The organism is Streptomyces acidicola, from assembly GCF_009377235.1.
GTDB classification, from domain to species: Bacteria; Actinomycetota; Actinomycetes; order Streptomycetales; family Streptomycetaceae; genus Streptomyces; species Streptomyces acidicola.
In genome coordinates this window covers 1-57,399 of the sequence record NZ_VMNX01000028.1, presented here as the reverse complement: position 1 = coordinate 57,399, position 57,399 = coordinate 1, and the positions used below count along the sequence as shown (strand labels likewise).

Annotated in this window: 46 protein-coding genes and 4 pseudogenes; 28 read left to right on the top strand and 22 right to left on the bottom strand. The window is 70.3% G+C overall.

The genetic code is table 11. The features are described 5' to 3' along the window. The first annotated feature begins 175 nt into the window (after positions 1–175). Positions 176–595, top strand: a complete 420-nt coding sequence (locus FPZ41_RS11120; protein ID WP_152861542.1) for an SseB family protein — start codon at positions 176–178, stop codon at positions 593–595. A gap of 135 nt (positions 596–730) precedes the next feature. On the opposite strand, the gene FPZ41_RS11115 is transcribed toward FPZ41_RS11120, so the two are convergent. The 6 genes from FPZ41_RS11115 to FPZ41_RS48155 all read right to left on the bottom strand — a co-directional run bounded on the left by FPZ41_RS11115 (position 731) and on the right by FPZ41_RS48155 (position 5,899). Next, the gene (locus tag FPZ41_RS11115) at positions 731–1,123 is read right to left on the bottom strand and encodes a MarR family winged helix-turn-helix transcriptional regulator (RefSeq protein WP_152861540.1); all 393 of its coding nucleotides are present in this window, start codon (positions 1,121–1,123) and stop codon (positions 731–733) included. Between the two features lie 75 nt (positions 1,124–1,198). Then, entirely contained in the window at positions 1,199–1,549 is a 351-nt protein-coding gene (locus FPZ41_RS11110; protein ID WP_152861538.1) for a VOC family protein, read from the bottom strand. Positions 1,550–1,678: 129 nt separating this feature from the next. Beyond that, the gene (locus tag FPZ41_RS11105) at positions 1,679–2,710 is read right to left on the bottom strand and encodes a LacI family DNA-binding transcriptional regulator (RefSeq protein WP_152861536.1); all 1,032 of its coding nucleotides are present in this window, start codon (positions 2,708–2,710) and stop codon (positions 1,679–1,681) included. Then, positions 2,707–3,612 carry a carbohydrate ABC transporter permease gene (locus FPZ41_RS11100; protein ID WP_152861534.1) on the bottom strand — a complete coding sequence of 302 codons (906 nt, stop codon included), beginning with the start codon at positions 3,610–3,612 and terminating at the stop codon, positions 2,707–2,709. The genes FPZ41_RS11105 and FPZ41_RS11100 overlap by 4 nt, the downstream gene beginning before the upstream one ends. Beyond that, entirely contained in the window at positions 3,609–4,583 is a 975-nt protein-coding gene (locus tag FPZ41_RS11095; protein WP_322620085.1) for a carbohydrate ABC transporter permease, read from the bottom strand. Before FPZ41_RS11095 ends, FPZ41_RS11100 begins: the two co-directional genes overlap by 4 nt. Then, positions 4,580–5,899: an ABC transporter substrate-binding protein gene (locus tag FPZ41_RS48155; protein ID WP_152861530.1), complete on the bottom strand. Its 1,320-nt coding sequence runs from the start codon at positions 5,897–5,899 to the stop codon at positions 4,580–4,582. The genes FPZ41_RS11095 and FPZ41_RS48155 overlap by 4 nt, the downstream gene beginning before the upstream one ends. Before the next feature lie 186 nt (positions 5,900–6,085). Here FPZ41_RS48155 and FPZ41_RS11085 point away from each other — a divergent pair, with 186 nt between their 5' ends. The 9 genes from FPZ41_RS11085 to aspA all read left to right on the top strand — a co-directional run bounded on the left by FPZ41_RS11085 (position 6,086) and on the right by aspA (position 16,558). Beyond that, positions 6,086–8,107: a beta-galactosidase gene (locus tag FPZ41_RS11085; RefSeq protein WP_152861528.1), complete on the top strand. Its 2,022-nt coding sequence runs from the start codon at positions 6,086–6,088 to the stop codon at positions 8,105–8,107. A 69-nt stretch (positions 8,108–8,176) separates the two neighbouring features. Next, on the top strand, positions 8,177–9,745 hold the full coding sequence (locus FPZ41_RS11080; RefSeq protein WP_152861526.1) for a glycoside hydrolase family 53 protein: 1,569 nt from the start codon (positions 8,177–8,179) through the stop codon (positions 9,743–9,745). A gap of 141 nt (positions 9,746–9,886) precedes the next feature. Further along, the gene (gene crcB, locus FPZ41_RS11075) at positions 9,887–10,366 is read left to right on the top strand and encodes a fluoride efflux transporter CrcB (RefSeq protein WP_322620084.1); all 480 of its coding nucleotides are present in this window, start codon (positions 9,887–9,889) and stop codon (positions 10,364–10,366) included. Further along, on the top strand, positions 10,363–10,776 hold the full coding sequence (locus FPZ41_RS11070) for a DUF190 domain-containing protein (RefSeq protein WP_152861524.1): 414 nt from the start codon (positions 10,363–10,365) through the stop codon (positions 10,774–10,776). Before crcB ends, FPZ41_RS11070 begins: the two co-directional genes overlap by 4 nt. Before the next feature lie 110 nt (positions 10,777–10,886). Further along, positions 10,887–11,720 (top strand): undecaprenyl-diphosphate phosphatase, encoded by an 834-nt coding sequence (locus tag FPZ41_RS11065; protein ID WP_152861521.1) that lies wholly within the window; start codon positions 10,887–10,889, stop codon positions 11,718–11,720. 133 nt (positions 11,721–11,853) lie between these two features. Further along, entirely contained in the window at positions 11,854–12,531 is a 678-nt protein-coding gene (locus FPZ41_RS11060; protein ID WP_152861562.1) for a FadR/GntR family transcriptional regulator, read from the top strand. Continuing rightward, complete coding sequence (locus FPZ41_RS11055) at positions 12,528–13,964, top strand: amino acid permease (RefSeq protein WP_322620083.1); 1,437 nt, start codon at positions 12,528–12,530, stop codon at positions 13,962–13,964. Before FPZ41_RS11060 ends, FPZ41_RS11055 begins: the two co-directional genes overlap by 4 nt. Next, the gene (locus FPZ41_RS11050) at positions 13,961–15,040 is read left to right on the top strand and encodes an asparaginase (protein WP_322620082.1); all 1,080 of its coding nucleotides are present in this window, start codon (positions 13,961–13,963) and stop codon (positions 15,038–15,040) included. The genes FPZ41_RS11055 and FPZ41_RS11050 overlap by 4 nt, the downstream gene beginning before the upstream one ends. 102 nt (positions 15,041–15,142) lie before the next feature. Then, positions 15,143–16,558: an aspartate ammonia-lyase gene (gene aspA / locus FPZ41_RS11045; protein ID WP_152861519.1), complete on the top strand. Its 1,416-nt coding sequence runs from the start codon at positions 15,143–15,145 to the stop codon at positions 16,556–16,558. 94 nt (positions 16,559–16,652) lie between these two features. Here the strand turns inward: aspA and FPZ41_RS11040 are convergent, their stop codons facing one another. Further along, the gene (locus tag FPZ41_RS11040) at positions 16,653–17,261 is read right to left on the bottom strand and encodes a TetR/AcrR family transcriptional regulator (RefSeq protein WP_322620081.1); all 609 of its coding nucleotides are present in this window, start codon (positions 17,259–17,261) and stop codon (positions 16,653–16,655) included. Positions 17,262–17,490: 229 nt separating this feature from the next. On the opposite strand from FPZ41_RS11040, the gene FPZ41_RS11035 reads away from it, so the two are divergent. Further along, positions 17,491–21,159 carry a family 78 glycoside hydrolase catalytic domain gene (locus FPZ41_RS11035; RefSeq protein ID WP_228022674.1) on the top strand — a complete coding sequence of 1,223 codons (3,669 nt, stop codon included), beginning with the start codon at positions 17,491–17,493 and terminating at the stop codon, positions 21,157–21,159. Between the two features lie 15 nt (positions 21,160–21,174). Here the strand turns inward: FPZ41_RS11035 and FPZ41_RS48150 are convergent, their stop codons facing one another. From FPZ41_RS48150 to FPZ41_RS50190, 3 genes and pseudogenes are all read right to left on the bottom strand, one after another. Further along, positions 21,175–21,672 (bottom strand): hypothetical protein, encoded by a 498-nt coding sequence (locus FPZ41_RS48150; RefSeq protein WP_228022677.1) that lies wholly within the window; start codon positions 21,670–21,672, stop codon positions 21,175–21,177. 149 nt (positions 21,673–21,821) lie between these two features. Then, positions 21,822–22,055: pseudogene (locus FPZ41_RS50195) on the bottom strand (alpha-1,2-mannosidase); the annotation flags it as partial. Positions 22,056–22,137: 82 nt separating this feature from the next. After that, positions 22,138–22,314, bottom strand: a pseudogene (locus FPZ41_RS50190) (alpha-1,2-mannosidase); the annotation flags it as partial. A gap of 709 nt (positions 22,315–23,023) precedes the next feature. Between FPZ41_RS50190 and mptB the strand changes: the two are divergent. Both mptB and FPZ41_RS11020 read left to right on the top strand, forming a co-directional pair. After that, positions 23,024–24,412, top strand: coding sequence for a polyprenol phosphomannose-dependent alpha 1,6 mannosyltransferase MptB (gene mptB, locus FPZ41_RS11025; RefSeq protein ID WP_152861515.1), 1,389 nt, complete (start codon positions 23,024–23,026; stop codon positions 24,410–24,412). Next, positions 24,409–25,878 carry a glycosyltransferase 87 family protein gene (locus tag FPZ41_RS11020; RefSeq protein ID WP_152861513.1) on the top strand — a complete coding sequence of 490 codons (1,470 nt, stop codon included), beginning with the start codon at positions 24,409–24,411 and terminating at the stop codon, positions 25,876–25,878. Before mptB ends, FPZ41_RS11020 begins: the two co-directional genes overlap by 4 nt. Positions 25,879–25,889: 11 nt before the next feature. Here the strand turns inward: FPZ41_RS11020 and FPZ41_RS11015 are convergent. Together FPZ41_RS11015 and rho are read right to left on the bottom strand one after the other, a co-directional pair. Further along, positions 25,890–26,708 (bottom strand): annotated as a pseudogene (locus tag FPZ41_RS11015) (D-alanyl-D-alanine carboxypeptidase family protein); the annotation flags it as partial. Between the two features lie 179 nt (positions 26,709–26,887). Next, on the bottom strand, positions 26,888–28,033 hold the full coding sequence (rho, locus tag FPZ41_RS11010; protein WP_152861511.1) for a transcription termination factor Rho: 1,146 nt from the start codon (positions 28,031–28,033) through the stop codon (positions 26,888–26,890). Positions 28,034–28,516: 483 nt separating this feature from the next. Between rho and FPZ41_RS11005 the strand changes: the two genes are divergently transcribed. Further along, positions 28,517–30,358 carry a sulfatase-like hydrolase/transferase gene (locus FPZ41_RS11005; protein WP_322620080.1) on the top strand — a complete coding sequence of 614 codons (1,842 nt, stop codon included), beginning with the start codon at positions 28,517–28,519 and terminating at the stop codon, positions 30,356–30,358. A gap of 141 nt (positions 30,359–30,499) precedes the next feature. Further along, the gene (locus FPZ41_RS11000; RefSeq protein WP_152861554.1) at positions 30,500–31,708 is read left to right on the top strand and encodes a cytochrome P450 family protein; all 1,209 of its coding nucleotides are present in this window, start codon (positions 30,500–30,502) and stop codon (positions 31,706–31,708) included. Between the two features lie 20 nt (positions 31,709–31,728). On the opposite strand, the gene FPZ41_RS10995 is transcribed toward FPZ41_RS11000, so the two are convergent. Continuing rightward, positions 31,729–33,315 carry an alpha-amylase family glycosyl hydrolase gene (locus FPZ41_RS10995; protein WP_152861509.1) on the bottom strand — a complete coding sequence of 529 codons (1,587 nt, stop codon included), beginning with the start codon at positions 33,313–33,315 and terminating at the stop codon, positions 31,729–31,731. A 52-nt stretch (positions 33,316–33,367) separates the two neighbouring features. Here FPZ41_RS10995 and FPZ41_RS10990 point away from each other — a divergent pair, with 52 nt between their 5' ends. Then, a complete protein-coding gene (locus FPZ41_RS10990; RefSeq protein WP_152861507.1) occupies positions 33,368–34,150 on the top strand; it encodes a class I SAM-dependent methyltransferase in 783 nt (260 codons plus the stop codon). Here FPZ41_RS10990 and FPZ41_RS10985 read toward each other — a convergent pair. The 3 genes from FPZ41_RS10985 to FPZ41_RS10975 all read right to left on the bottom strand — a co-directional run bounded on the left by FPZ41_RS10985 (position 34,108) and on the right by FPZ41_RS10975 (position 37,225). Beyond that, the gene (locus FPZ41_RS10985) at positions 34,108–35,076 is read right to left on the bottom strand and encodes an acetylxylan esterase (RefSeq protein ID WP_152861505.1); all 969 of its coding nucleotides are present in this window, start codon (positions 35,074–35,076) and stop codon (positions 34,108–34,110) included. The genes FPZ41_RS10990 and FPZ41_RS10985 overlap by 43 nt on opposite strands. Positions 35,077–35,198: 122 nt before the next feature. After that, positions 35,199–36,809 carry a solute symporter family protein gene (locus tag FPZ41_RS10980; RefSeq protein WP_322620079.1) on the bottom strand — a complete coding sequence of 537 codons (1,611 nt, stop codon included), beginning with the start codon at positions 36,807–36,809 and terminating at the stop codon, positions 35,199–35,201. Then, complete coding sequence (locus FPZ41_RS10975) at positions 36,803–37,225, bottom strand: DUF485 domain-containing protein (protein ID WP_322620078.1); 423 nt, start codon at positions 37,223–37,225, stop codon at positions 36,803–36,805. The genes FPZ41_RS10980 and FPZ41_RS10975 overlap by 7 nt, the downstream gene beginning before the upstream one ends. A 662-nt stretch (positions 37,226–37,887) precedes the next feature. Between FPZ41_RS10975 and FPZ41_RS10970 the strand changes: the two genes are divergently transcribed. The 3 genes from FPZ41_RS10970 to FPZ41_RS10960 all read left to right on the top strand — a co-directional run bounded on the left by FPZ41_RS10970 (position 37,888) and on the right by FPZ41_RS10960 (position 40,604). Next, positions 37,888–38,808: an NADP-dependent oxidoreductase gene (locus FPZ41_RS10970; protein ID WP_152861503.1), complete on the top strand. Its 921-nt coding sequence runs from the start codon at positions 37,888–37,890 to the stop codon at positions 38,806–38,808. Beyond that, the gene (locus FPZ41_RS10965) at positions 38,805–39,581 is read left to right on the top strand and encodes a GNAT family N-acetyltransferase (protein ID WP_152861501.1); all 777 of its coding nucleotides are present in this window, start codon (positions 38,805–38,807) and stop codon (positions 39,579–39,581) included. Before FPZ41_RS10970 ends, FPZ41_RS10965 begins: the two co-directional genes overlap by 4 nt. A gap of 204 nt (positions 39,582–39,785) precedes the next feature. Beyond that, positions 39,786–40,604 carry a putative protein N(5)-glutamine methyltransferase gene (locus tag FPZ41_RS10960; RefSeq protein WP_152861499.1) on the top strand — a complete coding sequence of 273 codons (819 nt, stop codon included), beginning with the start codon at positions 39,786–39,788 and terminating at the stop codon, positions 40,602–40,604. Between the two features lie 14 nt (positions 40,605–40,618). Here the strand turns inward: FPZ41_RS10960 and FPZ41_RS10955 are convergent, their stop codons facing one another. Both FPZ41_RS10955 and FPZ41_RS10950 read right to left on the bottom strand, forming a co-directional pair. Further along, positions 40,619–41,194: a hypothetical protein gene (locus FPZ41_RS10955; RefSeq protein ID WP_152861497.1), complete on the bottom strand. Its 576-nt coding sequence runs from the start codon at positions 41,192–41,194 to the stop codon at positions 40,619–40,621. A gap of 198 nt (positions 41,195–41,392) precedes the next feature. Next, on the bottom strand, positions 41,393–42,355 hold the full coding sequence (locus FPZ41_RS10950) for a fibronectin type III domain-containing protein (protein ID WP_407698771.1): 963 nt from the start codon (positions 42,353–42,355) through the stop codon (positions 41,393–41,395). Positions 42,356–42,782: 427 nt separating this feature from the next. Between FPZ41_RS10950 and FPZ41_RS10945 the strand changes: the two genes are divergently transcribed. Beyond that, a complete protein-coding gene (locus tag FPZ41_RS10945; protein ID WP_322620077.1) occupies positions 42,783–43,484 on the top strand; it encodes a glycoside hydrolase family 75 protein in 702 nt (233 codons plus the stop codon). Between the two features lie 89 nt (positions 43,485–43,573). Here the strand turns inward: FPZ41_RS10945 and FPZ41_RS10940 are convergent, their stop codons facing one another. From FPZ41_RS10940 to FPZ41_RS10920, 4 genes and pseudogenes are all read right to left on the bottom strand, one after another. Then, complete coding sequence (locus tag FPZ41_RS10940; RefSeq protein WP_152861493.1) at positions 43,574–43,996, bottom strand: PTS-dependent dihydroxyacetone kinase phosphotransferase subunit DhaM; 423 nt, start codon at positions 43,994–43,996, stop codon at positions 43,574–43,576. Positions 43,997–44,000: 4 nt separating this feature from the next. Continuing rightward, a complete protein-coding gene (gene dhaL, locus FPZ41_RS10935) occupies positions 44,001–44,618 on the bottom strand; it encodes a dihydroxyacetone kinase subunit DhaL (RefSeq protein WP_322620076.1) in 618 nt (205 codons plus the stop codon). 96 nt (positions 44,619–44,714) lie between these two features. Further along, positions 44,715–45,707 carry a dihydroxyacetone kinase subunit DhaK gene (gene dhaK / locus FPZ41_RS10930; protein WP_322620075.1) on the bottom strand — a complete coding sequence of 331 codons (993 nt, stop codon included), beginning with the start codon at positions 45,705–45,707 and terminating at the stop codon, positions 44,715–44,717. Positions 45,708–46,553: 846 nt separating this feature from the next. After that, positions 46,554–46,832, bottom strand: a pseudogene (locus tag FPZ41_RS10920) (iron ABC transporter permease); the annotation flags it as partial. Positions 46,833–47,341: 509 nt separating this feature from the next. Between FPZ41_RS10920 and FPZ41_RS10915 the strand changes: the two are divergent. The 8 genes from FPZ41_RS10915 to FPZ41_RS10880 form a co-directional block, all read left to right on the top strand. Then, complete coding sequence (locus FPZ41_RS10915) at positions 47,342–48,523, top strand: ROK family transcriptional regulator (RefSeq protein WP_152861491.1); 1,182 nt, start codon at positions 47,342–47,344, stop codon at positions 48,521–48,523. A 379-nt stretch (positions 48,524–48,902) separates the two neighbouring features. Further along, positions 48,903–50,426 (top strand): sugar ABC transporter ATP-binding protein, encoded by a 1,524-nt coding sequence (locus FPZ41_RS10910; protein ID WP_152861489.1) that lies wholly within the window; start codon positions 48,903–48,905, stop codon positions 50,424–50,426. Then, positions 50,423–51,454 (top strand): ABC transporter permease, encoded by a 1,032-nt coding sequence (locus FPZ41_RS10905; RefSeq protein WP_152861487.1) that lies wholly within the window; start codon positions 50,423–50,425, stop codon positions 51,452–51,454. Before FPZ41_RS10910 ends, FPZ41_RS10905 begins: the two co-directional genes overlap by 4 nt. A 100-nt stretch (positions 51,455–51,554) precedes the next feature. After that, positions 51,555–52,604, top strand: a complete 1,050-nt coding sequence (locus FPZ41_RS10900; RefSeq protein ID WP_152861485.1) for a substrate-binding domain-containing protein — start codon at positions 51,555–51,557, stop codon at positions 52,602–52,604. Positions 52,605–52,673: 69 nt separating this feature from the next. Then, the gene (locus tag FPZ41_RS10895; RefSeq protein WP_152861483.1) at positions 52,674–53,888 is read left to right on the top strand and encodes a Gfo/Idh/MocA family protein; all 1,215 of its coding nucleotides are present in this window, start codon (positions 52,674–52,676) and stop codon (positions 53,886–53,888) included. Between the two features lie 32 nt (positions 53,889–53,920). Beyond that, entirely contained in the window at positions 53,921–54,928 is a 1,008-nt protein-coding gene (locus tag FPZ41_RS10890) for a sugar phosphate isomerase/epimerase family protein (protein ID WP_152861481.1), read from the top strand. Between the two features lie 602 nt (positions 54,929–55,530). Then, complete coding sequence (locus tag FPZ41_RS10885) at positions 55,531–56,682, top strand: inositol-3-phosphate synthase (protein WP_322620074.1); 1,152 nt, start codon at positions 55,531–55,533, stop codon at positions 56,680–56,682. 80 nt (positions 56,683–56,762) lie between these two features. Beyond that, on the top strand, positions 56,763–57,399 hold a 637-nt coding region (locus FPZ41_RS10880), incomplete at its 3' end, for a UbiA family prenyltransferase (protein WP_322620086.1).

Sequence of the window (57,399 nt, the reverse complement as noted above, 5' to 3'; positions counted from 1 at the left end):
CCCGACCCCCAACCCTTGCCTCCTGGCCTCATGAGCTGCTGATCTCTGCTGATCCACAGCGAACCCTGGTCCATCGCACAGGATTGCCCGGGTCCTGGCCGGGTACGCGACGGGCGTTGCGCCCGGGACGGAAGGCGTCCTGGGTCGCCCGCCCGCCACTACCCGGGGATCTGCCATGGACACACCCTCGAACGACAACACCGCGCCCCAGGCCGTGACACCGGCGCAGGAGGCGCTCACCGTGCTCGCCCTGAACACCGGGGACAGGGGCGCGTTCGACACGCTGGCCGAGTCGGACGTGCTGGTTCCCGTACCGGACGACGCCAGCGAGGAGGACGCCTCCGACCCGACCGTGGTGGCACTTCCGGTGCTGGAGCAGTCGGGCGGAGAACAGGTCGTACCCGTGTTCACCTCGGAAATGGAGATGGCCGATCTGCTGCCGTTCGTCTCGCGCTACCGCCTGGTGCCCCTCGGGGCCCTCGCCTCGCAGTGGCCGGACGCGGACCTGTCGCTGACCATAGACGCCAGCTCGCCGCACGGGCTGACCCTCGACTCCGAGGGCGTACGCACGCTGCTGGCGAGGCCACAGAGCTGAGGAACCCAGCGCACCACCCGGCCTGGCCCTCTCAGAGGGCCTTGCCGGGATCGAGGAGTGCGTGCATGGCGCAGCGGGGCTGGGGGTACCTCCCACGCCCTTAAGGCAGTGGGGGAGGGAGTTTGACGAACGGGCCTAGCCCCGCAACATGCGGGACAGGGCGGCCCGTTGCAGGGGCAGGACCTCGGCGTGCAGGTCACGGCCCTTCTGGGTGAGGACGACCCACACTCCACGCCGGTCCTCCTGGCAGACGGAGCGCTCCACCAGGCCGTCCTTCTCCAGACGGCCGATGAGGCGGGACAGTGCGCTCTGGCTGAGGTGGACCCGGTCGGCGATGTTCTGGACACGGCACTGCTCACCCTTGTGTGCGACCGTGCCCGAGGCGAGGATGTCGAGGACTTCGAAGTCGCTGGCGCCGAGGCCGTGCGGATGCAGTGCGCGGTCGATCTCGCACATCGTGCGCGCGTGCACCGACAGGATGTCCCGCCACTCGTCCTCGAGCCGGGCGTCGGCCATGTTCGCTGCCATACCTGCACGGTAACAGACATGTGAACACTTGTTGATTGTGCAACTAGTGCGGGTGCAACGTTCTTCTCCCGGACGTCACTCCGCGGGAGCCTGCTGCATCAGCCCGATCAGGTTCCCGTCCGTGTCCTTCACCGAGGCGATCAGCCTGCCGCCGCCCACGTCGCGCACGTCGTGCAGGATCTCGGCCCCGGCAGCGAGGAGGGCCGCCAGGGTGGACCTGATGTCGGAGACGTGCCAGTACGGCACCGGTCCCGTCATGCCCCTGGAGTGCCCGTGCGGGTCCAGGCCGACCTCCTGTCCGGCGTCCCTGAAGCCGACGTAGTAGGCCGAGTCCGCGTAGGGCGTGCCGAGCAACTCGCTGAACAGCGCCTTTGCCCGGTCGAGGTCCTTGACGGGATAGATGATGGTGGTGAGACCGCGGGTCATGGCGTACTCCTCGCATGGTCCTGTCGCACCGACGGGATTCCGTCGGCAGTCCCACGCTAGGACGGGGGAGCGGGGCCCGCTCCTTCGATCCTGATCGGTCTTCGCCCACACGCGGGAGGCCGGGGGCCCTCAGGCCGAGTCCCGGCGCACCAGTACCGTCGGCAGGATCACCGCCGCGGGGTCGTCGCCGCCGATCTGTGCCAGCAGGACCCGCACCATCTCGCTGCTGATCCGGTCCCAGGGCTGGCGGATCGTCGTGAGGGCGGGAGCGGACTCCGTCGCCGCGGGGGAGTCGTCGAAGCCACCCACGGACACGTCCTCCGGAACCCTGCGGCCCGCCCGGCGCAGCGCGGACAGGACGCCCTGCGCCATCAGGTCCGAGGCGACGAACACGGCGTCCATGTCCGGCGCCCGCTCCAGCAGCCGCTCCGCGCCGGCCGCACCGCTGGCCCGGCTGTAGTCGCCGGTGACGACGAGCCGCTCGTCGATCTCGACGCCCCCGTCCGTGAGCACCTCCTTGTACCCGGCGAGGCGCTCCACACCGCCCGGCGTGTCCAGCGGACCGGTAACGACACCGATGCGGCGGCGGCCCAGCGACAGTAGATGGCGGACCATGTCCCGGGCGCCGTCCCGGTCGTCCGCCGCCACGTAACTCACCTTGGAGCCCAGCCCCATCGGCTTGCCGCACTGGACGAGAGGCACCCCCGCCTCGCGCAGTTCCTCGGCGACCGGGTCACCGGAGTGGCTGGACACCAGCAGCACGCCGTCGACGTGGCCCGCCGTGATGTACCGGGTGATGCGGCGCCGTTCGTCCTCCGTACCGGCCAGCATCAGCAGCAGGGGGATGTCGTGCGCGGCCAACGCCTGGGTGCAACCGCGCAGCAGGACATTGAAGTTGGGGTCCTCGAACAGCTTCTCCTGGGGTTCGGTCAGCAGGAAGCCGATCGAGTCGGAGCGACCCGTGATCAGTGAGCGGGCGTGCCGGTTCACCACGTAACCGGTCTTGCGGATCGCCGCGTTGACCGCTTCCTGTGCCGCCGGGCTGACGTAGTGGCCGCCGTTGAGTACGCGTGACACGGTGCCCCGGGAGACCCCCGCCACGCGCGCCACGTCGTGGATGGTCGGCGGTTTGCGCCGTCCCGCGGTGTTGCTCATGGTCATGACTTTACGGCTCCGGACAGCAGATCGAGGCTCCAGAAGCGCTGGATGACCAGGAAGAGCGCGATCAGGGGGAGCACCGCGAGCAGCGCGCCCGTGATCACCAGGGTGTAGAGGGCCGGAGTGTTGGAGCCCTGTTCGAGGAGGGTGAACAGACCCAGCGTGATCGGGAACTTCTCGTCGTCGCTGAGCATGATGTACGGCAGCAGGAAGTTGTTCCACACCGCCACGAACTGGAACAGGAACACGGTCACCAGGCCCGGCACCATCATCGGCAGGGCGATCCGTGTGAAGATCCGCCACTCGCCCGCCCCGTCCATGCGCCCCGCCTCGACCACGTCACGGGGCACGGCGGCGGCCGCGTAGATCCGGGACAGGTACACGCCGTACGGCGACAGCACCAGCGGCAGCAGCACGGACCAGTAGGTGTCCGCCAGATCCACCCGGGCCAGCAGCAGGTACTGGGGGATGGCGAGGATCACCGGAGGCATCAGCACGCCCGCCAGCAGGATGTTGAAGACGGTCTCGCGGCCCCGGAAGCGGTAGATCGCCAGCGCGTAGCCGCTGATCGCGGAGACGGCCGTGGACAGCAGGGCGCCCAGGCCCGCGTACAGGGCGGAGTTGCCCATCCACCGCCAGTAGATGCCGTCGCGGTAGGCGCTCAGGCCGGACAGGTTGTCCGCGAGGCCGGTGCCCGGCAGGAAGGTGAACGTGGAGAACAGTTCGCTGCCGGACTTGGTGGCCGCGATCACCACCCAGGCCACGGGCAGCAGACAGTAGACCGCGCCCAGCAGCAGCGCCAGCGTCGGAGTGAGCCCGACACGGCGGCTCCGCGGCGGGCCCTGGGTGGCGCCGGGCGCGATGCCCACCACCGGACCGGCCTTGACGACGGAAGGGGAACTCATCGTGCTTCCTCCTGCCGGGAACGGGAGCCCGCGGCCCGCAGAAAACCGAAGGACAGGACCAGCGTGGCCACGGCGATGATCACGGCGCCCGCGGCGGCCGTGTGGATGTCGCCCTTGCCGAAGGCGTCCTGGTACACCTTCATCAGCGGACTCCACGTCGTGGAGACGGAGTTGGTGAGGGGCTTCAGGGTGGTGGGCTCACTGAACACCTGGAGCGTCGCGATGATCGAGAAGAAGAAGGTCAGCACCAGCGACGGCGCCACCATCGGGATCTTGATCCGCAGCGCGATCTGCAGCGGGGTCGCGCCGTCCAGCTTCGCCGCCTCGTACACCTCGGCCGGGATCGTCTGCAGCGAGGTGTAGATGACGATCATGTTGAAGCCGGTGCCGCCCCACACCGCGATGTTCGACAGCGCCGCGTACAGCCCGCCGCCGTCCAGCAGGTCCGGTTGCGGCAGCCCGAGCCTGTCGAGCACGAAGTAGAAGGGGCTGACGTCCGGCAGGTAGAGGAAGCCCCACAGCAGGGCCGCCACGACACCCGGGACGGCGTACGGCAGGAAGATCGCGAGCCGGGTGAAGGGAGCGAGCCGGACCTTCTCGCTGTCCAGCATCAGCGCGAGGACCAGCGCCAGTCCGAGCATCACCGGAATCACGATGGCGCCGTAGCCCAGCACACGCAGCGCGCCGCCCACGAACTCGGAGTCCGTCAGGGCGTCGGCGTAGTTCGCCAGACCGGCCCAGACCTCGCTCCGCGCACCCGAGCCCAGGCCCAGGCCCTTGACCTCGATCTTGTGGAGGCTGAGCCAGACCGCGTAGCCGATGGGCAGCGCGAAGAAGAGGGCGAACAGGACTGCCGCGGGGAGGAGGAAGAAGAAGGGGGCGCTTCGCGCTCGTTCGACGGTGGTGGCGGGGGAGCGGCGGGCGTACGGGGCCCCCTTGGCCCCGTACGACGTCCGGTGTGCACTCGTCACTCCGCTACCTCGAAGCCCTGCTTCTTCAGATCGGCGACCGTGTCGTCCTGCATCGTCGCCAGGGCCGCACCGAAGTCGGACCTGCTCTTGGCGGCGGCGCCGAACGCGTCCTTGAAGGTGGTGTACGCGACGTTCACGTTCGGGCCCCATGCGGAGGGAGCCGTGGTCTTCGCTATCTCGGCGGCGCCGGCGTAGAAATCCGTCTGGTTCGAGAAGAAGGCCGGCGGCTCGGCGAACGCGTCACTGAGCTGTGCGCTGGTGGAAGCGGGGTAGATGCCGCCCTCCTTCGCCAGCGCGGTCAGCGCGTCCCGGTCCGTGTTCAGCCAGGCGGCGAACCTCGCGGCTGCCGCCCTGTGCCGGGAGTCCGTGGTGACGGCGGTCGAGGAGCCACCCCAACTTCCGGTCACGTCCTCGCCCTTCGACCACTGCGGCAGCGGCGCCATCCTCCACTTGCCCTTGGTGTCCGGCGCGGCGGTGGTCAGCGTGCCGGGCGCCCAGACCGCGCTCAACCAGGCGATCTGCCGACCGGTGTTGAGAGCCTTGTTCCAGGCCGGCGTGTACATCGGCTGGTTGTCGATGGCGCCCTCCTTGACGAGACCGCCCCAGAAGTCGGCCACCTTCTGGCTGGCCGCGTCGTCGATGCCCACTTTCCACTTGTCGCCCTCGGTGGTCCACCACTGGGCGCCCGCCTGCTGGGCGAGGCCCGCGAAGAGGCCGGAGTCGTTGGCGGAGAAGGTGGTCAGATCCACGTCCGGCGCCTTCTGCTTCAGCGCGCGAGCCGTCTCGGCGAACTCGTCCCAGGTCGTCGGCACCGTCAGGCCGTACTCCTCGAACAGGTCCTCGCGGTAGTAGAACATCATCGGCCCGATGTCCTGCGGTATCGCGTACACCGCGTCCGTGCCCAGCGTCGTCTGCTGCCAGACCCCTTCGGCGAACTTGCTCTTCGCCGCCTTGGCGTCGCCCGAGATGTCGGCGACCGCGTCATTGCTCACCAGGGTCGGCAGTGCCTGGTACTCGGCCTGCACCAGGTCGGGGCCCTTGCCCGCCTTGTGCGCGGTGAGGATCTTGGTGACGAGGGTGTCGCCCGAGGCCTGCTTCTTGACCGTGACGGTGATCTCCTGCTCCTTGCCGGGACCCTTGTTCCACAGGTCCACGACCTTGTCCATGCCTGGCGTCCAGGTCCAGTACGTCAGGTTCGCGGGTCCGGACGGGGCCTCGCTGTCGTCGTCGGACCCACCGCAGGCGGCGAGCGTCGTGGCACCGAGGGCCACGGCGACGGCAGTGGCCACAAAGCGGCGTTGCTTCGTGTTGGGCATGGATCGTTCTCCCCTGGCCTGGGGCCCTCGCCCTCGGCGAGGACCTGCCCTGCGTATGTGAGCGTTCACAGTAGAGAAACACTCAGGACACTTGTCAATGGTTGTTTCTGTGCGGTTATGTATGGCCAGCGCCGCCAGATGCCGTGTGTGCACGTTCCCAAATGATCGATTAAACGGGAGACTTCGATGCCGGAGACCGCCCCCAAGGGCCTCACCAGGCTTGCCTTCGGCGGGGACTACAACCCCGAGCAGTGGCCGGAAGGCGTCTGGCACGAGGACGTCCGGCTGATGCGCGAGGCGGGCGTCACCATGGTGAGCGTCGGGATCTTCTCCTGGGCACTGTTGGAGCCCTCACCCGGCGCGTACGACTTCGCCTGGCTCGACCGTCTGCTGGATCTGCTGTACGAGAACGGCATACGAGCCGACCTCGGCACACCGACCGTCGTGCCGCCCGTCTGGTTCTACCGCGCGCACCCCGAGGCACTGCCCGTGTCCGCCGACGGCACCCGGTACGAGTTCGGCTCGCGCGGCGCCATCTGCCACAGCAACGCCGACTACCGGGCCGCCGCCGCGAACATCACCACCAAGCTGGCCGAGAGGTACGCCGACCACCCCGCCCTCGCCCTGTGGCACGTGCACAACGAGTACGGCGTTCCCGTCTCGGCCTGTTACTGCGGCACCTGCGCCGTGCACTTCCGCCGCTGGCTGGCGGCCGTGTACGAGACGGTCGACGCGGTCAACGAGGCCTGGGGCACCGCCTTCTGGGGCCAGCGCTACACGGACTTCGAGCAGATCAACCCGCCCCGGGTGGCCCCCACCGTCGGCAACCCCGGCCAGGCCCTGGACTACAAGCGGTTCGCCGACGCCACCATGCGGGAGAACTTCCGCGCGGAGCGGGACATCCTGCACCGCCTCGCCCCCGGCATCCCGGTCACCACCAACTTCATGACCGCGCTCAGCCAGTGCGACTCCGTCGACTACTGGGCCTGGGGCCGCGAGGTCGACCTCGTCACCAACGACCACTACCTGATCACCGACGGCCGCCGTACCCATGTCAACCTCGCCATGGCCGCCGACCTCACCCGCTCCGTCGCGGGCGGCGCGCCCTGGCTGTTGCTGGAGCACTCCACGTCCGGCGTCAACTGGCAGCCCCGCAACCCGGCCAAGACCCCCGGTCAGATGGCCCGCAACTCCCTCGCCCATGTGGCGCGCGGCTCCGAGGGCGCCCTGTTCTTCCAGTGGCGGCAGTCCCGGCGCGGCGCCGAGAAGTTCCACTCGGCGATGGTGCCGCACGCGGGCACCGAGTCGCGGGTGTGGCGCGAGGTCGTCGAACTCGGCGCGTCCCTCGACTCGTTGAGCTCGATCCGCGGCACCCGCACCCGGGCCGACGTGGCGGTCCTCTGGGACTGGCACTCCTGGTGGGCGCAGAACCTGGCGTGGCGTCCCAGCGAGGACCACGACGCCCGTGAGCGCGCCGACGCCTTCTACGAGGCCCTCTACGACCGTCACCTCACCGTCGACTTCGCCCACCCGGAAGCCGACTTGTCGGCGTATCCCCTTGTCGTCGTTCCCGCGCTCTACCTGATGACGGAGGCCGCCGGGAACAACGTCCGCGCGTACGTCGAGAACGGCGGCACCCTCGTCGTCTCGTACTTCTCCGGCATCGTCGACGAGCACGACGCCGTGCACGAGGGCCCGTACCCCGGTGCCCTGAGGGACGTTCTCGGCCTGACCGTCGAGGAGTTCTCGCCGCTGCTGCCAGGCGAGAGCGTCCGTGTCGTCGGGCCCGACGGCTCCGAGCTCACGGGGGACGTGTGGACCGAGTTCGTGGTGCCGGGCGACGCCGAGACCGTGTGGACGTACGCCGATGGCCCGGCTGAGGGCCACCCCGCGGTGACCCGGCACCGTCTGGGCGAGGGATCGGCCTGGTACGTGTCGACCCGCCTCGACACCCAGGGGCTGGACGCGCTGCTGGGCTGGGCCCTGGACGACGCCGGCATGGCGCCGCGCGCCGATCTGCCGCGGGATGTCGAGGTGGTGCGGCGGGCGGGGGAGTCCGGCACCTATCTGTTCGCGATCAACCACGGCTCCTCGGACGTCAAGGTGCCGTTGGACGCGCACGGGACCGAGCTGCTGACGGGTGAACGTGCCGCCGGGCGCCTGGCGGTGCCCGCGGGAGTCGTACGGGTCGTACGACTCGACGGCTGAGCCCGCTGTCGGTTCCGGACCGCACCGGAGTATTCATCCCACCCCACGTCGAAGGGACGACGGACAACGATGTTCCATCCCAGACGCATACTGCGGACCCTGCTGCTGCCCCTCACCGCCGGGCTCGCCCTCACCGCCCTGCCCGCCCAGACCGCCCATGCCGCGAGCACCCTCACCAACGGCGGCTTCGAGTCCGACGGCACGGGCACCGCGACCCCGGCCGGCTGGTCGACGTACTCGGCGGCCGGTCAGAACTCCGCCTCCTTCACCGAGTCCGGTGGTCACGGCGGCAGTTACCGCCTGACCCACTGGTCGTCCTCCGCCTACAAGGTGGAGACGTACCAGTACCTGTCCGGACTGACCAACGGGAACTACAAGCTCACCGCCTGGGTGCGCTCCGGCGGCGGCCAGAAGGAGGCGTACATCGCGCTGAAGAACTGCGGGAGTTCCGAGCAGCGCACCGACATCCCCGTCTCGTCCAACGGCTGGGTCCGGATCGTCACCTCCGTCGCGGTGACGAACAACCAGTGCACGATCGGCGTCACCTCCGACGCGGGCGCGGGCAACTGGATCAACATCGACGACCTGACCTTCACCTCGGGCTCGACCGGCCTGTCCATCAAGGGGTCTGACGTGTCGTCACTCGTCAAGAGCGAGGCCAAGGGAGGCGTCTACAAGAACAGTTCGGGTGCGACCGGGGACGCCCTGGCCATCCTCAGGTCCGCAGGGCAGAACTACGCCCGCCTCAAGGTGTGGGTGAACCCCGCCGACGGCTACAACAACAAGACGCGCGTCCTCGCCATCGCCAAGCGCGTCAAGGCACAGGGCATGAAGCTGCTGGTCGACTTCCACTACTCGGACACCTGGGCCGACCCGGGCGCGCAGTCCAAGCCGTCCGCGTGGGCCGGACACTCGTACAGCCAGTTGAAGACCGACGTCTACCACCACACGTACGACGTCCTGAACGCGCTGAAGGCGCAGGGCACCACGGCCGACATGGTGCAGGTCGGCAACGAGATCAACGGCGGCATGCTGTGGAACGAGGGCTCCACGGACAACTGGCCGCAGCTCGCCGGACTCCTCAACTCCGGCTACGACGCGGTCAAGGCGGTCAACTCCGGCACGACCGTGGCGCTGCACCTCGCCAAGGGCGGCGACCTGTCGGGCACCCGCTGGTGGTTCGACAACGCGGTCGCGGGCGGGGTCAGGTTCGACGTCATCGGCCTGTCCTACTACGGCTACTGGCACGGCACGCTGTCCGACTTCCAGACCACCCTCGACGACGCGGCCTCCCGCTACGGCAAGCCGGTCTTCCTCGCCGAGACCGCCTACCCGTTCCGGCTGGACAGCGACGACGCGCACGAGAACATCATCGACACCACCGGTGAGCTCGTGTCCGGCTACCCGGCCTCGACGGCCGGGCAGACCCAGTGGATGAAGGACGTGGCGAGCATCGTTGAGGCCGTGCCGAACGGCCGCGGCCTCGGCGTCTTCTACTGGGAGTCCACCTGGACCGCGGTCACCGGCAACGGCTGGGACCCGGCGGACCCCTCGTCCGGAAACGGCTGGGAGAACCAGGCCCTGTTCGGCTACGACGACAGGCCGCTTCCGGCGATGGCGTGGTTCAGCCACCGCTGAGCCAAGTCCGTGACGCGGGCCCGGTCGCCGTGGGCGGCCGGGCCCTGCCGCGCGGGGGCCCGCTGGAAGCCGGCCGACGGGCGACTGACCCTGGGGAGCGGCCGCGGTGCGCGAGCCGCCCGACGTGGCACGCTGAGTCATGTGACAGTTCCGCACCCCGACGGGCTCGGCGTCCCCGACGCCGCCGACCTCGTCGTCCCCGCCCGACGGCCGCCCCTCCGGCACGGCCAGGCGCCCGTGGTGGCCGTGGTCGCGCTCGGCGGCGGCATCGGCGCCGCGGCTCGGTACGGTGCGTCGCTGCTGTGGCCCACACCGACCGGCGGCTTTCCCTGGACGACGTTCTGGGTGAACATCGTCGGGTGCGCCGTGATCGGTGTCTTCATGGTCGTGATCACCGACGTGTGGGCGGCCCACCGGCTGGTGCGCCCCTTCTTCGGCACCGGGGTGCTCGGCGGCTTCACCACCTTCTCGACGTACGCCGTCGAGATCGAACGGCTGGTCGGCGCGGGTCGTCCCGGCACCGGCCTCGCCTATCTCGCCGCCACGCTCCTCTCGGCCCTCGCCTCGGTGTGGCTCGCGGTGGCGGTGGCGCGGCGCATCCTGGCGGTGAGGCAGAGATGACGCGCTCCACCCGGCTCACGGGTCGTGCCCTGCGGCTGACCGTCCTCGTCGGCGAGCACGACACCTGGCACCACAAGCCGCTGTACAGCGAGATCGTCCACCGGGCCCACGCGGCCGGCATGGCGGGCGCGAGCGTGTTCCGGGGCATCGAGGGCTTCGGCGCCTCCTCGATCGTCCACACCTCGCGGCTGCTCTCGCTGAGCGAGGACCTGCCCGTCGCCGTCGTCGTCGTGGACGAGGAGGACCGGGTACGCGCCTTCCTGCCGGAGCTGGACGGGCTCGTCACCGAGGGGCTCGTGCTCCTCGACGAGTGCGAGGTCGTCATCCCCCGGTCCCAGCCTCGTCCGATCGGGGGCAACCTCACCGCCGGCCGGGAAGGCGAGTCCGGCGGAACGGGCCGCGGAGGGTAAGAGGTCGTTGTGAACCCTACGAGGTGAACCGTAACCGGTTTGCCCTGGTTCCTTACCTCGTCGTGGTAGGACTGTCCGCGCCCACCCGACGCCCACCGGAACTGGATCACATGAGCGCCATCTCCCTAGGTCAAGCCGTCATCCTCGGAGTCGTCGAGGGGGTGACCGAGTTCCTGCCGGTGTCCTCGACGGGGCACCTCAAGATCGTCGAGGGGTTCATGGGTATCCCCGTCGACGACCACGCGGTGGTCGGGTTCTCAGCGGTCATTCAGGTCGGTGCCATCGCCGCCGTGCTCGTCTACTTCCGCAAGGACATCGCGCGCATCGTCTCCGCCTGGTTCCGGGGCCTGACCAACCGGGAGGAGCGGTACCACCACGACTACCGGTTCGCCTGGTGGGTGATCGCGGCGACCATCCCTATCGTCGTCGTGGGGCTCGCCGCGAAACCGCTCATCCAAGGTCCGCTCGCCTCCCTCTGGGTGGTGGCCGCCTCGCTGATCGTCGGCAGCGCGGTGATGTGGGCGGCGGACCAGATGGGGCGGCACAAGCGGGGCGAGGACGACACCTCGTTCAAGGACGCCATGCTGGTGGGCAGCTCGCAGATTCTCGCGCTGCTCTTTCCCGGCTTCTCCCGCTCCGGTGCCACCATGTCGACCGCGCTGATGCTCGACCTGGACCGCGTCGCGGCCACCAGGCTCTCCTTCTTCCTCGGAATCCCGGCCCTGACGGGTGCCGGTCTGTACGAGCTGAAGGACGCCCTGGGTACGGGCGTGGGCGCCGCCCCGCTCGTCGTCGGCACCATCGTGTCGTTCGCGGTCGCGTACGCCTCGATCGCCTGGCTGCTGAAGTTCGTGGCCAACCACTCCTTCAACGCGTTCGTGATCTATCGGATCGCGATCGGTCTGCTGCTGTTCGGGTTGCTGGGCACGGGCGTGCTCAGTTGATCAAGGGGGAGGGCGGAGGGGCGGAGCCCGGGTCGCCGCCCCTTGACAGCACCCTTGCGTCACCCTCAGGATCACCCCCGTGAACCTGTCAGACAGCCAGACAGGTGGCTCGGCACCCCGGCGCATCAGCGCCATGGAAGCGGTGCTCATCCACCTCCGCGGCGCCATAGAGCGCGGCGAGTACGCCATCGGCGACAAGCTCCCCTCCGAGGCGGAGCTGTGCCGACGGCTCGACGTGAGCCGTCCGGTCCTGCGCGAGGCGCTGCGGGCCCTGCAGGCGATGGGACTGACCCAGTCCCGCACCGGCAAGGGCACCTTCGTGATCGCAAGCTCCGTCGAGGACCCCACCTTCGGCGACTTCACGGCGAGCGACCTGCTGGAGGTGCGCCGGCACGTGGAGATCCCGGTCGCCGGATACGCGGCGCTGCGCCGGGGCCCGGAGAACCTGGACCACCTGGCCCATCTGCTGGAGCGGATGGAGCGGGAGACCGACACGACCGCGTGGGTCGCGATGGACACGCTGTTCCATCTGGCCATCGCCGAGGCCGCGCAGAACCCGGTGTTCCGCCGGGTCATAGAGGAGATCCGGGACGCGCTGGCCCGCCAGTCGGCCTTCCTCAACGAACTCGGCGGTCGCCGCGAGCAGTCCAACCGTGAGCACCGGGCCATCGTCGAGGCGCTGGTCGACGGTTCCGAACACGACGCGGTGGAGGCCATGTCCCACCACCTCGACCGCGTCGAAAGCACCCTCACCGACATCGTGCGTCCCCCACGCACGGACAGTTCCACGGAAGGCGGACCCGAGGCGTGAGCGAGTCACTCCACGAAGCCGTACAGAAACCGGCCGCGCACGTCGACGCCGGCGACGCGGGCTACAGCAAGTCCCTGAAGTCCCGGCATGTCAACATGATCGCCATTGGCGGCGCGATCGGCACCGGCCTCTTCCTCGGCGCCGGCGGCCGCCTCGCCGACGCGGGCCCGTCCCTGTTCATCGCCTACGCGGTCTGCGGCATCTTCGCCTTCCTGGTCGTCCGCGCCCTCGGCGAACTCGTCCTGTACCGGCCGTCGTCCGGCGCCTTCGTGTCCTATGCCCGCGAGTTCATGGGTGAGAAGGGCGCGTACACCGCGGGCTGGATGTACTTCCTCAACTGGGCCACCACCGGCATAGCCGACATCACCGCGGTGGCCACCTACACCCACTACTGGGGCATGTTCTCCGACATCCCGCAGTGGGTGATCGCGCTCATCGCGCTCGCGGTGGTGCTGACCGTGAACCTCATCTCGGTGAAGATCTTCGGCGAACTGGAGTTCTGGTTCGCGATCATCAAGGTCGGCGCGCTCGTCCTCTTCATGTGTATCGGCATCTTCCTGCTGGTCACCCAGCACCAGGTCGGCGACACCGTCCCCGGCCCGTCCCTGATCACCGACAACGGCGGTGTCTTCCCCAACGGCATGCTGCCGATGCTGCTGATCATCCAGGGCGTCGTCTTCGCGTACGCCTCCGTCGAACTGGTCGGTGTCGCGGCCGGTGAGACCGAGAACCCCGAGAAGATCATGCCGAAGGCGATCAACTCGATCATGTGGCGTGTGGGCCTGTTCTACGTCGGCTCCGTGGTGCTGCTGTCGATGCTGCTGCCCTGGTCCTCGTACAAGGCGGGCGAGAGCCCCTTCGTCACCGTGCTCTCCAACATCGGCATCCCGGCGGCCGGCGGCATCATGAACCTGGTCGTGCTGACCGCGGCCATGTCGTCGCTCAACTCGGGCCTGTACTCCACCGGTCGCATCCTGCGCTCCATGGCGATGTCCGGTTCGGCGCCGAAGTTCACCGGCGTGATGAGCCGCAGCCAGGTCCCGTACGGCGGCATCCTGCTCACCAGCGGTATCTGTGTGCTGGGCGTCGGGCTGAACTTCGTGGTCCCGGCCGAGGCCTTCGAGATCGTGCTGAACTTCGCCGCGATCGGCATCCTCGCCACCTGGGGCATGATCATGATCTGTCACCTGCTGTTCTGGCGGAAGACCCAGAACGGCGAGCTGTCCCGACCGGGTTACCAGCTCCCGGGTTCTCCGTGGACCGAGCTCGTGACGCTGTTCTTCCTCGCCTCGGTCCTCGTCCTGATGTACGCCGACGGCGGCGCGGGCCGTACGACGGTGCTGTGCCTCCCGCTGATCGTGGGGGCGTTGGTGGCCGGGTGGTTCGGGATAAAGTCCCGGGTCGCCCGCCGTTCTAGCGGAGCGGATGCGTGATTCAAGCAGTGACGTACGGCAATTCAGCGGCCTCCGGTGTCCGGGCGACCCCTTCGTCGCCGGTGGCCGCGGCTCCCGCGATCCGGGAGCCCCTGCACGCCCCCGTCGCCCACCTTGTACGGGGTGGCGTCATCGAGGGCATCCACTTCGGCTCGGTGATCGTCATGGCCGCCGACGGCAGCGTCGAGCTCCAGATAGGTGACATCGAGGCGGCCTTCTACCCTCGCTCGGCGCTCAAGCCCGTGCAGGCCGTGGCCATGCTGCGGGCCGGGCTGCCGCTCGACGGCGCGCTGCTCTCGCTGGCGGCGGCCAGCCACTCCGGCGAGGAACGGCACCTGGAGGGCACGCGGCGGATCCTGGAACTGGCCGGGCTCAGCGAGGACCACCTCCTCAACGTGCCCGACCTGCCGTACGACCCGGCCGTCCGCGAGTCCTGGCTGCGCGAGGGCCGGCTGCCGTCGCGGCTCGCGCAGAACTGCTCCGGCAAGCACGCGGCCATGCTCTGCACCGCCAAGCTCAACGGCTGGTCCCTCGACGACTACCTCGACCCGCGGCACCCGCTCCAGCAGGCCATCGCCGAGATCGTCGAGGACCTCACAGGGCAGGGCATCGCCGAAGTGACGGTGGACGGTTGCGGCGCGCCCCTGTTCTCCATCTCGCTGCACGGGCTCGCGCGCGCCGCGGCCCGGATCACCACCGCGGCCGTGGGCACCCCCGAGCGGCAGGTGGCCGACGCGATGCGCGAGCACGCCGAGATGGCGTCCGGTTCCGGGCGCGACGTCGCCGCCATGATGCGGGCCGTGCCCGGGCTGCTGACCAAGGACGGCTTCGAGGGAGTCCAGGTCGCGGCGCTGCCGGACGGCCGTGCCGTCGCCGTCAAGATCGCCGACGGCGCCGACCGGGCCCGCGTACCAGTCGCCGCGGCCGCGCTCGTCCGCGCGGGCATCGACCCGGCGACGCTCGACGAGTTCGCCGGCGCACCGCTGCTCGGCGGCGGGGCGGTGGTCGGGCACGTCAGGCCGACCCGCGCCCTGGATCCCCTCACGCCCCACGCAGACCTGACGAGCCACGCCTGACCGTTTCCCGCAACCCGCACTCCCGCATCCCGCGACCCGTACTCCCGCACACCCGCACCCGCCCATCCCCGTACTGCCGTACGAAAGAAGGCCCGCACAGCCATGAGCGCCGCGACCCACCGCAGCGAACACGACCTGCTCGGCGACCGGGACATACCCGCCGACGCCCACTGGGGTGTCCACACCCTGCGCGCCACGGAGAACTTCCCCATCACGGGAACGCCGATCTCCGCCTACCCGCACCTGATCGACGCCCTCGCAGCGGTCAAGGAGGCCGCCGCCCGCGCCAACGAGGAACTCGGCCTGCTGGACTCCGAGAAGGCCTCCGCCATCGTCGCGGCCTGCCAGGAGATCCGTGACGGCAAGCTGCACGACCAGTTCGTCGTCGACGTGATCCAGGGCGGCGCCGGCACGTCGACGAACATGAACGCCAACGAGGTCGTCGCGAACCGGGCGCTGGAGCTGCTGGGCCGACGGAAGGGCCAGTACGAGCACCTCCACCCCAATGAGGACGTCAACCTCGGGCAGTCGACCAACGACGTCTACCCGACCGCGGTGAAGATCGCGACGGTCTTCGCGGTGCGCGAGCTGCTGAAGGCGATGACGGTCCTCCAGGACTCCTTCGCCCGCAAGGCCGTCGAGTTTCGTGACGTGCTGAAGATGGGGCGCACACAGCTCCAGGACGCGGTGCCGATGACGCTGGGACAGGAGTTCTCGGCGTACGCGGTGATGCTGGACGAGGACCGCAGCCGGCTCGCCGAGGCCGTGGAGCTGATCCACGAGATCAACCTGGGCGCCACGGCCATCGGCACCGGCCTCAACGCCCCCGCCGGATACGCCGAGTCGGCCCGCCGCCACCTCGCCGAGATCACCGGGCTGCCGCTGGTGACCGCGGCCAACCTGGTCGAGGCGACCCAGGACTGCGGCGCCTTCGTGCAGATGTCGGGTGTGCTGAAGCGCATCGCCGTCAAGCTCTCGAAGAGCTGCAACGACCTGCGCCTGTTGTCGTCCGGGCCGCGCGCGGGCCTGAACGAGATCAACCTGCCTCCCGTGCAGGCGGGTTCGAGCATCATGCCGGGCAAGGTCAACCCGGTGATCCCCGAGGTCGTCAACCAGGTCGCCTTCGAAGTGATCGGCAACGACGTCACCATCACCATGGCCGCGGAGGCCGGACAGCTTCAGCTCAACGCCTTCGAGCCGATCATCCTCCACTCGCTCTCGGAGAGCATCACCCACCTGCGGGCGGCCTGCCTGACGCTCGCCGAGCGATGCGTCGACGGCATCACCGCCAACACGGAGGAGCTGCGCGCCGCTGTGGAGAACTCCATCGGCCTGGTCACCGCCCTCAACCCGCACATCGGCTACACGGCCGCCACCGACATCGCCAAGGAAGCCCTCGCCACGGGCCGCGGCGTCGCCGAACTGGTCCTGGAGAAGGGCCTGTTGCCCGCCGAGCGGCTCCAGGCCCTGCTCCGGCCGGAGGTCGTCGCGGGCAACGGGGCGCCGCAGACGATCTGAGACCCGGCGCGGTCGATGACGAAACGGCGTGGGGGAGTGGCGGCAGCCCTCCCCCACGCCGTACGCCACGGCGCCGGGTCGGGCGGTGACCCGCTCACTCGCCTGCGTGGTCGCGGTCGAAGAGCAGGTGTACGAAGTCGGTCACGGGCCCGACGATGTCGAGGTCCTGGTCGAGTACCCACTGCAGCTGGAGCCCGCCCAGCACTGCGTGGAAGAGGATGGCGGCGCTCTCGGGGCTGATGTCCCCGCGCAGCCTGTCGCGGTCCGTGTCGACCTGAAGTCCGTCGGCGAACTGCGCCCGCCCGCGTTCGTACCGTTCGACGAAGTAGGCGTGCGCGGGATGATCCGACCGTGAGGCCGCGGCGGCGAGCTCGATCCACAGGCGCATCAGCTCGGGCGCCTTCTGGTGGTGGCGGATGAGCTCGCCGAGGTAGGGCGCGAGCTGGTCCGGGCTGTCGACCTCTGCCACACCCTGCTGCCATTCCTCGGCGTCGCGTCGGGCGAGCACCTCGGCGAGCAGTTCGTCCTTGCTGCGGAAGTGATGCAGGAGGCCGGCGTGGGTGATGCCGGCCCGTTCCGCGATGTCGCGCAGGGATGCCTTGGCGTAGCCGTTCTCGGCGAAACTGTCGCGCGCCGCCCGTACGATCTCGGCTTTGCGAGCCGGTGTCCTGGCGTACGGCCCCCGCGCTCCTGCCTGACCCACGGTGCGCTCACTCTCCTCGACAAAGCCGGTCCGGGACGGTCCTGCGCAGTAACGGGGCAACTGGGCGCCGAAACTTACCAGGCGATGGGGGTTTGCCTGCCGTGAACTCCCAGACCATTGTGCTCCGGCCCGGCCTGTTCGTAAGCTTTCCACTTGGAAGGTATTGAATCGTTTCAATCTCCAGCGATCGCAAGGGAACTGAGCCATGGCCGAGGAGAACAGAAGTGCGTTGAACCGCCGACACATGCTCGGCATCATGACGGCGGCGGCAGCCGGGGCCTCCCTCCCGCTCGCCGCCGCGCCGAACGCCGTGGCGGCGAGTCCGGCAGCATCCGGCAGGCACAGCTCCGCACCCGTGAACCTGCGGGTCAACTCCCGGATCGAGCCCCTGGGCACGGAGACGGCGCCCGCGTTCGGCTGGGTGTCTCCGGTGGCCAGGCAGACCGCGTACGAGATCCAGGTCGGCACCGGGCCCGGCAAGGCGGACGTCTGGCGCAGCGGCAGGGTGGCGAGTTCGAACAGCACCGAGGTGGCCTACGGCGGCGGCGCGCTGGGGTCCGAGCAGGCCTACTTCTGGCGAGTGCGCACCTGGGACGACAAGGGTGTAGCCGGCTCCTGGAGCGGGCCCGCGATATGGGAGACCGGTCTGCTGAAGGGCGAGCAGGACTGGTCGGGGGCGCGGTGGGTCGGCGGCCGTGAGGCACAGGACCACGACTGGAAGGACCTCAGCGCGACCGTTGTCTTCCGCGGCGGTCCCGACGCCGCCGGAGGGCTGTCCCTGCTCCTGCGCGCCGAACCCATCGGCAAGACCTGGGGCGAGGGGCTCAACTGGACCGTCCGGCAGAGCGGCGACGACATGCAGCTGGTCATGAAGACCAGCCACTACGCCGGCAACACCTGGGTGGACGACGGCACCTCGGAGCCCGACTGGGGCGTCAACCACTACGACCCGCAGAGCGAGACCAACCCCACCGCCGCGGGCACCCGCAGCGTCCCGGTCGGCATCGTCCCCCTCTCCGCCGCGACCGGGTTGACCAAGGACACCTGGGCCACCCGCGACCACACCGTGGTGGTCACGGCCCGCGGGCTCACCGTGACCACCTCCGTCAACGGCGTCGAGGTCGACAGCCGCACGCTCACCGGAGACCAGATCCGCCGCCACGGAAGCTTCGGGTTCGGCGGCGGCACCTCGGCCACCGTGCGCGGCGTCAAGGTGACCGGCACCGGCGCCCCCGACTTCTCCGCCGATCTCACCACGGGCGCCAACCCGTTCGAGAACGGCATCGGCACCCTCTCCGGCCTGACCTTCCCGCCCAAGAACCCCTACATTCCCGCCAAGACCACCGTGCTGCCCATCGCCAACCCCGCACCGGTGCTGCGCCGCGCGTTCACGCTGCCCCGAGGCCGCCGCATCGCCAAGGCACGCCTCCACCTGAGCGCCGCCGGCAACGTCACGTTCACCGTCAACGGCGACCCGATCACCGTCGACGGCAAACGCGCGGCCGGCGACCGGTCCAACGTGCCCCGGCTGCTCACCGACCAGAGCACCTACGACCGGACGGTGCTGTACGACACCTTCGACGTGACCGTCCTGCTCAGGGCCGGCCGGGAGAACGTCGTCGCCGCGGAGCTCGGTCGTGGCTGGTACGGCGTGACGACGCCCCAGGAGTGGTACTGGCAGCTCGCGCCCTATGCCGGGCAGCCCCGCCTGCGGGCGAAGCTCGTCGTGACCTACGCCGACGGTTCCGCCACCACACTCGTCACGGACGAGGACTGGCTTTTCGCGGACGGGCCCACGACCTTCGACTCCGTGTACTCGGGAGAGAAGTACGACGCCCGGCGGGCGGACGAACTGGGGGACTGGCGCTCGGTCGGCTACCGGACCGGACGCGACTGGCGCCCGGCCACCGTACTGATCCCGCCCGGCAGTTGTGCCGGCCCCTCGCCGAAGCACCACGGCACGCTCCCCGCCACGACGGTTCCCGAGGGCTTCAAGCCCGCGGGCCTGCGGGCCCACGAGGCGGAGCCGGTGCTGGTCAGCCAGACACTGCGCCCGGTCTCGGTCACGGAGACGGCGCCGGGCTCGGGCGTCTGGGTCCTCGACTACGGCCAGATCGTGACGGGCTTCGTCCGGCTCGCGCTCACCGGCGTACGCCCCGGCAAGGAGGGCCTCACTCTGCGGATCCGCGGCGGCAACCGGATCAGCACCGGCGACGGCACGGCCGGCTCCCCGCTCTCCGTCGAGGAGGAGAACTTCCAGCACGACGCCAACCTCCAGACGCACTACTACACCCTCAGCAGGCGGTCGACGCAGACCTGGGAACAGCAGTTCAGCCACTTCGGCTTCCGCTACCTGGAGGTCATGAACCTCGATGCCGTCCTCGGGCGCGCCCCTGACCTGAAGCGGGACGCCGACGTGCTGACCGTCGACGTCGCTCGCACCGGCTTCGCCCGCACCGGCACCTTCACCACGGACAACGCCCTGATCAACCGGCTACAGCGCAACCTCGAGTGGGCCGAGCAGAACAACCTGGTGCAGAAGCCCACCGACACTCCGTCACGGGAGAAGAACGGCTGGACCGGCGACGCCATGGCCAGCTCCGAGTCGGAGTCCCTCACCTGGGACGTCAACGCCGTCCTCACCACCTACCTGCGCCACTTCCCCGACACCCAGGTCTCCACCGGCCAGCTGCCCATGATCGTGCCCGTCGCCAAGGGCGGATACGGCTACGACCACACCCCCGGGTGGAACGCCGCATGGAAGGCGGTGCCGGCCTGGGACTCCGCGTACTTCGTCATCCCGAGGGAGCTGTACACCTACTACGGCAACAGCAGCCTGTTCGCCGAGCTGTACGACCACCAGGACACGCTCCTGAAGTACTACGAGACCCTGTTCACCGCCGAGAACGATTACAAGTTCGAGGCGTCCCTCGGCGCCTACTCGGGCGCCGAGAGTCCCGGCAGCAACGCCGTCATCAGCCTCGCCTTCTACATCCACTTCTGCGACTACATGGACGAGGTGGGCCGCAGGCTCGGCCGCACCGAACGCGCCGCCCACTACGCGAAGCTGGCGCGCACCCTGCGCAGGGCGTTCATCGCCAACTACTGGGACGCCGCGCAGGGCCACTTCACCCAGGGCAGCATCTCCAGCGAGAACGCCATGGCCATCGCCTTCGACCTGGTCCCCGGCTCGGACCTCAGCCCCGACGACCCCCGCCACCTGGCCGGCACCAGGACGGTAGCGGAGAACGAGAAGGCCCTGGCGAAGCTCCTCGCCGACCGCATCGTGGCCGCGGACCACCACATCCAGAACGACATGTACGGCTCACGCTACGAGGTCAACATCCTCAGCGAGCACGGCTACACGGACATCGCGCTGGGGGCCGTCACACAGACCGGCGTACCCGGCTACGTCGACCAGATCGCCAAGGGCGCCACCTCGCTGTGGGAACAGTGGACCGACCGGCTCTCGGTGAACCACCACTACCGCTCCAACGTGGCCACCTGGTTCTACCAGAGCCTGGCCGGCATCAGACCGACCTCGACCGCCTACGAGACGCTGCGCATCCGCCCCCGCATCCCCTCGGCCGCGGTCAACAGCCGCGTCCCGGAGAGCACCGAGGACACCGAGCTGACGCCCGCGACTCTCGACCATGTCAGCGCCTCGATCGACACCGTCCGCGGCAGGGTGTCGTCCGAATGGCGGCGTCGGCAGGACGGCAGGATCTACATCGCGGTCACCATCCCGTACAACACGGAGGCCGAGATCTGGGTCCCCACCCAGAACAAGCCGGTCACCGCTCCCCGAGGAGTCGACTTCGTCCGCGACGACACCTCCGGCGGAGCCCCCTACCGGATCTACCGGGCCCGGCAGGGGGCCTACCGCTTCAACGCCTGATGTGAGCGCCGGAGGTCAGTGGTCGCGGAGTTGGGCGGCCAGGTCCGACAGGGTCTGGGCGGTGGCGGCCAGGCTTTCGGCGGCCGCTTCGAGGTCGGCGGCCAGCCGGGGCGCGGGGAAAGCGGGAGGCGGGGGTGCGGCGAGGGCCGTGCCGCGGTAGCCGATCGGGCCCTCGTTGAAGCGCTGGTAGTAGCCCGTGAAGGCCTGGTCGGCGGGGACTCCGGCACAACGGACCGGACGTAAGCGAGTTGGACCTCGGTCGCGTCGCCGTTGCGGGTGATGTCGAGGCGGTAGTGGCGGTAGGCCGTGGTGTTGACGCCCAGGGAGAACTTCCTGGTCTGGAAACGGCCGGCGAAGGTCTCGCCCGTGCGGGAGTCCAGGGGAGTCCAGTGGCTGCGGTCGTGGGAGCCGTGGAGCGTCCAGTTGCGGGGGTCGCGGCCGGGGAAGTCGTTCGCCGACATCAGGGAGTACGAGGTGATCACGGTCGGGCGGGCGAGAGTGAAGTCGACCCATGCGGTGTCGTGGCAGGCCAGCCACTTCTCCGGGGATTCGTCCAGGAGTTTGTCGGCCGTCTCGCCCGCCGCACTGAACTCGTCGCTCGCCACGACGCCGGTCACCTCGACGCCGGTCGACGCGGACCGCAGGACGGCCACCCCGGAGTTGCCCTGCTGATCGCGCCACGCCACCCGCTCCGCCGGCGCTCCGCCGTCGTCCACCATCAACCGGAGATCGTGGGAGGGGTGCCAGCCGCCGCCCCATCCCTCCTCGGTGCGGAAGCGGTGCAGGTGGGGGGAGTTCTCGACACTCTTCGGACAGTCCTGTCCGGCGACGCGGCGGCCGCGGTACTCGTACGACGTATCGTCGCCCGCGCGGTGGCAGCCGTAGAAGTCCGACATGCTCGACTGGAAGCTGATGGGCCGACTCCGCGCCGTCCTCCCCTCGCCGGCTGAGCTGCGCGGGCAGCGACTGCTCACCCCGGTCGATGTGGAACACCAGTCGCGGGGCCGGTTCCCAGGAAGAGGACTCGGAGTGCGCGGCGCGACGTTCCGTCCTGAAGGCGAAGATCGAGTCCCGAACGGCCTCCGCCGCCCGGGCGCGCTCCGAGCGCCCCCGCTCATGGACGGGGTCCAGAGTGATGCGGTAGAGCCACAGCATGCTGCGTGCCTTGGCCGAAACCCGTATCTCCAAGGTGTTGGTGCTGGGCTTCAGCAGGTGTCCGGGTACCGCGAACACATTGTCGTGCGGAAGGTCGCCGCCGCCGGGCACGGTGAGTCCCTCGAGCAGCCCCTCGCCCTGCAGCAGTACGTCGATCGGTGAGTACCCCGGAGAGGAGCCCAGTTTGGAGACGAGGGCCGTGATGGTCAACGTCGCCTCGGGGACCTCCTCCAGGTCCGTCACCTCGAAGTCCAGTTCGACGCTGCCGCCCGCGTTCAGCGCCAGGTGTGATCCGGCGACATCACACTGGTGCTGCCTGGCCTCGGCGTTGTACAGCCGCGGGAGGGGCGACGGAGAAGTCCGCGAAGGTGACGTTCAAACTCATGGGGGGCTCCGGTCATGAGGTAACGCATCGTCAACTACGGTCGCAACAAAGGCCGGTGACCGTGATCAACGACCCTGGTGCTCGGGTCTGACAGCCCGGTCGCCACGCGGTCCGCACAGGGCGATCAGGCCCGCTCCGCAGAAGGCGCCCCCGGTGCTCGACCGTCGCGCGACACCCACCGGACCGTCCGTGTTCCCGTGCGCTTAACTCCTCGTCGGCGGCCGACGCCGTCGATCACGTGGCGGTCATGTACAGGCCGCCGCCCGGCGAGCGGGACGTCGCCTCCCCGTCACCCCGTGTCGACAGGCTTGCCGAGTGTTGGCCATGGCTTTTCCCGTCGATCTCCGTCGCTGTCAGGCGCTGGGCCTCGCCGGCTCCGCCGTCCTCGCACTGGGGGGTGAGACCGCCGGTGCTCTCCCGGTGCGCGACCTGCTCGCGCCCGCGTCGGCGCGCGCCGCGCTCGGACTGGTCGGCGTGTACTTCGGCGTCGTCCTGCTGATCGCCGCGTGGGCGCTGCTGGGCCGGGTCGTACGAGGACCGCGGCCGCCGACTCCTCGGTCCCTGCTGGTCGTTCTGGTCGTCTGGGCGGCTCCGCTGCTGCTCGCTCCGCCACTGTTCAGCCGGGACGTGTACAGCTACCTCGCACAGGGCGCCATGGTCGACGCCAACATCGACGTGTACGCCTACGGGCCCTCGCGGATGGGCGGGCCCCTCGCGGCCGAAGTGGCCCCGGTGTGGCAGCACACGGCGACGCCGTACGGCCCCGTCTTCCTCGCCATAGCCTCCGGGCTGGCGGGTCTGACCAGCGGTCAGCTGCCCGCCGGGCTGATCGGCATGCGCATGGTCGCCCTGCTCGGCGTGGGGCTGATGGCAGTGGCGCTGCCCCGCCTCGCCCGGCACAGCGGTGTCGATCCGGCCGCCGCCCTGTGGCTGGGTGCCCTGAACCCGCTGGTGCTGCTGCACCTGGTGGCCGGGGCGCACAACGACGCCGTCATGCTCGGGCTGCTCGGCGTCGGACTGGTCGCGGCACGCGGCCGACGGTACGTCCTCGGCGTCGTCCTCGTGACGCTCGCCGCGCTGGTCAAGGCGCCCGCCGCGCTCGGTCTGCTGGCGATCGTCGTGATGCAGGGGCGCACGCATGTGGTGCGGGCGACGGCCACCACGGTGGGCGTCGCCCTCGCCACCACCGCCGTGACCACCGGCCTGACGGGTACGGGATACGGCTGGATCGCTGCGCTGCGGACCCCGGTGTCCCCGGACAACTGGTCGCCCACCAGCGTCCTCGGGCGCGCCACCGGAGCCCTCCTGCACGACCTGGGCAGTGAACTCGCCCCTCTGGCCCTGCCGGCCTGGCACGCTGTCGGACTCGTCGCGACCGCCGCCGTCGTCCTCTACATATGGCTGAAACTGCGCCCCAGCCCCGTGTACGCGCTGGGCCTCAGCCTCGCCGTGGTGGCGGTGCTGGGTCCGGCGATCCGGCCCTGGTACGCGCTGTGGGGACTGTTCCTCATCGCCGCCGCGGCACCCAGCGGCTCCGTGCGCGGGCGTGTCGCCGCCGCCAGCGCGGTGCTCGCGCTCGCCGTCCTGCCGAGCGGCGGCCCCCCGGACGCCGACCAGATCGCCCTCGCGGTGTCGGGTGGCGCGCTCGCGCTGGTCGTCCTCTGGCAGGCCTTTCAGGCGGCCCGCGCGCCCGTGCTGGAGCGGACGGCATGACAACGACCCCGCCGGACATCGAGAGAGCGGACGCCGCAAGGGTGGACAACGAGAAAGTGAACAACGACAGCGTGGGAATCGATCGCCGACGGCTCCTGCTGTTGCTCGGACTCGCCACCGCGGTCACCGTCTTCACCGCCACCGTGCCGCTCCTGCGCGACTGGTTCGACCTGCGCGTCTACTACGGGACCATCGACACCTGGGTGCACCACGACGGCCGCATCTACGACTACCAGGTGCCCGGGACGACGTACGGCTTCACCTACCCGCCGTTCGCGGCCGTCGGCATGCTCCCGATGGCACTGGTCAGCCTGGACACGGCGATCGCGCTCTGTCTGCTGCTCAACCTCGCGGCGCTGGCGGCCGTGCTGTACATCCTCGCCGGGCCGCTGCTGCGCCGGTACGGCTGGTACGGCACGGCGGTCGCGGCCTGTGTCCTCGCCCTGCTCGAACCCCTGCGGGACACGTTCAGCTTCGGGCAGGTCAATCTGCTGTTGCTGGCGCTCGTCCTCGCTGACGCCTGGCTGCTGTCCACGGGACGGGGCCGCTGGGCGGGCGTGGGCATCGGGCTGGCCGCGGCCGTGAAGCTGACGCCCGCACTGTTCATCGGGCTGCTCCTGATCGCCCGGCGCTGGCGCGCCGCCGGGCTCGCGACCGCCGTCGCCGCGGCCGCCACCGCGGCGGCGGCCTGGGTGGCGCCCGACGCCTCCCGCTTCTACTGGACCGAGGCGCTCTGGGACACCAACCGGATCGGGCGCCTCGCCTACGTCTCCAACCAGTCCTTGCAGGGCGTGCTGGCCCGGCTCGCGGAACCGGCCGAACCGAGCCGTGCCGCCTGGGCGTCGCTGGTGCTGGTGGTGCTGTGCGTGTGGGCCTGGCGGACGCACCGGGCGGTGACGACCGGCGACTGGGTGGGGGCGTTCGCGGTCACCGGGCTGACTGCGTGCCTGGTCAGTCCGATCACCTGGGTGCACCACCTGGTGTGGCTGCTGCCGTCGTTCGCCGTACTGCTCCGGCACCGTCGGCTGCTGTGGCTCGCGGGGTGCCTGTACGCGGTGCTGTGCAGCAGCGTCGTGTGGCTGTGGTTCGACGACGCGTCCGGTCCGGGCGGCTTCCTCGGCAGCAACATCTACGTGTGGATCACGCTGGGCCTGCTGCTCGGGCTGCCCGTGGGTCAGTCCTCGGCGGGCCGCCGTTTCCTGAGCCGCAGGATCAGGGCGACGGCTCCGGCGCCGAACCCGGTGGTCCCCACGACCACGCCCGCCACCGTCCAGCGGGAAGGCGAGGCCTCCTTCTCGGCGACGGGCACCGGCTCGGAGCCCGCTCCCGCCGACGGCCGCGGCGTGTCCGCCGAGGGGCGCGGGGGCAGCAGCGAGCCCACCGGGTCGACGCGCCCCGCTGCCCGGAAACCCCAGTCGAGCAGCGAACGCGCCTCCTGGTACACGGTGAAACCGCCGCCCGCCTGAGGGTTCATCACCGTGACGACCACGGTGCGCCCGTTCCGCTTGGCGGCCGCGACGAGCGTGTTTCCCGCGTTGCTGGTGTAGCCGTTCTTGACGCCGATCAGGCCCGGGTAGCGGTCGACGCCCTGTGCGCCCGTGAGGAGGCGGTTGGTGTTCCGGATGGGGTACGTCTCGCCGTCCCCCGGGAACCGTGCCTCGGCCGTGGCGCAGTACCGCGCGAACTCCTTGTTGCGCAGCCCGGCCCGCCCGAACACCGCGAGGTCGTACGCCGACGAGACCTGTCCCGGCGCGTCGTACCCGTCGGGCGACACGACCCGTGTGTCGAGGGCGCCCAGGGCGCGGGCCTTGGCCTGCATCTGCGTCGCGGTGCTGCGCCAGCCGCCGTTGAGCGAGGCCAGGACGTGCACGGCGTCGTTGCCGGAGCTGAGGAAGACACCGCGCCACAGGTCGGCCGCACGGTAGGTGTGGTTCTCCTGGACCCCGACCAGGCTGCTGCCCTCGCCGATGCCTGCCAGCTCCTTGGGCTTGACGGTGTGCCGGGTGCTTCCCGGCACGTTCGGCAGCACGGTGAGCGCGAAGAGCGTCTTGAGGGTGCTCGCGGGCGGCAGCCTGCGGTGCGCGTTGTGCGCGGCCAGCACATTACCGCTGCCGGCGTCGGCCACAACCCACGACAGCGCGGACAGGTCCGCGGGAATCCTCGGTGCCCCCGTCCGTGGCCGTACCTGCGTCCCGGACCGGTGCAGCGACGACCGCTGCCCCGGTGAGGCCGTCGCACGGGTGGCGTCCGGGTCCGCACCCGGCAGCGCGGCGGCGCCCGGAGCCAGGGCCAGCATCCCGATCACACAGGCCGCGGAGCAGAAGGCGGCGGCGCGGGAAGAGAAACCGATGGTCATGGCGTCAACGTAAGAACCCGTGCGCTGTCCCGCCGGGCCACCGGGGCCAGGCGAGTGGATCGAACACCCGGATGCATCAAGGGCCGTGCCGGTGGGGGCGGTGCACAGGGCGGGTGGTGTCAGGAGGCGGGGAGCGTGGGCTGGACCTGGCGCAGGAAGGCCGCGTTGTCCGGTGTGGCGCGCATCCGCTCCAGGAGGGTTTCGAGGGACGCCCGGTCCTGACCGTCCCGCGACCGCAGGGCGCGCCGCAGTCCTCGTACGGCCGTCAGTTCGCCCGCCGACAGCAGGAGTTCCTCGCGACGGGTCCCGGACGGGGTGATGTCGACGGACGGGAAGACCCGCCGGGCGGCCAGGGAGCGGTCCAGGCGGAGCTCCATGTTGCCCGTGCTCTTGAGCTCCTCGAAGAAGAAGTCGTCGGCGCGGGAGCCGGTCTCCACCAGGGCCGTGGCGAGGATGGTGAGCGAGCCGCCCTCCTCGGTCCGTCGTGCGGCGCCGAAGATCCGCTTGGGTCCGTGCAGCGCGGCGGCGTCGACACCGCCGCTGAGGGTGCGGCCACCGGCCGCGGCGGCGTTGTTGTGCGCCCGGCACAGCCGGGTGAGCGAGTCCAGGAGGATCACGACGTCCTCGCCCTGCTCGACGAGGCGCTTGGCGCGCTCCACGACGAGTTCGGCGAGCGCGATGTGCTGCTTCGGCGGCCGGTCGAACGTCGAGGCGTACACCTCGCCCCGCACGGAGCGCCGCATGTCGGTCACTTCCTCCGGGCGCTCGTCGAGCAGCACCATCATGAGGTGGCACTCGGGGTGGTTGCCGGCGATCGCGGCGGCCAGCTGCTGGAGCAGCACGGTCTTGCCGGTCTTGGGCGGGGCCACGATCAGGCCGCGCTGGCCCTTGCCGACGGGCGCGATCAGGTCGACGACGCGTCCGGTGAGACCGCTGGCCCGGTGTTCGAGACGGAGCCGGTCGTGCGGGTGCAGTGGGGTGAGGTCGTGGAAGTGGGGGCGGACGCGCATTCCTTCGGGGGCACGGCCGTTGACCCGCTCGATCTCGGTGAGGGCGCGTCGAGCGCCGCGCACGCCTTCGACGGTGTCGCCCTTGCGCAGGCCGTACCGGCGGATCAGCGCGGCGGGGACCTGTGGGTCGTCAGGGGAGGACAGGCAGCTGTCGGTGCGCAGGAACCCCTGCCCGCCCTGCACGATGTCGAGGACACCCGACACGGGGACCGGGAGCTGCCGCTGGGTGGGAGGGGCTTCGAGTGTGGTGGTCATGGAGGTCCTTTCGGGACTGAGCCGGGCTCAGTGGACAAGTGCATGGGGGGAGGGGGGATTGCCGCGAGGCGGAGTGGTCACGCCTGGGTACGGCCGGACACCACGTCGTCGGGTACGGCGGCGACTGAGCCCTGAGCCCTGAGCCATACGCGAGAGGTGGTACTGCGAAAGGAGGATGAAGCAGAAAACTGTGGAACCCGCACCGGCGCCCACGACGGGGCGAACACACGTGCTGTCGGGAGTGTAGCACCGTTTGGTGGACTCAAGTAAGACGGTCCGTTGGGCGAGAGTCCGTCGACTGGGCTTGGCCAGTACTTGAACCAGGCTTGGACCGTACTTGACCTGCAAGGAAACACTGGTTGGCTTTTTTGTGCGCATTGAACTGCAGGTGTTCGTGAGCCGTACAGGGGAGGGCGGCGATCCGGGCCCCCGAGCCCGGCCCGTCGTGCCACCACCGCGCTTCGCACCGGAAGGACACTCGGGGTGTCGCTCTTCACGCGCTCTCACCAACCGCCTGACACGGACGGGGCAACCGCCAAGGAGGATCACGAACCGTCCGCGCCCCCGGAGGACGGGCTCCGCGACGGCGGCACGGACAACGGCACCGCCGGAGACGGCCCCGGCACAGCCGACCCCCGCACCCCCGGCTGGCGTGCCAAGTACCCCGTCGCCGCCCGTGTCCTTTGGTGGACGGTCACCGTGCTGGCCGCGGCGCTCGTGTTCGTGGCGCTGATGCTGCCGGGCAACGTCGCGTACTTCCAGGCGAAGAGCTTCCTGCGGATACCGGCCGAGCCGATCCTCCTCGCGGCCCTGCTGCTGGTGCTGCCCAGACGGCCGAGACGTGTCCTGGCGGTGCTCACCGGGGTGGGCCTCGCGCTGGTGCTGATCCTGAAGCTGCTGGACATCGGCTTCAACCAGTTCCTCGGGCGAGGGTTCAACGTGGTGCTCGACTGGGGCCTGCTCGACGACGCCGAGTCGTACCTCCAGGACACGGCCGGCGGCGCGGGCGCGCTGGCCGCCGTGATCGGGATCGTCGTCCTGGTCCTGGCCCTGCTCGTCGTGATGCCGTTGGCGGTGGTCCGGCTCGTCGGCCTCATGCACCGCGACCGGCACACCGCGAGCCGGGCCACGATCATTGCCGGAACCGTGTGGATCACCTGCTCGGCCCTCGGCCTCCAACTCATCGGCACCACACCGGTCGCGACCAACAACACGATCGGCCTCCTCCAGGACCGTGCCGCACGCGTGAAGGCGACGCTGAGGGACGAGGCGGCGTTCGCGAAGGAGGTCGAGAAGGACGCCTTCGCTGACGTACCGCCCGACCAGCTGCTGACCGGCCTGCGCGGCAAGGACGTCATCTTCGCCTTCATCGAGAGCTACGGCCGTGCCGCCCTCCAGGATCCGGCCATCGCACCCGGCGTGAACGCCACCCTCGACGACGCCACCGACGACCTGAGCGAGGCCGGGTTCTCGGCGAAGAGCGGCTGGCTCACCTCCGCGACGTACGGCGGCAGCAGCTGGCTCGGTCACTCCACGTTCCTGAGCGGTCTGTGGATCGACAACCAGGACCGCTACCGCACCGTCACCGCCGGCGAGCGCCTCACCCTCCCCGGCGCCTTCCACCGCACGGGTGCCTGGCGGACGGTCGGTGTCGTGCCGGGTGTCCAGTACAACTGGCCGGAGGGCAGGTTCTACGGCCTCGACAAGGTCTACGACTCGCGCGACCTCGGCTACCGGGGCCCGAAGTTCAGCTGGTCCACCATGCCGGACCAGTACGCCCTGAGCGCGTTCCAGCGCATGGAACACGGCAAGAAGCACGACAAGCCGCTGATGTCGCAGATCATCCTGACCTCCAGTCACCAGCCGTGGGCGCCCCTGCCCGAGATGATCGACTGGGACCGCGTCGGTGACGGTTCCGTCTATAAGGCCGTCGAGAAGGCGGGCAAGGACCCGGCGGACGTGTTCTCCGACGGCACCAAGGCGAAGGAGGAGTACGGCAGGTCCGTCCAGTACTCGGTGCGAAGCCTTACGGAGTTCGTGGAGCGGTACGGCGACAAGGACACCGTGGTCGTCTTCCTCGGGGACCACCAGCCGATGGCCCGCGTCAGCGGCAACGGCGCCAGTCATGACGTGCCGGTCACGATCGTCGCCCATGACCAGAAGGTCCTCGACCGGGTCTCCGACTGGGGCTGGTCGGACGGTCTGAAGCCTACGGAGGACGCCCCGGTATGGCGGATGGACCGCTTCCGGAACCGCTTCCTCACGGCGTACGGCCCGCAGAACGGTGCCACCCCGCCCCCGTCGGCGTCCCCGGCGAACCCGTGAGACCGCAGACGGCATGGTTGGCCGAGTGACCTCTTGAGACGGCGCGTACGGCACTGTGAGCATGGGTGCGTCGTACGCGCCAACTCGCCGCTGTGGTCAGGGAGATCGACCGTGGGCACTCCATCGTCAGAGCCGTACCGCATGGACCCGTCCGGCGGCTGCCCGCACGCCGCGAACGCGCGGCTCCTCGCCCGGGGCGCCGTGGCGCCCGTCGTGCTCCCCGACGAGGTGGCGGGCATGGCCGTACTCGGCCACGAGGCGCTGAAGGACGTCCTCGCGCACCCCGACGTCGCCAAGGACGCCCGGCACTTCACCGCCCTGAGAGAGGGCCGGATCGGCGCCGGATGGCCGCTGCGGACCTTCGCGACCGTACGCGGGATGACGACCGCCGACGGCGACGACCACCGACGGCTGAGGTCGCTGGTGAGTACGGCCTTCACCGCGCGACGAGTACAACAACTACGGCCCCGTATAGAGGAGTTGACGGAAGCCCTGCTCGACGACCTCACAGGCGCGGCCGAGGCCGGCGGCGGGGTCGCCGATCTGCGCCGGCACTTCGCGCTGCCGCTCCCGATGGGCGTCATCGGAGAGTTGCTCGGAGTGGACGCGGAGCACCGTGACGCGCTGCACCACTTGTCGAACCAGGTCGTGGCCACCGACATCAGCCCTGAGCAGGCCGTCGCCGCCAACCGCGACCTCGTGTCCCTGCTCGCTCACATCGCCGGCACCCGGGCCGAACGCCCCGGCGACGACCTGACCAGCGCGCTCATCGCCGCCCGTGACGAGGGCGGCGACCGGCTCAGCCAGGAGGAACTCATCGGCACCCTCGTGCTGATGATCATCGCCGGGCACGAGACCACGCTGAACCTCATCACCAACGCCGTACGGGCGCTGTGCGGACACCGGGACCAGCTCGATCTCGTCCGGGGCGGGAGGGTGAGCTGGGCGGACGCCGTCGAGGAGACCCTGCGCTTTGACGCGCCCGTCAGCTACTTCCCGTTCCGCTATCCCGTGCGGGACCTGACGGTCGACGGGACCGTCATCCCCAAGGGGACGCCCGTGCTGGCGGGTTACTCGGCGGCCGGGCGCGATCCCGCCGTGCACGGGCCGGACGCCGAACTGTTCGACGTCACCCGGCCCGGACGGCCCGGAGCCGTACGCCACCTCTCGCTCGGGCACGGCGCCCACTACTGCCTCGGCGCGCCGCTGGCCCGCCTGGAGGCCACGATCGCCCTGGAGCGGCTGTTCACCCGCTTCCCCGACCTCGACCTGGCTGTGCCGGAGACGGACCTCCCTCGTCACTCCAGCTTCGTGGGCAACAGCGTGCAGGCGCTTCCGGTGCGTATCTGATCCCGTGGCCCGCTCGCCGTTCAGTGGCCGACATCGAAGATCCCGTACCCGAAGCCGCGGGCGGTGATCCTGTCGCCGCCGAGCTCCACGCCCGACACCTCCAGGGGGTCTGCGACGGCGGAGCCATACGCCCAACTCGCCTCGTCCCGCTGAGGGTTGATCACCACCAGGTACCGCCCGCCCCGGAGGTACACGAACGGACAGCCCATGTGCAGCACCTCCACCGAGCCGCCCGAGCCGAGCTCGGGGGTGGTGGTGCGCAGCCGGACGAGGCGGCGGACGAGGTGGAGGAGAGAGGCCTCGTCGGCGCGCTGGGCGGCGACGGTGGGGCGGTCGGGGTCCGGGTCGAGGGGCAGGTACAGGTCGTCGGCGGGGGCCGAGGAGAAACCGGCGTTCTCGGTGTCGTCCCACTGCATCGGCGTGCGCGAGCCCGCCCGGTTGTAGCGGGGGCCGAGGACGCTGCCCTCCTTGTCGGGCAGTCCGTCGATGTAGCGCATGCCGATCTCGTCGCCGTAGTAGATCGCCGGGAGGGTGGGCCAGGTGAGCTGGAAGGCGAAGGCGACGGGGAGCTGTTCGGCGGTGCGCGGGCCGCAGTTGAGGCGGGAGAAGTCGTGGTTGGCGGTGGGCAGGGAGATGAACCCCTTGCCTCCGACGGCGGTGGAGGCCCGCTGCCACGCCTCGACGAAGGGGCGGGGTGAGCCCCTGCCGCCGGGGTCGAAGAAGCAGTCGAGCGGGGCCCAGTTCTCGTCGACCGTGCCCTCGCCGTTGCTCCACAGCGAACGCAGGGCGAGGCCGTCGGTGGGGCCGCCGAACTGGAGGAAGAAGTCCGCGTGGAAGCCCGCCGGGACGGAGACCTCGGGCTCGCCCCACTCGGACAGCAGGACCGCCTCCGGGTGCGCGGTATCCAGCCAGTGGCGCAGCTCCGACCAGATCCTGGCGGTCTCGCTCCGGTCCGGGTCGTCCTTGACGAGGGACGAGGCCATGTCGACACGGAAACCCGAGACGCCCAGACGCAGCCAGTGGTCCATGATCGAGCGCAGCGCCTCCCGGTTCGCGCGCGGGCCTTCGGCGTCGACCGGCCGGCGCCACGGTTCGGCCGGGCTCTCGTGCGCATAGCCGAAGTTGAGGGCCGGCTGCGAGTCGAAGAAGTTCGGGAGATACGCGCCCGGGCGGGTGCCGGGGGAGGGGACGAAGCCGTCGGGGCGGCCCTCGGGGGCCCAGATGTAGCGGTGGTCGTCCGGGTCGTTCGCGGAGGCCGTGAACCATGGGTGCGCGTCGGAGGTGTGGCCCGCCACCAGGTCGAGCAGGACACGGATGCGGTGGCGGCGGGCCTCGTCGACGAGTTTGGCGAACTCGTCGTTCGAACCGTAGCGAGGCGCCACGTTCAGATAGTCGGAGACGTCGTACCCGGCGTCGCGGAACGGCGAGACGAAGCACGGGTTGAGCCAGACGGTGTTGACTCCCAGCCAGGCCAGATGGTCGAGATGCTCGGTGATTCCGTTGAAGTCGCCGATGCCGTCGCCGCCTGAGTCGGCGAACGACTGGGGGTATATCTGGTAGAAGACGGCGTCTGCCAGCCAGGCGGGGGCGGGACGGAACGAAGTCATGATGTAACGATAAGTGATCGCGTACGTCTGGCACTGCCCTAAGCTGAAGGTGATGTTCACTCCGCACGGTCCCAGCCTCCGCGAACTGGCTGTTCAGGCGCTGTCGTCCGTCGAGCGCGGATACGACCTGCTCGCGCCCAAGTTCGACCACACCCCGTTCCGTACGCCGGACTCGATCCTTCAGGCGGTGGAGCGGGCCCTGTCCGCCCTGGGGCCGTTCGATCACGGGCTCGACCTGTGCTGCGGCACCGGCGCGGGCATGGGCGTCCTGCGCGCGGTGTGCCGGGAGAGTGTGATCGGGGTCGACATCAGTGCGGGGATGCTCACGGTGGGGAGGGATCAGGAGCCGCGCCCCGCGGAGCCCGGGCCCCGTGTCGCCTGGGTGCGTGGTGACGCGCTGGCACTGCCCTTCGGGCCCGTCTTCGATCTGGTCGTGAGCTTCGGGGCGTTCGGGCACTTCCTGCCGCGCGAGTTCCCGGAGCTGTTCGGTCAGGTCCACTCCGCGCTGCGGCCGGGCGGACGCTTCGCGTTCCCGCTGCCGGCGCCCGCACCGCCGAGCTCCCCCTGGTACTGGGCCCTGCTGGGCTTCGACACGGCGATGCGGGTGCGCAACGCCGTCTGGCATCCGCCGTTCGTCATGTACTACCGGGCCTTCCGGCTCGGGGACGTACGGCGCGAGCTGGAACGCGCCGGATTCGACGTCGAGCTGTACGCGCTGCCCGAGTTCGGGAGTCGGCGTGACGGGAGCCCGCGCTGCCGGATGGTCGTGGCGACACGCAGGGACGACTCCTCTCAGAGGCGTGAGGCCAGCCACTCCAGCTTGGCCGCTTCCTGATAGGGGCCGCCGCCCTCGTGGTCGTTGAAGTCGTAGACCTCGATGTGCTTGTCTCCGGGCGCCCAGGCGTTGAAGGCCGCGAAGACCGTCGACGGCGGGCACGTCTGGTCCTCCAGAGCCGCCGAGAACAGGGCGGGTGCCCGGCCGCGCGCGGCGAAGTGGACGCCGTCGAAGTAGGAGAGTGTGCGCTGGACCTGCCCGGTGCGGCCGCGGTGCGTCTTGAGGTAGTTGCCGATCTCCCGGTACGGGTCGCGGTCCGTCAGCGTCGTCGCGCGCGGGAAGTCGCACAGGAACGGCACGTCCGGGGCGACCGCGGCCAGGTCGGGCACCAGGCCGCCGACCGCGATGGAGATGCCGCCGCCCTGGCTGGCGCCGACCACCGCCGTCTTCGCGGCGTCGACCAGCGGGTGGGACCGGGCCGCCTCCACCGCCCGTACGGCGTCCGTGTACACGCGCCGGTAGTAGTAGTTCTCCGGGGCGTCGACGCCCCGCGTCATGAAACCGGGGAACGCGGGGGCGCCGCCCACCGGGTCGGGTGTGCCGCCGCCACCGCCCCATGCACTGCCCTGGCCCCGGGTGTCCATCACGAAGTGCGCGAAGCCCGCCGACGCCCACAGCAGATGTGTGTGGGGCAGGCCCCGGCCGCCCCCGTACCCGATGAACTCGACGACCGCGGGACGCGGTGTGTCCGCCCACGCCGGCAGGACCAGCCACCCCTTCACCGGGTGCCCGCCGAACCCGGCGAAGGTGACGTCGTACACCTTGACCGTCTTCAGGCGGGTCTCGACCGGTTCGAAGCGTGCGTCGAGGTCGTGTGCGCGCGCTTCCTGGAGCGTTTTCGCCCAGAACGCTTCGAAATCCTCAGGCTCGGGTGAAGCGCTTCGATAACCGCGAAGCTCGTCCAGGGGCAGGTCGAACAGGGCCATGCAGGACCACCTTCGAGGTCAGGGGCGCGGCTGATCACACCGTACGGTGCGATCGCCGCGTGCCGCCAGGGCCGGGCGGTCTGTTCCGCTCACCCTGACCTCGGGTCATCGCCGGTGTCCGGTCACCGCTGGTCGGTGCCGACCAGGGCGCGGACCTCGAACTCCTTGAACGCGTCGGTGGAGGTCGCGTCCTGACCGCGCCCGCCGGTCACGGAGCCGAGCCAGCCCAGCAGGAAGCCCGCGGGGATGGACACGATGCCGGGGTTCTGCAGTGGGAACCAGGCGAAGTCCGCGTCCGGATAGACCGAGTTGGGCTGCGAGGAGATGATCGGCGAGAACACCACCAGGAGCACCGAGCAGAGCAGCCCGCCGTACAGGCTGAGCAGGGCGCCGCGCGCGGTGAAGCCGCGCCAGAAGAGGCCGTACACGATGGCCGGCAGGATGGCCGACGCGGCGATCGCGAAGGCGAGGAACGCCAGTGTGGCCGTGCTCGTGCCCCACGACAGCAGGGCCAGCAGCATGCCCATGACCCCGATGACGACCGCGGCGAGCCGGGCGACGCCCAGCTCCTCCGTCTGCTTCGCCTTCCCCTTGCGGATCACCTCGCTGTAGAGATCGTGGGCGAGGGACGAGGCCGCGGCGAGCGTGAGCCCGGCCGCCACGGCCAGCAGTGTGATGAAGGCGAGGCTGGACAGGAGCGCTTCGAGTACGGCACCGCCGAGCTTGTGCGCGAGCAGCAGAATGGCCGCGTCGCCCCGGGGGTCGACCTCCGCGATGTTCTCCCGGCCCACGATCGCCGTGGCGCCGAGGCCCAGCACACCCGCCATCAGGCAGACGAAGGCGACCAGCCCCACTGCCCACACCACCGAGCCGCGCAGGACGCGGGTGGAGCGCGGGGCGAGCAGCCGCATCATGATGTGCGGCAGCGCGGCGAGGCCGAGCACGATGGCCAGTTGCAGACTGAAGAAGTCCAGCTTGTTGGTGGTCGTCCCGCCGTACCGCAGCCCGGGTTCGAGGAAGCGGTCGCCCAGGGCGCTGTTGTCGGCGGCCGTCGACAGGAGCCTGTCGACGTTCCAGCTGAAGTGCTGCAGCACCATGACGGCGGTGATCGCCACCCCGGCGACCAGCATCACGGCCTTCACCACCTGGATGAACGTGGCACCCGGCATACCGCCGATCGCCGCGTACACCACGACCATGGAGCCGATGACCACCACGCACATCGCCCGCGTCGTCGGACTCGGATCACCGATGAACTGGGTCAACAGGGCGATGCTGCCCACGAGTTGGGCCACCAGGTAGAGAAGGCACACGGCCAGCGTGCACAGCGCGAGCGCCAGCCGGACCGACCGCTGTCCCTGCGGCAGGCGCAGCGCCAGGGTGTCGCCCAGGGTGAACTTGCCGGAGTTGCGCAGCGGTTCGGCGACCATCAGCAGCACCATCATCCAGGCGACCATCGTGCCGCCCAGGTAGAGCAGACCGTCGTACCCGTTCAGCGCGACCAGTCCCGTACTGCCGAGCAGCGTCGCCGCCGACACGTAGTCACCGCACATCGCGAGCCCGTTGCGCAGCGGCGACATGTCACGGTTGCCGAGGTAGAACTCGCTGATCTCGTCGCGCTGCGGTGCCGTCAGCAGCGCAGTGAACAGGGTGACCACGACGACGGACACGAACAGGATGAACGTCAGCCGCAGGCTGAACTGGTCGGCTATGGCAGCCGATTGCGTCACCACGCGCGAAACCGCCTTCCGGCCGCGACGCGGGCCTGCTGCTCCTCCTGCGCACGCTCCTGCTCGCGCTGCTGGGCACGCAACCGGAGGACGAGCGGGTCGACCCGCTCACGCATGTGCCGCACGTAGCACCACGTCGCGACCGCCATGACAAGGAACTGGACGAGTCCGAGCGCCAGCCCGAGGGTGATCCGGCCGAACAACTCCTGGTTCATCAGGGCCGGAGCAAAACTCGACAGCAGAACGTACGAAAGAAATCCGCCAACGGACAGAAGAGCCGCCACCGCGCCGAAGGAGCGATATGCGCGCCGCAGTGAATGGAATTCGGGGTCGTCGTGTATCGCCTGTGAGCCGGCCGGTTCGTACTCGGTGGGTGGAGGCGGGGCATAACCACCATGCGGTGGGTGGTGTTGGGACACAAGCACCTTCTTCGCTGCCTTATGTCACGCACGTGACCCATTCCAGCCGGGAAAAGGCTCAAAAGAGCCGCCGGCAACCTGGAGAGCCACGCTTTCCGTGCGGACCGTGGGGGGAGGGGAAAGCCGGAGTATGGCAGTGCGGCCATTGAAGGATCAACGGCCTCGCCGAATGGAAAGCGCACCACTTCGGATACGGACGTCGGAGGATCCGAGGGCGCGTCACCGGTGGCCCGAGAAGACGGATGACGTCCTCGGTGCCGTCAGCGTGACCCACAGCGTACGGAGAGTCGTGATCACCAGCAACCGCTATCCATGCAAGGGGAGTTCGGATGGGGTGAAGATCGCGGAACCGGCTTCGGCCGGCTTCCGTATCGGCCGGCCAGGCCCGCCGACGTTCCCTCGCTGGCCCGCCGACGTCCCCATCCCGGCCCGGCGTGCGCCGGCCACCGCGTGGGCAACCACCCCGATCGGCAGCGCGGGCCGCTCGCCCAGCCAGGTGAAGAACCCGGGGCCGTGTGCCCGCGCTGATCATTGCGGCGGCATGAACTCTCCCGCTCCCGGGAATAGCCGCCGCGCGATCTTCCTTGCCGAAAGGTGCCGACTACGGTGGCCGGTGGTGCGACCGGCGACCCGGTGACAGTGAAAGGAGAGTGAGGAAGCCCATGCCCAAGGCGTACGTCTTCACACGGTACGGCGGCCCGGAGGCCGAGGCCCTCGTCGAGCAGGAGAAGCCGAGCCCCGGCCCCGGCCAACTGCTCGTCGCGGTGCGCGCGGCCGGCGTGAACCCCGTCGACTGGAAGCAGCGGAGCGGCTATGCCCGGCCGGGTCAGAGCGCCCGCGAACTGCCCGCCGTGTTCGGCAACGAGGCCGCCGGAGTCGTCGAGCGGGTCGGCCCGGACGTGACCGGATTCGCCGTCGGCGACGAGGTGTTCGGCAACCCCGTCTCCGGCGGGTACGCCGAGTACGCGCTGCTGCCCGTCGCCATGACCGCGCACAAGCCGGCGGAGATCTCCTTCACGGACGCCGCCGCCCTGCCCGTCGCGGGCGCGACCGCGTACGACGGCGTCCGTCAGCTCGATCTGCCCGTGGGTGCCACCCTCGTCGTCACCGGCGCGGGCGGCGGCGTCGGCGTGGCCGCCGTGCAGATCGCCAGGGCCTTCGGAGTGAAGGTCATCGGCGTGGCGAGCGCCGGCAAGAAGGGGTTCGTCGAGTCGCTGGGCGCCGTGCACGTGCCCTCCGGCCCCGGCTTCGTGACGGGCGTACGGGCCGCGGCCCCGGACGGCGTGGACGCGGTCTACGACCTGGTGGGCGGCGATGTCCTGGAGGCGGCGGCCGAACTGCCCGCCGACCGGACGAAGCTGATCACCGCGGGCGGCAAGGACATCGTGGGACGGCTCGGCGGCGCGCCCGTCGTCCGCGCCCGCACCTCCGCCGTGCTCGACGAGGTGGCCCAGCTGGTCGTCGACGGCAGCCTGAAGCCGTACGTGACGCAGACCTTCCCGCTCGACCGGGCCGCCGAAGCTCTGCGCGCCGTCGAGGAGGGCCACGCCCGGGGCAAGATCGTGATCGAGGTCGGCGGATGAGCCGTGCAGGCCGCCCGGGCCTCACGGACCCCGTGGACCGTCCGGGAAGCGCGGGCCCCGCACGGCACGTCCTTGACAACCCCGCCCTGGCCTCACTGACCGGCCCGCACGCCCGCTTCGCCGAGCGGCGCGGCCGCATCCTGCGCTACCCCGCCGATGTGTCCCCGTGGCTGGCCCTGCCCGACGAGCCCGACGCCGACGACTGGGCGGACGTCGCGGCACTGGCGGGCCCTGGCGCGGAGATCGAGCTGCCGGGCTTCCAAGGGGCGCTCCCGGACGGCTGGGACGTGACGTTCAGCGTCGACGGCGTCCAGCTCGTCGACCAGGGCATGGCCGCCGCACCCGATCCGGAAGCCGTACGGCTCGGCCCCGCCGACGTTCCCGAGATGCTCGCCCTGGTCGCACGGACCCGGCCCGGCCCCTTCCTGCCACGCACCGTCGAACTCGGCACGTACCTCGGGATACGCCGCGGCGGCGCCCTCGTCGCGATGGCGGGGGAGCGGCTGCACCCGCCCGGCTGGACCGAGATCAGCGCGGTCTGCACCGACCCGGACTTCCGCGGGGAAGGCCTCGCCAGCCGGCTGATCCGTGCCGTGGCCCACGGCATCCGCGAGCGCGGCGAAACCCCGTTCCTGCACACCGGCGCGGGCAACGCCGGCGCCATACGGCTGTACGAGGCGCTGGGCTTCCGGCTGCGTCGTACGACGAGGTTCAGTGCCGTACGGGTGCCCGCCGCCAAGGGGCGGGAGGAGCTCGTGGCCGTGGGCCGGTGAGGCGCGACGGGTCGCCGGGAAAAGGGGAGTGGCGGTGGGCTGCCGTGGGGTAGTGTGGCCCGGCCAGTCGTCACGTCGCCGGAGGAGGTGGGACCCATCACCGCAGTGTCAGGTCGGGTGCTCTCACCCCCGAACGGCACGGTGCGCTGACACCGGCCCACCGTTGAGAGCGCCCTTCGGCCCACCGAAAGGCTCTCGGCACCCATGCCACCTCTCTCGACTTCCGCTGTCGTCACCGCGCTCCGCTCCGCCGGATGCGTATTCGCCGAGGACGAAGCGGAGCTGATCCTCTCCACCGCCCGCACCGCCGACGAGGCCGCCGCCATGCTGGACCGGCGTGTCGCGGGCCTCCCCCTCGAACTCGTCCTCGGCTGGGCGGAGTTCCGGGGCCTGCGCATCACCGTCGAGCCGGGTGTGTTCATACCCCGCCGTCGTACCGAGTTCCTCGTCGAACAGGCACTCGCCGCGGCACCCGGCGCCTCCGTCGTCGTGGATCTGTGCTGCGGGTCGGGCGCGGTGGGGGCGGCGCTGGCCGCTTCCCTCGGCGGGGCCGCGCTGCACGCCGCCGACATCGAGCCGGCGGCGGTGCGGTGCGCCCGCCACAACGTCGCTCCCTTCGGCGGTCATGTCCACGAGGGCGATCTGTTCGCGGCCCTGCCCGACACCCTGCTCGGCCGCATCGACCTCCTCGCGGCGAACGTCCCGTACGTCCCCACGGGCGAGGTCCCCCTCCTGCCGGCGGAGGCCCGCGACCACGAACCCCTGGCCGCGCTCGACGGGGGCGTGGACGGGCTCGACGTCCTGCGCCGGGTGGCCGCCGAGGCACCGCGCTGGCTGGCCCCCGGCGGCCACCTGCTCATCGAGACGAGCGCACGGCAGGCACCCCTCGCCATGCGGACCTTCACCCACAGCGGGCTGAGCACGCGCCTGGCGGTGTCGGAGGAGTGGGACGCCCACGTCGTGATCGGCACCAGACCCGGAGCGCTGTTCGAGCACCTGCCCGCGCCCGAGGGCTCCGCGTAGCACGGTACGACGCCTCACAGGCGGTGCGGCTTGGCGCGGCGGCGCAGGTACCAGACCGTCGCCCCCAGGCCTGTGACCACGAGGACACCGCCGCCCACCAGGGTGAGAGTGCGGTAGTCCTCGGCCGTCCCGCCGAAACCGCCCATGACACCACGCGTGGGCGAGGGCGACGCGGTGACGGAACGCGTGGGTGTGGGCGTACTGGTGGGTGTGCGGGTGGGGGTGGCCGTGCCGGAGACGATGATGGACTGTGTGCCGGCCGTGGTCCCGTTGTTGCACACCACGGTGACGGTGAAGGTGCCGGGGCTGACGTTCGCGAAGGCGGCGGACTGGCTGCTGCTCGTTCCGGTCAGCGTCGCCTGGCGTCCCTGGGAGAAGTTCGTCTGCCCGCCGGCCAGCAGCGAGGCCCGGCCGAACGTGCCGTTGGCGTCAATGGTGGTGCACGCACTGGTGGTGACCGAGACGGTGGACCCGGTGGTGCTCACCGAGATCCCCGACTCGGCGTTCGCCGGGGCGGCCAGGGCGAGCGGCAGCGCGGCAGCGGCGGTCGACGTCAGGCAGGAGCGGAGGAGTGGCTGAGTGGTTCGCATAGGACTGCCCTCCAGCGGCACGGTTGGCGGTACATCCCTTGCGCCGCCGAGGATCGGGAAACCCCGTGCCACCTCAGAGCGAGCCAACGTGCCCGCGGGCCCTCCCGCATGCGGACCGCCCCCGGGCAGGTGACGGATTCCTTCCTCCGGGGGAGCCCGTCCCGTTTCATGCCGCTCCGTTTCCCACCGCGGATCTCCTCATCGACCCGTCGTCACGGTGCGCTCCGCCGAGAACCCTCCCCACGTCCCGTCCGGCAGCTTGGCCCTGATCCGCACCCGGTATGTCTCCCCGGCTTCACGTCCCACGTAGAAGCCGTACTCGGCCCGGTTCTGGGGCGCCGTGCCACCCCAGACGAGCGAGGTGGCCACCTGCCCGTCGAGATGTATCTCGTACTCCGTGATCGCGCCGTCGGCGCGCGGCGGGACCCAGGACAGGTCGACGTAGTACGCCCCGTCGGCCCGCCGGGTCGTCGCACGGAACCGGGTGGGCGCGGTACCCCGGCCGTCGTCCGCTCCCGGCGGGGTGGTGAGCCGGACGGCCTCGCTGGCGGGTGAGACGTTGTCCGCCGCGTCCCGCGCCCGCACAGTGAAGGAGTAGCGGGTGCCCGGCCGCAGTCCCGTCACCACGGCCGCGGTCTGCCCGCCGCCCACACTGTGGATCTTCGAGCCGCCCTGCAGGATGTCGTACGAGACCACGCCCCGGTCGTCCGCCGACCTCCCCCAGGACAGCTGAACCGCCCGGCTGCCGGCCACCGTGCCCTGGAGACGCCCCGGCCGGCTCGGTGCCCTGCTGTCGGCGGCGACCGCTTCGGGTGTCGTGGCCCGTACCCGCCGGCTGGGCGGCCCGAGCACCCCTCCCTCACTCCGGGCCCGGACCGTGAACGTGTACGTGGTGGACGGGTCCAGTCCGGTGACGTCCACCATGTGCTCACCGCTGGGCACGTCCTTCACCTTCGTGGTGCCGCGATACACCTCGTACCGGGTGACCTCCGGCTTCCCGGACGCCCGGTTCCACATGACGTGCACGCTGGTGGCGCTGCCCGCCGCGGCGGTGACCCCGACGGGAGCCCCGGGCGTGCGCCGCTCAGGAACCCCGTCCTGGCCGCAGGCCACGGCGAGGAACAGCGAGCCACAGATCGCCAGTACAGGAACGAGACGCACTTCTCCGCCCTCCCCGGCACGGGATTGGTCTGTACCTGTATGGCGCTGTCGACATGCTCTCGTCAAGAGGTGCGGGTGATTCGCGGAGCCGGGGTGTCGGTCACGGGCCGGTGACGAGACATCACACGCGCGACGGTTCCGCCGGATCGGCACCCGGCTTACGTATGCTGGGGCACTGACGCGGCGTGAACTCGCTCTCGTCCGAGGGGGGTTCGCGCCGCACGGCGCGGCCCGCTGTCGTCGCTGATCCCGCGCCGACGGGGGCGGCCGAGCGGCCCGGGCCGCAACGGACCCGGGCCCTCGGCCGCCTGCGCGCGCCGGAGTGCCCCGTGCTCCATCCGGACGTGTCGCACTGGCCCCGCCGCGCGGCTTTCCAGCACCGTGGGCGAATGATCGTCAACATCCGCCGACGAGAGAGCCACTCATTGTGCGTGCCCAGTCGCTGGTGCCGGCCGCTGCCGGTGCCACCCTGCTTGCCTTCACAACGGCGTCCACCGCGGCGCACCCACGGGAGCCGGTCCGGGTCGAGCCTGTCAGTCGTGTCAGCCGCGTCAGCGCCGCCGATCTGCTGGACAAGCTGGACGCGTGTGAGCCCGTCTCGCGGGGCCGCTACCGAACCGACGCCGACGCCCCCGCCGACATCCCCGTCTGCGGTACGCAGGACGCGGTGTTCTGGAAGGCCGACATAGATATCGACTGTGACGGCCGGCCGGGCTCCCGTTGCAACCACACGACCGACCCCTGGTTCTGGCCCTCCACCGCCTACAAGCAGTCGGACGGCCGCTACCTGAACGCCGAGACCCTCCCCTTCATCGTCGTCCCCGCCCCGAGCGGCATCTGGGACCACCGAGCCCACGGTGTCGGGGCCGGGTCCGTCGCCGCCGTCATCCACGAAGGCCGCATCCAGTACGCCGTCGTCGGGGACATCGGCCCCCACCACCTCATCGGCGAGGCCTCGTACGCCACGGCGAAGGGCCTCGGCCTTCGCCCCGATCCACGTTCCGGAGGCGCACCCTCCGGGGTCACATACGTCGTGTTCAAGAACACTCGTGTGACACACATCGAGGACCACGAGGAAGCGGTGGCCCAGGGAGAGGCGCTGGTGCGGAAGCTGGTGAGGAACGAGTGACCGCAGGGGGCCCGCGGCGGCGGAGTGACCAGGGTGGCCGGAAGTCGGAGCCCGCCCTGAGCCGGCTCCCGCTTCCGTACGGGCTCAGGTCACTCCTTGCGGTACGCGTACGCCTCCGTGGCCGCCGCCTCCACCGCCGCGAGGTCCGCACCCGCGGAGGCCGTGACGACCGCGGCGACCGCGCCCTCGACGAAGGGGGCGTCGACCAGGCGGGCGCCCGCGGGCAGTTCGTCGCCCTCGGTGAGGAGAGCCTTCACGGTGAGGACCGCGCTGCCGAGGTCGGCAAGAATCGCGACACCGGCACCGCGGTCCACGGCGGCGGCCGCCGCCGACACCAACTCGGCGCTGGTGCCCAGCCCGCCGTCCGGGGTGCCGCCCGCCGGAGCGACCGGGGCGGTGGGGCCGCCGCCCGCGAGGCCCTTCGCCAGCTCTACGACCGAGGACGCGACGGCGGCGCTGTGCGACACGAGCACGATCCCGACCAGATCGTTCCTGGCGTCGGTGGCGTCCATGGAGTCACTCACCGGCGGCCTCGGCTGCTTCGGCGGCTTCCACGAGTGCCGCGATCAGCAGCGCACTCGACGTGGCGCCGGGATCCTGATGCCCGATGCTGCGCTCGCCCAGATAGCTGGCCCGGCCCTTGCGGGCCTGCATCGGCGTCGTCGCCTCGGCACCCTGCTCGGCGGCGGCCCGCGCCGCGGCGAACGAGTCGCCGAGTGCGTCGACGGCCGGCATCAACGCGTCGATCATGGTCTTGTCGCCGGGCGCGGCACCGCCCAGCGTCATCACCGCGTCGACGCCCGTACGCAGCGCGCCCGTGAGCTGCTCTTCGGTGACCTCCTCCGCCTCCCCGAGCGCCTTCCCGGTACGGCGCAGCAGCGTCCCGTACAGAGGCCCGGAGGCGCCGCCCACCGTCGAGATCAACTGCCGCCCGGCGAGCACCAGCACCGCGCCCGGCGTCTCGGGGGACTCCTTCTTCAGCGTGGCCACCACGGCGTTGAACCCGCGCTGCAGATTGCTGCCGTGGTCGGCGTCACCGATCGGCGAGTCCAGGGCGGTGAGCCGCTCGGCCTCGCGGTCCACGGCCGCCGCGGTGTCGTTCATCCAACGGCGGAAGAAGTCGGCGTCGAGCACGGTATCTCCTTGCGTGGTACGGAAGTTGATGCGACGGACGGAGACGGACGGAGGGAGCTGTGGCGGGGCCGCCCGGTGAGCGTGGGGGCGTGCCGCTCAGACGCCCCACCGCAGCCCCGGCGTCTTCACCGGCGCGTCGTACAACCGCAGCAGTTCCTCGTCGATCTGGCACAGGGTCACCGACGCGCCTGCCATGTCGAGCGAGGTGACGTAGTTGCCGACGAGGGTGCGTGCCACGGCGACTCCGCGCTCGGTGAGCGCGCGCTGCACCTCCGCGTTGAATCCGTACAACTCCAGCAGCGGGGTGGCGCCCATGCCGTTGACGAGAAGCAGCACCGGGTTGCGCGGAGTCATGTCCTCCAGGATGGCGTTCACGGCGAAGTCGGCGATCTCGCCGGAGGTCATCATCGCGCGCCGCTCGCGCCCCGGTTCGCCGTGGATGCCGATGCCCAACTCCAGCTCCCCGGCGGGGAGATCGAAGGTCGGGCTGCCCTTGGCGGGGGTCGTACAGGCGCTGAGCGCGACGCCGAAGCTGCGGGAGTTCTCGTTGACCTGCCGGGCCAGGGACTCGACGCGCTCCAGGGGCTGCCCCTCCTCGGCGGCGGCCCCGGCGATCTTCTCCACGTACAACGTGGCACCGGTGCCGCGCCGCCCCGCGGTGTAGAGGCTGTCGGTCACGGCGACGTCGTCGTTCACGAGCACCTTCGCGACCTGGATGCCCTCGTCCTCTGCGAGGTCCGCCGCCATGTCGAAGTTGAGCACGTCGCCGGTGTAGTTCTTGACGATGAACAGCACGCCCGCGCCGCTGTCCACCGCGGCGGCCGCGCGCACCATCTGGTCCGGCACGGGCGAGGTGAACACCTCACCGGGGCAAGCCGCGGACAGCATCCCCGGCCCCACGAACCCACCGTGCAGCGGCTCGTGTCCCGAACCCCCGCCCGAGACCAGCGCCACCTTCCCGTCCACCGGAGCGTCCCGCCGCACGATCACCCGGTTCTCGACATCCACGGTCAGCTCGGGATGCGCCGCCGCCAGCCCGCGGAGCGCGTCCGCGACCACGGTTTCCGCGACGTTGATCAGCATCTTCACGGGTGTCTCCTAGGTAGCTTGCCGGATCGGCCTCTGGCCGCTGTTTTTCCTGGTCAGTTGAGGTTTCTTCAGTTTTTGATCTTGGCGGCTCATGGCGGCTCATGGCGGCGGGAAGCGGGCTGTGTCGGTGCTGATGCTGACTGAACGCTGACTTTGGTGACGGGCCGTCAGCTCGGTACAGAGTGTCGGGGTGGGTTGCTCGGAGTGCCGCTGTCGGCAGTATCGGCCTTGCGCCGGCGAAGGTCACGTGTGCGGACGCACCTGGGCGTGCCTCCGTGATGGAGGGCCGACTGACTTGACGGTCACATCGAGAGGAGGGCCATGGAGAGGGTCGTCATCGTGATGGTGTCGTCTTGCGGCCTCACTTGGCTGCGGACCTGGAGGCTGCTCGCCGGCATGGCTCACGCGCACCCATGAGCCGCACTCCGGTCGGCCGGCACGCGACACGCCTGCCTCAGGAGCGTGCGAAGGGCGTACCCGGTCCGGCCCGCGGTTTGCCACACGCGGCTGTGCTCGCGGGCCCACGAGGCGTCCGCCCAGTCGGCGATCCGCCCCACCGCCTGCTCGGTGAAGACACGCACCGCGTCCGGCGGTGCCGACGCGTTCGCGGGAAGGGGGGCATCGGCGACGATGCGCAATCGGTCGAGGGCGGATCGTAGGCGATCGGAGGCTCTGTCTGCAGACGGCGGCAGCCGACTTCTACCGCATCACCCGCGACGACTTCCACGTGGGCCCGGGCGGCCGTGCCGACACGTTCACCAGGCACCGTCCACGTCCCCTGGGTCAACGGCATCTTCCGGCACCGTGACCGTGGGGCGTGGCGCAGAGGGCCGTCTGCTTCGGCTGCACCCGCGGCGCTCTCACGTCCAGCACGATGGTCTCTCGCGCGCCGGACCAGTGCGGTTCCGCCCAGTTCGAGCCCAGCGCGTGCGTCACAATGCCCCACACCTGGCCGGGCGGCACCTGCCCCGAACCGATGGCCAGACCCGCCATGGAGGAAACCACCAGCAGGACGGCCAGGACGACGAGCGTGACGGCGGGACCGGCCGAGCCCGTCCGCCTGTCGCCCTGCTGCCGCCGTCGCGCGGCCCGCTCGGCACCGGTGTCGGTGACCGAGGCCGTCACAGGAAGCTCTCGGGGTGGATGCCGTGGCCCAGGTTCTCCACCGCCTACGCGGACCGCACGCCGACCAGCGTGGCGGTAAGCCCGCGGACAGGACGTGCCGGGCGAACCCCCGACCTTCAGGCAGGCAGCCAGGCCACGGTGGTCGCGGCCGCGACGAGTGATCCAACAGCCGAGGCGGCCCCTCAGTTCCTCTGTCTGGAACGCAACGGTGACGGGAGCGCACCCAAACACCGAGGAGCTGACCGCGGCGACAAGCGGGCACATCAGGGCTCTCCAGGCGGGACGACGGCCGTGCTCGGCCTGGCGGCCGTTCTGTCGTAGGGCTCTCGGAGGCCACCTGCCCGGACTTTGTCCTGAGTGTGGGAAAAGTAGTCCCCTAATCATGCGTAAGTACTTCCCAGTCTGGAAAATCGTTGTTACGTTCCTCCCCGACAGCCTGACGGCGCAGTCGGCGGAGACAGGCATCGGGCCCCAGCCGTGGGTGAGAGGAGGGGAGGATCGTGAGACGGATGACTGCTCGACCTGAGAACGCGCATCAGGCGCGGCTGCTTCGTCTGCTGCGTGACAACGGGTCCAACTCTCGTGCCCAGATCGGTGATCTGGTGGACCTGTCCCGTTCGAAGCTGGCAGTTGAAGTGGACCGGCTGCTGGAGACGGGGCTGGTTGTCGCGGACGGGCTGGCTCCGTCCCGGGGCGGCCGGCGGTCGCACAACATCCGGCTCGCGCCGACACTGCGTTTCCTCGGTGTCGATATCGGTGCCACGTCGGTCGATGTCGCTGTGACGAACGCGGAGTTGGAGGTCCTGGGGCATCTGAATCAACCGATGGATGTCCGGGAGGGGCCGGTAGCGGTCTTCGAGCAGGTGCTGTCCATGGCCGCCAAGCTGAAGGCCTCCGGTGTCGCGGAGGGTTTCGACGGCGCCGGTATCGGCGTCCCGGGACCGGTCCGCTTCCCCGAGGGCGTACCGGTCGCGCCGCCGATCATGCCCGGCTGGGACGGCTTTCCCGTACGGGAGGCGCTCAGCCAGGAACTCGGCTGCCCGGTCATGGTCGACAACGACGTGAACCTGATGGCGATGGGGGAGCAGCACGCGGGCGTCGCACGCTCCGTGGGCGACTTCCTGTGCGTCAAGATCGGCACCGGCATCGGCTGCGGCATCGTCGTCGGCGGTGAGGTCCACCGGGGGACGACCGGCAGTGCCGGCGACATCGGTCATATTCAGGTGGAACCGGGCGGTCGCGCGTGTGCGTGCGGCAACCGGGGCTGCCTGGAGGCCCACTTCAGTGGTGCCGCGTTGGCCGGTGACGCGGAGCAGGCCGCACGTGAGGGCCGGTCGGTACAGCTCGCTGCCCGGCTCGAGACGGCCGGGCGTCTGACGGCCGAGGACGTGTCGGCTGCCGCGGCGGCAGGGGACGCGGTGGCTCTGGAGCTGATCCGGGAGGGCGGGAAGCGTCTGGGGCAGGTCATCGCCGGCCTTGTCAGTTTCTTCAATCCGGGGCTGGTGGTGATCGGCGGCGGTGTGACCGGGCTCGGGCACACGTTGCTGGCCAGCGTCCGGACCCAGGTGTACCGGCAGTCGTTGCCGCTGGCCACGGGCAACCTGCCGATTGTGCTGGGTGAGTTGGGACCGGCCGCCGGAGCCATCGGCGCGGCCCGGCTCATCAGCGACCACGTCTTCTCACCGGCCTGACCGCTGCCGCCCTCGTCGGCAACGGACCACCACTCGGGCCACTGCAACCCTGTGGCGCCATACAACCAAGCGCCACTACAACCAAGCGTCACTGCAACCGCATTGGCGATCCTGCACCCAGTACGCCTCGGCAACCCCACGGCGCCCTCGCAACACCCGTAGACCCACCGCGACACCCACATCACCGCCGTAACCCCCGCATGAAGCGTCGGCGGCTGCCACCACTGCATGGTTGCCGGCCATCGGGCCTGCCCTGCCCTCCTCAGTCCCTACGCCCCAGCGCACACGACGCCAGGGGCATTCAAGAGCTGCCCACGTACCTGAACAACCCTGCCCAGCCCTGCCCGCTCACGGCCCGCATCCGCCGAGGGGAATCCTCATGGCACCACAACCACCCCTGCTCACCATGTCCGGTATCACCAAGTCGTTCCCGGGCGTTCGCGCCCTTGACGGCGTGGATCTCGAGGTCCAGGCCGGCGAGGTCCACTGCCTGCTCGGCCAGAACGGGGCCGGCAAGTCCACTTTGATCAAAGTGCTCGCCGGAGCTCACCAGCCGGACAGCGGCGTGATCACCTGGCGCGATGAGCAGGTGACTCTGGGATCGCCGATCGCCGCCATGCGTCTCGGCATCGCCACCATCTACCAGGAACTCGACCTGATCGAGGGGCTGTCCGTCGCGGAGAACGTCTTCCTCGGGCACGAACCCACCTCCGCCGGGTTCGTCGTGCGCGGCTCTGCCGCCCGCACGGCGACCGCGGAGTTGCTGAAACGTCTGGGGCACTCGGAGATCGATCCGGCGAGGCTCGTCGGCGACCTGTCCGCGGCGCAGCAGCAGATCGTCTCGATGGCCCGCGCGCTGTCCCACGAGGTTCGGTTGATCGTGATGGACGAGCCGTCGGCGGCGCTCGACCCCGAAGAGGTGGACAACCTTTTCAGGATCGTGGGCGATCTGACGGCGGAGGGTGTCGCCGTCATCTACATCTCCCACCGTCTTGAGGAGATCCGGCGCATCGGCGACCGGGTCACGGTCCTGAAGGAGGGCCGGTCGGTCGCGGGCGGGCTGCCTGCCGAGTCGACGCCGACCGATGAGGTCGTGGCCCTGATGACCGGGCGGAATGTGGAGTACGTCTTCCCCGAGCGCCCCAAGGCCGGGTTCGCCGCAGGGAGAGATCCAGTGCTGAAGGTCGAAGGGCTGACCCGGCGAGGGGAGTTCGCGCCCGTCGATCTGGAGCTGCGGCCCGGTGAGATCGTCGGTCTGGCCGGGCTCGTCGGGTCCGGGCGCAGCGAGATCCTGGAGACGATCTACGGGGCTCGCAAGCCCGACGGCGGCCGTGTCCTCGTCGACGGCGCACCCCTGCGCCCCGGAAGTGTCCGCGCCGCCGTCCACGCAGGCATCGGCCTCGCGCCCGAGGAACGCAAGGCGCAGGGCCTGCTGATGCTGGAGTCCGTCAGCAGCAATGTCTCGATCTCCACCCTGTCCCGGTTCGCCCGCGCGGGCTGGCTCGACCGGCGTAACGAACGAGCTGCGGCGCACCAGGCGGTTCGGGAACTGTCCCTTCGGCCGGACAATCCCGATGCCGCGATCAGGACCCTGTCCGGTGGCAACCAGCAGAAGGCAGTGCTCGCACGTTGGCTGTTGCGCGGCTGCAAGGTGCTGTTGCTGGATGAGCCGACCAGGGGTGTCGACATCGGCGCCCGGGCGGAGCTTTACGCAGTGATTCGCCGGCTGGCCGACGAGGGCCTGGCCGTACTTCTCGTGTCCAGTGAGGTGCCCGAAGTCCTGGGTCTCGCCGACCGGGTGCTGGTGCTCCGTGAAGGCAGCGTCGTGCACACGGCGGACGCCCGGGAGCTCGACGAGCACCGTGTACTTGATCTTGTGATGGAAGGGAGCCTGACGCCATGACGCAGCCGGCCACTGCGGCGCAGAAGCAAGCGCCGACGTCCGCCGCCAAGCCCGCGGAGGACGGGGAGAGTTCGCGCCGACCCCGACTGCGGTGGGACGTGCGCAGTCTGTCATTGCTAGGAGTCCTCGCCGTCCTCGTCGCGGTCGGTGGCATCACCGCACCGGACCAGTTCCTGGCGACGAGCAACCTACAGCTCGTCCTCACCCAGGCGTCCGTGATCGGCGTTGTCACCGTCGGAATGACGTTCGTCATCACCAGCGGCGGGATCGACCTGTCGGTCGGCGCGATGGTGGCGCTCGCCTCGGTGTGGGCGACGACCGTGGCCACGCAGGAGTTCGGCTTCGCGGGGATCCTCTTCACGGCGGTGATCGTCGGTGTGGGCTGTGGTCTTGTCAACGGTCTGCTGATCGCCTACGGCAGGATGGTGCCGTTCATCGCGACGCTGGCCATGCTCGCCTCCGCCCGGGGCCTGGCGTTGCAGATCACGGACGGCAGCACCCAGGTCGTCACCGTCGAATCAGTGCTCGATCTCGGTGCCAGGGACGCCTACATCCTCGGCATCCCGCCCCTCGTTCTGATCTTCGCCGCTGTCACCGTCATCGGCTGGCTGCTGCTCAACCGCACCACCTTCGGCCGCCGCACCGTCGCGGTCGGCGGCAACGCGGAAGCGGCACGCCTCGCCGGCATCGACGTCCGCCGCCAGCGCCTGTACCTGTACCTGCTGTCCGGACTGTGCTGCGGTATCGCCGCGTTCATGCTGATCGTGCTCGCCGGCTCGGGTCAGAACACCAACGGCAACCTCTACGAGCTGGACGCCATCGCCGCGGCGATCATCGGCGGCACCCTGCTCAGCGGCGGTCGCGGCACCATCATCGGCTCCGTCCTCGGTGTCCTGGTCTTCACCACGATCACCAACATCTTCGCCCTGAACAACCTCGAGACCGCTGTCCAGCAGATCGCGAAGGGCGCCATCATCGTCGCCGCCGTCCTGGTCCAGCGCCGCTCGCTGCGCGGCGGCGACGCCTGACGCCGTGCAGCGCCGCCGGACGGCGGCCCCTGACACCGCCGTCCGGCACCCCCTCATCCTCCATCTGACGCACACCGCCCAGTCGAAGGGTCCATCCGCCATGGCAAGAACCCCCGCCACCAGCCGCAGAGCGCTCCTGTTCGGCACCGCAGCCGTTTCCGCCGGCGCGTTGCTGACGGCCTGCACCAGCAATGAGACCAAGAACCAGGAGGGGGCCGCGGACAACGCAGCCCCGGCCGCGGACGACAAGCCGGGCAAGCCTGTCACCATCGGCTTCGCCGGCCCCCAGGCCGACCACGGCTGGCTCAACGCCATCAACGACAACGCCAAGTCGCGAGCGAAGAAATACTCCGACGTCACGCTGGAGATCACCGAGGGGTCCAACGACACCGCCCAGCAGATCGGCCAGATCCAGACGCTGATCAACAAGAAGGTCGACGTCCTGGTGATCCTGCCGGCCGACGGCAAGGCGCTCACCCAGGTCGGCCTCCAGGCCATGCGGGCGGGCATTCCGGTCATCAACCTCGACCGGATCTTCAACTCCCCGCAGGCGTACCGCTGCTGGATCGGCGGCGACAACTACGGCATGGGACTCAACGCCGGGCACTACATCGGCGAACAGCTCAAGGACAAGAAGAACGCCAAGGTCGTCGAACTCGCCGGCGTCGACAACCTGGAGCTGACCCAGCAGCGCACCAAGGGCTTCGACGACGCCCTGAAGAACTACCCGAACATCAAGAAGGTGGCCCGCCAGGCGGCCGACTTCACGGTCGAGTCCGGCCAGGCCAAGATGGCGCAACTGCTGCAGGCCCAGTCGAGCTTCGACGCGCTGTGGAACCACGACGACGATCAGGGCGTGGGCGCGCTGCGCGCCATCGACCAGGCCGGTCGCGACGACTTCCTGATGGTCGGCGGCGCGGGTGCCAAGTCCGCGATGGACGCCATCAAGGCCGGCAACAGCGTGCTCAAGGCGACCGTCCTGTACCCGCCGACGATGGCCGCCTCCGCCATCGATCTCGCCCGGGCGCTCGGCCAGGGCAAGGGCGTCGGTGGCCTCGCCGAGTTCGAGATCCCGTCTTCGCTGACCCTCTACTCGGCCGTGGTCACCAAGGACAACGTCGACCAGTACCTGCCGACCGGCTTCATCTGACCGGTCCGGGCCGTGTGCCCCGCGAACACAGCGATGAGTCAGTTGACACTCCGACGAGGAGGAATCCGTATGGAACAGAGGGACAGTGGGACCGCACCGCCGACACTCGGCGTGGGCATGGTCGGCTACGCGTTCATGGGCGCCGCGCACTCACAAGGGTGGCGCACCGTAGGGCACGTGTTCGACCTGCCGCTGCGGCCGGTCCTGGCCGCGATCGCCGGCCGCGACGCGCACGCCGTGCGGGCGGCGGCCGACAAGCATGGCTGGGCAGCGGCGGAGACCGACTGGCGCGCCCTCATAGCCCGCGACGACGTGCAACTCGTCGACATCTGCACCCCGGGCGACAGCCATGCGGAGATCGCGATCGCGGCGCTGGAGGCGGGTAAGCACGTACTGTGTGAGAAGCCGCTGGCCAATTCGGTCGCCGAGGCGGAGGCCATGGTCACGGCCGCCGAAGCGGCCCGCTCGCGCGGCCAGTTGGCCATGGTGGGCTTCAACTACCGGCGCGTGCCCGCCCTCACCTACGCCCGCCGGCTCATCGCGGACGGCAGGCTCGGCACGTTGCGCCACGTACGCGTCAGTTACCTCCAGGACTGGCTGGTAGACCCCGGCTTCCCGCTGACGTGGCGGCTGCAGCGGGAGCATGCGGGGTCGGGGGCGCTCGGCGACCTCGGCGCGCACATCGTCGACCTCGCCCAGTACCTGGCGGGTGAGGTGCTGGTAGGGGTCTCCGCCCAGATGGAGACCTTTGTCAAGGAACGCCCCCGCCTCGACGGCGCCTCCTCCGGCCTGGCCGCGTCCGGCGCCACCCGGCGCGGGCCGGTCACGGTCGACGACGCGGCCGTCTTCACCGGCCGGCTTGCCTCGGGGGCGCTCGCCACGTTCGAGGCGACCCGTATGGCGTCGGGTCGCAAGAACGCCCTGAGGCTGGAGGTGAACGGCGAGTTCGGTTCGCTCGCCTTCGACCTGGAGCGGCTCAACGAGCTGTCCTTCCACGACCATCGAGAGCCCCCCGTCACGGCGGGGTTCCGCAGGATCGTCGTCACCGAGGCCGAGCACCCGTACCTGGAGGGCTGGTGGCCACCGGGCCACGCGCTCGGCTACGAGCACACCTTCGCCCACCAGGCCCGCGACCTCGTCGAGGCCATCGCGTCCGGCACCCACCCGATGCCGTCGTTCGCCGACGGTCTGCAGGTGCAGCGGGTGCTCGCCGCGGTGGAGGAGAGCGCGCAGAAGAACTCCGTCTACACCCCTGTCCAGGCCGTCGAGGCCGAAGCCCGGTAGAGATCCGGCAAGGAACCCCGCTCGGAGGCACCATGCCACGCCCGTTCACCCTGTTCACCGGTCAGTGGGCCGATCTGCCGTTGGAGGAGGTCTGCCGACTGGCCGCCGGCTTCGGCTACGACGGCCTCGAACTCGCCTGCTGGGGCGACCACTTCGAGATCGACAAAGCTCTGACCGATCCGTCCTACCTGGCCGGTCGGCACGCTCTGCTGGAGAAGTACGGCCTGAAGTGCTGGGCGATCTCCCATCATCTCGTCGGCCAGGCCGTCTGTGACAACCCCATCGACGAACGGCACCAGGGCATCCTGCCCGCCCGGATCTGGGGCGACGGGGAGCCAGAGGGCGTACGCCGACGGGCCGCGGCCGACATGAAGAACACGGCGCGGGCAGCGGCCGCCTTCGGCGTCGACACGGTCGTCGGTTTCACCGGGTCGTCGATCTGGCATCTGATGGCGATGTTCCCGCCGGTACCGGAGCGGATGATCGAGCGCGGTTACGAGGACTTCGCGGAACGCTGGAACCCGATCCTGGACGTGTTCGACACCGAGGGCGTCCGCTTCGCCCACGAGGTCCATCCGAGCGAGATCGCCTACGACTACTGGACCACCAAACGTGCCCTGGAGGCGGTGGACAACCGCCCGGCCTTCGGGCTCAACTTCGACCCCAGCCACTTCGTCTGGCAGGACCTGGACCCGGTCGGCTTTCTCTACGACTTCCGGGACCGGATCTACCACGTCGACTGCAAGGAGGCCCGCAAGCGTCTGGACGGGCGCAACGGGCGACTCGGCTCCCATCTGCCCTGGGGTGACCCGCGGCGCGGTTGGGACTTCGTCTCCGCCGGGCACGGCGACGTCCCCTGGGAGGACGTGTTCCGGATGCTGCGCTCGATCCGCTACGACGGGCCGATCTCCGTGGAGTGGGAGGACGCCGGCATGGACCGCCTCGTCGGTGCGCCGCAAGCACTCGCACATCTGAAGCGATTCGACTTCGACCCGCCTTCGGCATCCTTCGACGCCGCCTTCGGAGGCGGCGACAACTAGACGCTCCGCTGTAAGAGGCGCGCCATGCCGCCGGTTTTGAGCGGCGCCGTCGTGGCAGGTCGCGCCCTCGTGGCGGCACCGCACATCGGTCCAGACCTTCTCCAGTTGGGGCGCTGGCGAACTGTAACTGCCTTTCCCGACCTGTTGAGAGGGCGCCAGGTCAGTGCCCGGTGGCGGAGAGCCGCCGGGCTGGTCCGGGCTGCCCGGACACGGCTTTGTCCTGACTCGGGAAGAAGTTTGCCGTCTTAGTTGCGCAAGGGGTTCCGGTCAAGGACGAACGAGGCTACGGTCCCTCCGTGCACAGGGACCACACAATGGTTCGAGACTGACGGCGCGTTCAGGTCGCACGGCGCGCCGCTCGTTTGACCGGCCTACGGAGGACGGCCCGACACAGCGCAGGGCCAAGAACCCTCAGGTACCCCGCATTTCTCACCGGCGGCCTTCTGCCGCCCACTCGCACGCCGTAACCGCGCCCACCACGAGCAGCCCTTCTGGGCCGCGGCCAAAGCCACCCACATGCCGACGGTGGGCGGGAGGCACTCGAGCCCCCGCCCACCGTCCTCCAACCACTTCGGAACATCGACATGGCAGGGAGGCAGCCCGTGAACAACGACGGGAACGTATCGGAGCCCCAGATCGGCGGGCGTACCGCACGCACAGGTGTCTGGTTCGTCGGAGCCCGCGGATCGGTTGCCACCACCGCCGTCGCCGGATGCGCGGCGATCACCGCCGGACTGCAGCCGCCGACCGGCATGGTCACCGAGACCCCACCGTTCGACGGCACAGGTCTGCCGCCCCTGTCCTCACTCGTCTTCGGCGGCCACGACACCGCCCACTGCCCGCTGCCCAAGCGGGCCGAACACCTCACCGACGCGGGCGTCCTGCCGCACGGGCTCGCCCCCGCCGTGCGCGCCGAACTTCAAGCCGCGGACGAGGAGATACGGCTCGGCGGCCCGGCCCCGGGCGACACTCGCAGCGACGAGGAACTCATCGCGGAGTTCGCCGCGGACCTCACCTCGTTCCGCGTGCGCAACGCACTGGCACGGGTGGTCGTCGTCAACGTCTCCTCCACGGAGCCGCTGCCCGCGCCCGACGCCGTACGGCTGCCGCCCAGCTCCCTCTACGCGGCCGCCGCCCTGCGCGCCGGCTGCCCCTACGTCAACTTCACGCCGTCCACCGGGCTGCGCACCCCGGCTCTCACGGACGCCGCCGCGGCCGGCGGACTTCCCCACGCGGGTCGTGACGGCAAGACCGGCCAGACGCTGCTGCGGGCCGTGCTCGCCCCGATGTTCGTCCAGCGCGCCCTGGAAGTACGGGCCTGGTCCGGCACCAATCTGCTGGGTGGAGGCGACGGGGCGGCACTGGCCGACCCGGGCGCGGCCGCAGCGAAGAACGCCGGCAAGGAGCGTGTCCTGACCGACACCCTCGGGCACACGCCGCAGGGCGAGGTACACATCGACGACGTACCGATGCTCGGCGACTGGAAGACCGCCTGGGACCACATCGCCTTCGAAGGCTTCCTCGGCTCGCGCATGATCCTCCAGACCATCTGGCAGGGCTGCGACTCGGCCCTGGCCGCACCGCTCGTCCTGGACCTGGCCCGTCTGGTCGCCCGCGCCCACGAGGCGGGCCTGACCGGCCCGCTGGCGGAACTGGGCTTCTACTTCAAGGACCCCGACGCGGGCCCGTCGGGTCTCTCGGACCAGTTCACCGCGCTGCTGTCGTTCGCCAACCGCCTGCGGGAGGCGCAGTGATCCGCTCCCTTCTGACCCGCCTCGCTCCTTTCCCGGTGCGTACCCCGCAGCCCGCCCGACCAGGGAACGGCAAGGCCCCCGTGGGCGCCGGACCAGGGCGCGGGCGACGGGCGCGGCTGCGGGACTGGGCCGAACTGCTCCGAGTCTCGGCGCTGTTCACCGTGCCCGGTGACGCCCTCGCCGGTGCCGCGGCCGCCGGGCTGCGGCCGGGTCGGGGCACGGCGTACGCCGTGGGCGCCTCGCTCTGCCTGTACGAGGCGGGCATGGCGCTCAACGACTGGGCCGACCGAGACGAGGACGCCGTCGACCGTCCCCATCGACCCGTCCCCTCCGGCCGAATCTCTCCGACGGCGGCGCTGGGTGCGGCTGGACTCCTGACCGCGGTGGGCCTGACGTTCGCCGCCCGCGCCGGCCGCCCCGCACTCGCGGTGGCGTCGGCACTGACCGCCACGGTCTGGGCGTACGACCTCCGGTTGAAGCACACCGCTGCGGCCCCGGCGGCGATGGCCGCGGCCCGCGCCCTGGACCTCCTGCTCGGGGCCACGGCCACCATGTCGGCGCCCAACGCGACGCCCTCCAGGCGCAGGGCCGTCGGCACGGCACCGCCCGCTCGCCGCGAGCTGCCGGGCGGATCTGTCGACGGCAGTGGGGGGCCGCAGTACCCGGTGACGCCCTCGCCGGTGCCGCGGCCGCCGGGCTGCGGCCTGTCTCTTATAA

Excerpts from the sequence above, each read along its gene's own strand:
- FPZ41_RS10905 (WP_152861487.1), top strand. The coding sequence starts at position 50,423 with ATGACGCAGCCGGCCACTGCGGCGCAGAAGCAAGCGCCGACGTCCGCC.
- FPZ41_RS11000 (WP_152861554.1), top strand. The coding sequence starts at position 30,500 with ATGGACCCGTCCGGCGGCTGCCCGCACGCCGCGAACGCGCGGCTCCTC.
- FPZ41_RS10960 (WP_152861499.1), top strand. The coding sequence starts at position 39,786 with ATGCCACCTCTCTCGACTTCCGCTGTCGTCACCGCGCTCCGCTCCGCC.
- FPZ41_RS10915 (WP_152861491.1), top strand. The coding sequence starts at position 47,342 with ATGACTGCTCGACCTGAGAACGCGCATCAGGCGCGGCTGCTTCGTCTG.
- FPZ41_RS11120 (WP_152861542.1), top strand. The coding sequence starts at position 176 with ATGGACACACCCTCGAACGACAACACCGCGCCCCAGGCCGTGACACCG.
- FPZ41_RS11105 (WP_152861536.1), bottom strand. The coding sequence starts at position 2,710 with ATGACCATGAGCAACACCGCGGGACGGCGCAAACCGCCGACCATCCAC.
- FPZ41_RS10895 (WP_152861483.1), top strand. The coding sequence starts at position 52,674 with ATGGAACAGAGGGACAGTGGGACCGCACCGCCGACACTCGGCGTGGGC.
- FPZ41_RS10900 (WP_152861485.1), top strand. The coding sequence starts at position 51,555 with ATGGCAAGAACCCCCGCCACCAGCCGCAGAGCGCTCCTGTTCGGCACC.
- mptB (WP_152861515.1), top strand. The coding sequence starts at position 23,024 with ATGGCTTTTCCCGTCGATCTCCGTCGCTGTCAGGCGCTGGGCCTCGCC.
- FPZ41_RS10955 (WP_152861497.1), bottom strand. The coding sequence starts at position 41,194 with ATGCGAACCACTCAGCCACTCCTCCGCTCCTGCCTGACGTCGACCGCC.
- FPZ41_RS11080 (WP_152861526.1), top strand. The coding sequence starts at position 8,177 with ATGTTCCATCCCAGACGCATACTGCGGACCCTGCTGCTGCCCCTCACC.
- FPZ41_RS48150 (WP_228022677.1), bottom strand. The coding sequence starts at position 21,672 with ATGGGTCGACTTCACTCTCGCCCGCCCGACCGTGATCACCTCGTACTC.
- aspA (WP_152861519.1), top strand. The coding sequence starts at position 15,143 with ATGAGCGCCGCGACCCACCGCAGCGAACACGACCTGCTCGGCGACCGG.
- FPZ41_RS10995 (WP_152861509.1), bottom strand. The coding sequence starts at position 33,315 with ATGACTTCGTTCCGTCCCGCCCCCGCCTGGCTGGCAGACGCCGTCTTC.
- FPZ41_RS48155 (WP_152861530.1), bottom strand. The coding sequence starts at position 5,899 with ATGCCCAACACGAAGCAACGCCGCTTTGTGGCCACTGCCGTCGCCGTG.
- FPZ41_RS10990 (WP_152861507.1), top strand. The coding sequence starts at position 33,368 with ATGTTCACTCCGCACGGTCCCAGCCTCCGCGAACTGGCTGTTCAGGCG.
- FPZ41_RS10890 (WP_152861481.1), top strand. The coding sequence starts at position 53,921 with ATGCCACGCCCGTTCACCCTGTTCACCGGTCAGTGGGCCGATCTGCCG.
- FPZ41_RS10965 (WP_152861501.1), top strand. The coding sequence starts at position 38,805 with ATGAGCCGTGCAGGCCGCCCGGGCCTCACGGACCCCGTGGACCGTCCG.
- FPZ41_RS10985 (WP_152861505.1), bottom strand. The coding sequence starts at position 35,076 with ATGGCCCTGTTCGACCTGCCCCTGGACGAGCTTCGCGGTTATCGAAGC.
- FPZ41_RS10940 (WP_152861493.1), bottom strand. The coding sequence starts at position 43,996 with ATGGACGCCACCGACGCCAGGAACGATCTGGTCGGGATCGTGCTCGTG.
- rho (WP_152861511.1), bottom strand. The coding sequence starts at position 28,033 with ATGACCACCACACTCGAAGCCCCTCCCACCCAGCGGCAGCTCCCGGTC.
- FPZ41_RS11070 (WP_152861524.1), top strand. The coding sequence starts at position 10,363 with ATGACGCGCTCCACCCGGCTCACGGGTCGTGCCCTGCGGCTGACCGTC.
- FPZ41_RS11100 (WP_152861534.1), bottom strand. The coding sequence starts at position 3,612 with ATGAGTTCCCCTTCCGTCGTCAAGGCCGGTCCGGTGGTGGGCATCGCG.
- FPZ41_RS11085 (WP_152861528.1), top strand. The coding sequence starts at position 6,086 with ATGCCGGAGACCGCCCCCAAGGGCCTCACCAGGCTTGCCTTCGGCGGG.
- FPZ41_RS11060 (WP_152861562.1), top strand. The coding sequence starts at position 11,854 with ATGGAAGCGGTGCTCATCCACCTCCGCGGCGCCATAGAGCGCGGCGAG.
- FPZ41_RS10970 (WP_152861503.1), top strand. The coding sequence starts at position 37,888 with ATGCCCAAGGCGTACGTCTTCACACGGTACGGCGGCCCGGAGGCCGAG.
- FPZ41_RS11065 (WP_152861521.1), top strand. The coding sequence starts at position 10,887 with ATGAGCGCCATCTCCCTAGGTCAAGCCGTCATCCTCGGAGTCGTCGAG.
- FPZ41_RS10910 (WP_152861489.1), top strand. The coding sequence starts at position 48,903 with ATGGCACCACAACCACCCCTGCTCACCATGTCCGGTATCACCAAGTCG.
- FPZ41_RS11115 (WP_152861540.1), bottom strand. The coding sequence starts at position 1,123 with ATGGCAGCGAACATGGCCGACGCCCGGCTCGAGGACGAGTGGCGGGAC.
- FPZ41_RS11020 (WP_152861513.1), top strand. The coding sequence starts at position 24,409 with ATGACAACGACCCCGCCGGACATCGAGAGAGCGGACGCCGCAAGGGTG.
- FPZ41_RS11110 (WP_152861538.1), bottom strand. The coding sequence starts at position 1,549 with ATGACCCGCGGTCTCACCACCATCATCTATCCCGTCAAGGACCTCGAC.